The following is a 57,671-nucleotide window of genomic DNA, read 5'->3' as shown; positions in this document are numbered from 1 at the left end:
ATTAAATCGGGCAAGTTCCGCATCGGTAAGTACCATATAAGCAGTACGGTATTCGGGCAGTACAATTAATTTTTGAGATAAAACATAGCCCAGAAATTGTAAACGGGACAACGGTGAATTATCATAAATTAATCGGTGTACCCGGCTTGTGTCAAATCCTGTCAGCATCAGATCCGCAATCGCCAGATGCACTGCCGGCGTTACATTTCCGTGTTTGAAAGAACCGGTATCTGTCATAATTCCGGCGTAAAGATTTTCTGCCATTGGAATGTCAAAAATCGATGTTGTCGGAACGTCTCCCTCAATTTCTTTTATTAACGCATAAACAAGCTGAGCTGTTGCGGCCGCTTTGGTATCCCAGATCATCCATTTTGCAAAATGTTCGGGTTCCAAGTGATGATCAATCAGCAATTTAGGTGCTTTTGCATCCTGAACTAGTTTCCCAAGATCTTTCAATCTTGACAATGCTGAGAAATCAAGACAGCAAATTAATGTTGCCTCTTCAATTTTTCTTCTACACTTTCCTTGCTCACCAGACTTTTCATACACCAGGACTTTACTCATTCCGGGAAGCCAGCGTAGGTTTGCAGCATAATCGGTTGGACTGATTACGGTTACAGTATGTCCTTTTTTGGATAAATAACTTGCCCATCCAAGCGAAGAGCCCAGCGCATCAGCGTCGGGATCTCTATGCATCGTGATGATGATTTTTTGAGGAGTAGATAGAAAAGCTACTAGCTCTTCAACGGTTTGATTCACAGTTACTTAATTCAAAAACAAAATTTGGACCCGGCAATTTGATGACAAAATTAACAAAACTGTTGGGATTTGTTTAATGTTGGCTGCGAAAGGCTTATTCAGGAGTGAATGTTTTTGCCTGAAAATGAGGTTCCGGGCAGATTTGATGGCTATATAAAATGAAAATTGTAGTTTTGCAGCAAAATAAATTTTAGCAAACTGTATGTCAACCAATAAGACCTTCACGATGATTAAGCCTGATGCCGTATTAGACGGAAATTCAGGTGCTATTCTTAAAATGATTGAGGCTGCCGGATTCCGTGTTATAGCTTTGAAGAAAACACAATTGACTCCTGAACGTGCGGGTGAATTTTACGCAGTACATAAAGATCGTCCTTTTTATAATGATTTATGTACTTACATGTCATCAGGGCCGATCGTGCCGATTATTCTTGAAAAGGAAAATGCAGTAGCTGATTTCCGTACACTCATTGGTGCTACGAATCCTGCTAATGCTGAGGATGGGACGATCCGCAAATTGTTTGCAAAATCAATTGAAGCAAACGCAATCCACGGTTCTGATTCCGATGAAAATGCTGAAATAGAAGGAAGTTTCTTCTTTGCTCATACAGAGCAATTTTAAGGAACGGATTTATTCCAAAATAAAACAGGCCTGATGTTTACAAACATCAGGCCTGTTTTATTTGTAGGAATAATATTATTTAACGACTACAAGCGGTTTATTAATCACCTGAATTGTGCCATTATCTGCGTTAACATTTTTGGTTATTACGTTAGCAAGGCCGTTCAGAATAAGCGTAGTAGGATCAGTTGTTCTATTTGTAATGATAATACTATCTCCTTTTACCAAAGTAGAGTATTTCTGCGTTTTCAATGTTTCATAAGTCTGGTTTTGGCCGATTATATGTTTGAAAACAAACGCTCTTGCCGAATCCTTGGTCATCGAATTTATTTTGGCGCTGGTAATATTTGAATTTTTAAATGCAGCATCGTTAGGAGCAAAAAGAGTAAGATTTTCGGTTCTCAACGCGTCACTCAAATCGTTCGCAAGAATTATTTCACGCAAAGTTGAAAATTCACTGTTTTGAAGAATTACATCCGTAATTGTTTTAGGCTTTACAATGTCGCTATCTTTTTCAGTACAGGATGTCACAATACCGCTAAAGAATGTAACAATCAAAAAAAATGCCGCGTAACGACCTATAAAGTTAATTTTTTTCATAGCTTCGGATCAGTTTAATTTTTGTAAAACTAATGTAAATAGTAGTTTGGTAAATTTTAAAACTAATTTTTTTTAATCCTAATCCCAAAAACAAGATGTTAAAGTTTAAATTTCTGGCTGCATTATGTGCAGTGATTTTGTTTACCAGTTCTGCTTTTTTAGCAACTAAGGACGATGTAAATGCACCGAAAAAGAAAACCGTAAAACTGTTTAATGGTAAAGATTTAACAGGCTGGAAAATCAACGGTACCGAAAAATGGTATGCTGAAAAAGGCGAGTTAATCTGCGAAAGCGGCCCGGACAAAGAGTATGGCTATCTAACAACGGACAAGTTTTACAAAAATTTTGACCTGACGCTTAAATTCAAACAGGAAGCAAACGGAAACAGCGGTGTATTTTTCAGATCAACTGTTGAAGGCACCAAAGTTGCGGGCTGGCAGGTAGAAGTTGCGCCGCCAAACCACGATACCGGCGGAGTTTACGAATCTTACGGCCGCGAATGGTTACAGAAAATTCCTGACGAAAAAGAAGGATTCCTTAAAATGGGAGAATGGAATACTTTGCGGATCCGTGTAAATGGCCCAAAAGTACAAACCTGGCTGAACGGCCATGATATGGTTGATTTTGAAGATGCGAAAATTGGTGCGGGCGACGGGTCCATCGCACTGCAAATTCACGCAGGCGGCGGAATTAAAGTGCGTTGGAAAGATATCGTGCTTGAAGAATTGTAACAATATCAAAACACTGATTTTATTTTCATTTCCATAGTTTTGAAGTTCATGCTGCATTAATCCGCAGTTCGTCGGAAATAGATAAAAAAACGGCCTCGTGGCTAATAGCTTTGTGTCATCAAAAACACAGTCTGTTAGCCATGAGGTTTTTCATTTTATATTCTTTAACTAAATATAAAGTGAAAAACCACCCGTTGAAATGAAGATTTTATCATATAATTACTAATGGAAGAAACGAAAAAGAAACCGCTCCGTATGAATGGCACCTCCCTTGAAGGAAGGGATTTTAGTAACATGAATCTTGAAGGAGCGGATTTCAGCTTTTCAAGTCTGGAAGGAATAAATTTTGACGGCTCCAACCTTCGCGGGGCGAAAATACGTTTTGCTTCTCTTGAAAATGCAACTTTTCGAAATGCAGATCTTACCAACGCCGATTTAAGTTTCAGCAGTCTGACGGATGCTGATATGACGGGAGCCAAAATTGAAGGTGCGAATTTCAGTTTTTCTTCCCAGGGAAAATCTTTTAAGTGGCAGGATTTCAAATTAATCGGGTTAATCCAAAGTCAAAGCTGGATCGGGACACTTGTCGCGATTATCATCGGCGCCTTGATGCTATATGGAACGAGCGCGATCATTTACTTTACACTTGAAATTTTATATACTTCAAATCCGGTTCAGGTTCAGCTGAATCAATATCTGATTGTTCAAAATATTGTTTGCGGGGTCGTCGTCGTGCTGGTAGCCCAAAATATGGCGATATGGCTTGATGCGATGATTGAGAAAGTATTTCTACGTCACCTTGTTCTCAGCGGAGTGGTAACGCTGGCTTTCTTCGGAATTAATGTTGGTATGTTCTATGGCTTTGGGCAAAAAATATTCAGGGCCATTGTGGCGCAGTCACCGCAGCAGGCAGGGCAAAATGGAGTCTGGTTCTGGTACGCAATTGGTCCTCTCATTATAGCCAATGTATTTTATTATTTAAACCGTCAGGGGCGACAATTATCACGAAAAATCTCGGAACAGGAATATCAGCTTCTGAATCTTGAAAAACTAAAAACCAGGGCTGAACTGGATGCATTGCAGGCACGGATCAATCCGCATTTTTTATACAACGCTTTAAACAGCATAGCAAGTCTGGTGCATGAGGATCCGGATAAAGCGGAGGAAATGACGTTATTATTGTCAAAGCTTTTCCGCTATACAACGGGTCGAAAAAATAATGATTATTTTGACACGATTGAAAATGAACTGGAAATGGTGCAGACCTATCTTCAGGTTGAAAAAGTAAGATTTGGCGATCGTTTGCAATTTGACGTGGAAGTAGCAAACCAGGAATTGAACAGTCTCCTGGTTCCTAAATTTATTCTTCAGCCTATTGTTGAAAACGCTATCAAACACGGAATCTCAAAACTGGCTGATCAGGGGAAAATTATCGTGAAAATTTATGAAGAAAAAGGATGGCTTCATCTTTGTGTACATGACAACGGACCGCTGTTTTCGGATACGATGGGAGCAGGTTACGGAATCCGGAGTATACAGGACAAACTGAAATTATTGTATGGTGAAGACGCGACCATTGAACTTCATAACGACCCAATTAAATCGGTGAACATTTCAATTCGCAAAGCCGCGATCGACGCAAGTGAAGAGAAGGCACATTAATTTTCTCAGATTCCCTGACTGATATAAAATAATTGAAAACTCTGCGGAGATTTCATCACAAAAAAATAATCTGAAATGACATTTCCTCTAAAAACGATATTGATTGACGACGAACCGCTTGCACTAAGCCGGTTAAAAAGATTGTTGGAAAAACATCAGGATACCTTTGTCATTGTTGCAGAGGCAAAAAACGGCGCAGAAGGTTTACTCGAAATTGATAAACACAATCCGGAAGTAATATTTCTTGATATTGAAATGCCGCTTTTAAATGGTTTTGAAATGCTTGCAAAATTGACCAAAATGCCTCTGGTGATTTTTTCAACCGCATATGACCAATATGCGATCAGGGCATTTGAGGAAAATTCCGTTGATTATTTATTAAAACCTGTTGAGAATGATCGTCTTCTCAAAACGATCGATAAAATCCGTAATATCCTTCAGGCAGGCTTTAAAACGGGAGAAAGCAAAAATCCCTATTCTGACAATCTGCTTCGTTTGCTTGAAGAAATGAAGCCTAAAAAGGAAATATTTTCATTGTCCGTTAAGTCCGGAGATCGCATTTTGTTAATTCCGCTAACAGAAATCACACATTTTGAAGCGGAAGAGAAATATGTTTTTTTGAATACCCTGGACGGGCAAAAGTATCTTCTCAATTATACGCTGACTTCACTCGAAGAAAAATTGCCTGCGCACTACCTTCGGATCAGCAGGGCCGGTATTGTGAATTCTCATCACATCAAAGAAATTCAGAAGCATTTTAATGGTAAATATATGGTAGTAATGCGTGACCGGAAAGTCTCTCAACTGCAAAGCGGAAGCACTTATACCGAAGTCATCCGTCATCTTCTTGATAATTAATCACCTTGCTTCACGGCGTCTTGTTCAAAATATTGATTTTGAAGACGCCATACTTATTCCTAAATTGCGCCCTTGTTAAAATCTGACGACTGTGTTTTTAGTTTAATGTGCTGTTTATCAGTATCTTTATGCTAATAACTTAAATTATTGTTGTTGAAATTTATTATTTTTCGACACAATTGGGTGACAAACTGCGTACACAAATGGGAACAGATGGTATGCATTGTGCGTCAGATTAAAAAAAACATCAAATAGAATTTATAAGATCGGCGTATAATGGTTCGTTTGTTTTTGTTAAAAAAGGTTAAAAGAGTTCAGGTATAATGAAAGAACTCATTGATTCGGGCAATCTGCCAAAGCACATTGCCGTTATCATGGACGGTAACGGGCGTTGGGCACAGAACCAGGGAGCGGCACGTGTATTCGGCCATCGTAATGCGATTAAAGCAGTGAGAGAAGTGACCGAAGGTTGTGCAGAACTAGGCGTTTCTTACCTTACACTTTATGCGTTTTCAACCGAGAACTGGGCTCGTCCTCAGTTTGAAGTGCGTGCTTTAATGGAGTTATTAGTCCAGTCTATCCGCAATGAAATTCCTACCATGCTGAAAAATAATGTACGGCTGGATACAATTGGGGACATGGAGAGCCTGCCTGTTAGCTGCCAGAAACAGCTTGCTGAAGCTATTGAAATCACTCGTGAAAATACGGGCCTGAATCTTATTCTTGCATTGGGATACAGCGGGAAATGGGATATTCTGCAAGCTGCCAGAAAGCTTGCGACCGATGTGCAGAAAGGAATTTTAAAGCCGGAAGAAATCAACGAAACTTTGTTGAATCAAAATCTTTCCACACAAAATCGTCCTGAGGTGGACCTGATGTTGCGTACGGGTGGTGATCACCGGATCAGTAATTTTTTGTTATGGCAGCTCGCTTATGCGGAGCTGTATTTTTATAAAGACCTTTTTTGGCCCGATTTCCGCAGGGAACATCTTTATGAGGCAATTTTGGCTTACCAGAAAACGGAACGTCGTTTTGGTAAAACCGGTGAACAAGTTAAAGCGAATGGAGCTAAGTAGAATTATATGAACCTGGTGAGAAACTTTATTAAAACATTTGTACAAAGTAATTGGGCACTAACAGGAGTTTTGTTATGCTGGTGTTTTTCGGCTGAGGCGCAAAAGATAGGATTAGGGAGCAATGCAAAGCCCGCAGCACCCACTGCCAACATGGGAATTGATCCGGCCAACCCCAAAGAATATACAATCGCAGAAGTTACAGTTTCAGGAACGCAGTTTCTGGATCCTAATTCTATGGTTTCTATTTCAGGTTTAAAACCTGGAGACAAGATCCGCGTTCCTGGTCCTGCTATTCCATCTTCTATTAAAAGAATGATGGATTTCGGTACATTGGATGATGTCGAAATTGCTGCTACCAAAGTGGAAGGCGAAAAAATCTGGCTTAACATCCACATCAAAGAACGCCCGAGACTTTACAAAGTTTCGTTTTCCGGTATCCGTAAAGGAGAAAGAGAAACGCTGAATGATAAAGTAAAGCTGATCAAAGGACGTGTAATTACACCGACAGTTATTAAAAATACACAGCTTGTAATCAAGAAATATTATCTGGATAAAGGTTTTTACAATACGAAAGTAAAAGTTCTTCAAATCCCGGATTCTACGCGTGGACAGGCTACTCTTAACTTTACCATCACAAAAGGAAGTAAAGTAAAGATCCAGAAAATTGACATTGAAGGAAACGAGGATATCAGCGATCGTACGCTGAAACATAAAATGAAGGGTACAAAGCAGAAACGCATTGGCCGTTTGTTTAACCCATCAAAGTATATTCCTAAAAAATACGACGAGGATAAAGAAAAGCTGGTCGCTTTTTATCGTAAAAACGGTTACCGTGATGCCACAATCGATTTCGATACCATTGTTAATAATGGCGAAACGATTAGCATTAAAATGAAAATTGATGAAGGTAAAAAATACTTTTACCGGAATATTACCTGGACTGGTAACTATTTATATCCATCAAAAGCACTGGGTGAAAAACTGGGCATCGCAAAAGGTGATGTTTATAATCCGGAAGAACTTGATAAGAAAATTAATGGTATTCCGGGGAATGATATCAGCTCGATCTACATGGATGACGGTTATCTTTATTTCCGTATCGAACCTACTGAAAAAGCAGTTGAAGGTGATTCGATTGATGTAGAACTTCGGATGTATGAAGGAAAGCAGGCAACGATCAACCGGATCATTTTGAATGGTAATACCAAAACAAGTGACCGCGTAGTATTGCGTGAACTTTTCACATTGCCGGGACAGAAATTCAGTAAAACTGAAATTATCAATACGCAGCGCCAGTTATCTCAAATGGGTTATTTCAACCCGGAGAAAATTGTTCCAAACCCGATTCCAAATCCTCAGGACGGAACGGTGGATATCGAGTGGAATGTGGAAGAAAAACCATCTGACCAGATTGAGCTTTCCGGTGGCTGGGGTGGATATATTGGTTTTGTAGGAACGTTGGGTCTTGTTTTCAACAACTTCTCATTACGCAATATTCCAAACAGAGAAACATGGAGACCGCTTCCATCAGGTGACGGACAGAAATTGTCTCTTCGTTTCCAGGCAAATGGTAAGCAATATCAAACGTATTCGCTTTCGTTCAGTGAACCATGGTTAGGCGGAAAGAAACCGATCAATTTTGGTGTTTCTTTACAACACACTGTTTACCGTGTAGCGAATTATAACTCGATTTATTCGACAGGTGGTTCAGGAAGTCTAAGCTACCGTGGTGGATATTATAACACCGGTATCACGTTTTCACTTGGCCGTCGTTTGAGAGAGCCGGATCGTAACCTTGTAATGACTCACTCGATTTCTTACCAACGTTATCGTCTGGATAGTTTGGATATTTTCCGGATCGGTTATAGCAAAGGGGTATCAAACAATATTTCATTCAATACAACGATTTCAAGAAACACTTTAAGTGATTTCCAGTTCCCAAGAAGCGGTTCGAATATCTCGTTAAGTATGACCTTGACTCCGCCATATTCTTTAATTCGTAAGAATGGTTACAAAGATATCAGCGATACATACCGTTGGGTAGAATATAACAAATGGATGTTTGATGCAACGTATTATGCAACCATTACCGGTAAGCTTGTAATAAGTGCCCGTACCCACATGGGTTATTTGGGTAGATATGGCAACAAACTTGACTTCAGTAAATTCGGCCGGTTTATTGTCGGTGGTTCGGGTTTAGCAGGTCAGGGGTCATTCTCACTGGCGGATCAGGACATTATCGGTTTACGTGGATACGAAGATCAGAAAGTTGGTCCATTGACAACCAGCGGGTATCCTGCTTCTGGAGGTGGTATTGTTTATAACAAATTTGTATCCGAACTTCGTTATCCGGTATCATTGAATCCACAGGCAACAATCTTTATCCTTGGTTTTGCAGAAGCGGGTAATAACTGGGGAAGTTACAAAGAGTTCAATCCTTTTGATCTGAAACGTTCGGCTGGTGTGGGTGCGCGTATCTTTATGCCAGCATTCGGTCTTTTGGGTATTGACTGGGGATATGGATTTGACAGTATCCAGGGGCAGACAAAAAGAAGTGGGGCACAATTCCACTTTACCATCGGTCAGCAGATCAGATAATATAATAGTTTGCTTTTCGTTAAAACAGTTTAAATTATTAGCGGGCCAGGCATGAAGAAGATTATTATTTTGCTAGTTTTGTCCTTTATTTCAATCGGAAAAGGAATAGCTCAGAAATTCGGCTATACCGATATGGAATTCATAACCAGTAAAATGCCGGAATATCAATTGGCACAAACGGAAATGAAAAAGTTTTCCGAGAAATGGGCTAAAGAAATTCAGGATAAATTTGCTGAGGTTGGCAGAATGCAGCGGGCTTATATGGCGGAGGAAGTTTTATTAACGGATGATCTCAAAAGAAAGAGGCAATCGGAAATAAAAGAAAAAGAGCAGGAAGCGCGGGAATACAACAGTAAAATATTTGGTATGGAGGGTTTGCTTTTCCAAAAGAAAAAAGAACTCATGAAGCCGGCGATGGAAAAAGTGCAAAGGGCAGTTTCCAAGATATGTATCCAGAAAAGACTTGATTTTATGTTTGACAAGTCAAGTGATGCCGGGATTATTTATTCAAATCCGAAACATGATTATTCGGATTATATTATGGAAGAGCTGGGAATAGATGGCCAGGCTGCAAAAGCAGCAAAAGAGGATCCAGTAAAGGAAAAATCGACGGTAGCGCCAAAGGAGAGCTCCCCTAAACAAAAAAGTACAAACAGTAAACTTAAATAGTAACAAAACAATGAAACAAAAATTGATAGTGTTTTTGGTCGCGATGGCCATGCTTAGTACCCCTCTTTTGGCACAAACAACTCCTGCTGGCGGTCTTACAAAAATTGGATATACCAATGTAGACTACGTCATCAGCAAATTGCCTGAGAGTAAACTAATGCAAAACCAAATTGAAGTTACCAAAGCGCAGCTTGACAAAGCGTTGGGTGAAACTTATAAAGAGGCTCAGGAAAAGTATGAAGCTTATCAGAAAAACGGTGCCCAGATGACTGACGTAATCCGTGCTGATAAAGAAAAGGAATTGCAAAATCTGCAAACCCGTATCACTGAAATGCAAACGAATGCACAACAGTCTTTACAAACGAAACAACAACAATTGCTAGAGCCTATTCTTACAAAGGTGAACAACGCAATTCAGGAAGTTGGTAAAGAAAGTGGTTTTCTTTATATCCTTAACATGGATGCAGGCCAGGGAACAACACCTATTATTTTGTTTGCAGCTTCGGAAGATAACAACGCGACGAATCTTATCCTTAGAAAATTAGGTGTAGATCCTGACAAAATCGAAGCAACAGCTCCTGCGGCTACTAAGCCTGGTGCCACTGCTACACCAGCAGCAACCAAGCCGGCAGCAACAGCTCCTGCGGCAGCTCCTAAAAAGAAATAATCCGGAGTTTTTAATAAGATTGTTAAAATATAAAATACCGGAGAATAGCCTTTTACAGGTTGTTCTCCGGTATTTGTTTTAGTACGGCTTCCATTCATACCAGGTTCTAGCCGGATTGTATTGAGTTTGAAATACATCCTTATTCAAAAAGTACAAAATAGCATATTAATGGATTCTTGTATTTGAGGCTTCTAAAAAAACAGAACTATTCAGAACGTTAAGCATACAGGATTTGTTAATTTTGCGTTATGGAGGTTGCATTCCTAAGCTCATAAAATAAATTATATTTCTGATATTATGGTTTTAAAAAATATCTTTTACTTTCTATTACTCACGTTAACCGTAATTTGGTCTCAACCGGTCTTTGCCCAGGATAATGCACAATCAGGTGGAAATACTGCTTTTCAGCTAATTTTTCCAAAAGAGACAGACTGGAATACATTATTGGAAGGAAAGGAAATAGATTTTCATTTGCAGACAAGAGGTGGAAAAAGTGATTCTGTCCGATATAATATTGCAAGTGGATTCAGACGTGACATGAAGTTTGATTCTTTAGGACATTTTATATGGACTCCAAATTATGATATTGCTGATCGTATTAACACGGTCAAATTATGGCCAATTGTTTTTGAAGCTACTAATCAGGCAGGCGAAACGGTTTCTCAGCAAATTGCATTTAAAATTGTCCATGTCAACAGAGCACCAGAAGTTGATGAATTAAAACCTTTTTACGTTCAATATAAAACCCAGAATACGTATCAGATCGATATGAATTCTGTTCGGGATACGGATGGCGATCCATTGGTGTTTATTCCTGTCCTCGAAGGAATGCCGGAGGGTATGAAAATGAGTGCGGCAGGTGAAATTGTTTGGGATCCTTCAACAACACAATTTAATTTATTAAAAAAGGGGCCAAAATTTATCGACTTCTTTGTAGAAGATCAGCCTTCAAAAGTAAGGACAAAAGGTCGTCTGAAACTGGAAGTAACGCAAATGGACCTTGAACCTGATTTCAAAGTTATACCACAAAATCAGGTGATCAGAAGTAAAGAAAACAACCGGATCAACCTGAAATTTACATTGTCGGATCCGAATGGAGATGATGATATCACAACTTTCGGTTTTGTTTCTGAAAATAAAAATGTTCCTGCTTCTGCTTTGGTAAAAAATGCGCCGACGAGTTACGAATTTATCTGGGAACCAGGATATGAATTTGTAAAAGATCCGTTTGATTCACTTGCATTCAATATTACATTTTACGTGTTGGATAAAGCGCAGAATAAAAAAGAAAGAACGTTACGTTTCATTATTGAAAATACCGTGAATGAGTCCGAACGTGATGCATACGTTTATGGCCTCTACCGCGGCGGACTTATCACTGCATGGAGTTTGCTCGAACAAATGAAAGAGAAGGAGGGTGAGCTTAAAAGATCATACAGCAGGGCGAAAAAAGGCAAGAGGAGCCGCTCGCTTATTAATGCATCTTTAGGAGCTACAACAGGTCTGGCTCCTGTTATTTCACCTAACAATGTTAATAACAGAGGTTATATTACTACGCTTGGCGGAACAACGGTTGCGACTATGGGAACGTTAGAAGCGACAGAAGTTATCGGTAAATCGACCAATAGCTTGCTTGATCGTTTTAATTATGTAATGCAGAAGAAAAATGAGTTGCAGAATAAGGGAGATGTTTTTTCCAGAGAATATGGACAGAAATCATCACGCCGTTCACCGGATTTTGTTCGTAAACTGGATGAGTTTAAGTCGTTAATGAACCTGAGCGGATTGGTGGCACTTGAACTGGATGCTAACTGGGAAAACAAAAAGGCAGCTGGCTATGACGATAAAAAGATAGACGTAGCACTGAAAAAGACTTTTAAGGATTTTATGCCTTTGGAAAAGGAAGAGCAATAAAAAGCGGGAGACTATCATCCTGGACATATTCAAAACCAAAAAAGAGAGCTATAAGCTCTCTTTTTTGGTTTTGAATATGTCGTATTAGAGAACCTGGGAGATGTTCTATTTTTCGGAAGTAGATTCTCCTGGTTTTGTTATCTCTTCATTTTCAAGATTAATCATGGAAGAAGAAATATCCTGAGTAGAATCAATATCTACATTTTCATTTTGTTTGACCTCTTCGCTTTCCGGATTTACCATAGAAGCAGAAATATTCCTGGAGGGGTCAATATCCGGATTTTCATCCTGGTTCAAAACCTCAACCGGAGTTTCTGGTGTTCTGGTAACTTCATTGAAACTATGCGGCTCTGAAAGGCTTTCTGCATCCTCTGGGTTGTAATGATTGTCTTCTACCTTAGTTTCTTCGTCAGGCGTATAAAAATGGCTCTGAAAGATAAGTATGCTGCAAACACCAAGGAATATACAGGAATCAGCAATGTTGAAAATTGGCGTTGAATAATACTGTCCGCCCCATACCGGGACCCATTCAGGAATAAATCCTTCCCAGAAATCCACAAAGATCATATCAATAACCTGTCCGTGAAACCAGGGAGTCGGCGAGCCATAAGGTGCGTTGTCCAGAAACACGCCATAAAAAGTACTGTCAATTACGTTTCCAACTGCTCCCGCAAGAATCATCGACAAGGCCCATAATAACCCTTTTGAAGCACCGCCGCGAGCAAGATGCACCAGATACCAGCCAATGGCACACATCGCCAGCAGTCTGAAAAGTGTTAAAAATAATTTTCCATACTCATGCCCAAGCTGCATACCAAAAGCCATCCCGGGATTCAAAACATAATGTAATTTAAGCCAGCTTCCAGCCAGTAATATCTGCCCGGAAAAACCAGGCTGCATGTATTTAAAAACCAAAAGTTTGGACAATTGGTCAACTGCAATTAATAATAAACTAAAAAGTAAATACCGGGCAGGATTTTTTGGTTGATTCATTCTTTATTGATTACAATTTATATCAATGTGCCTGTAAAAGTAATAAGTTCTTATAAAGAACTTACGCCTCGTCTGTGCATTTCACTTTTTACAAGCAGATACTCTCTGCTGCTTTGTCCGGCAATAGAAGTATTTTCTTCGGCCCGGCGGATAAGATAGGGGAGTACCGCATCGATAGGGCCATAAGGCACATATTTAGCTACGTTATAACCAACCTTCGCAAGATTGTAGGATATATTATCGCTCATTCCTAAAAGCTGAGCAAACCAGATACGGCTGTCGTCATTTTTTAAACCAAGCTTTTTCATTTTGCAGGTGCAATATTGTGAGCTATACTCATTATGGGTACCCAGGCAAATTGAAATATGGTCAACATTTTCAAGACAAAAATCGATTGCAGCATTATAATCCTTATCCGTTGCCTCTTTTGAAGTATGGATCGGATTAAAATATTCCTGCTCACGGGCTCTCATGCGCTCTTTTTCCATGTATGCGCCGCGAACAAGTTTACCCCCAAGAACATATCCCTTTTGACGTGCAAGCAGATAAGCACTTTTTAAAGCCTGCAAAGTTTCATGTCGGTAAAACTGGTAAGTATTGTAAACGATGGCTTTTTCTTTATTGTATTTTTCCATCATTTCATAAGTCAGGTCGTCAATTACATTTTGGATCCAGCTTTCTTCTGCATCGATAAAAATGCGCACGTTTAACTGATGTGCCTGGGAACAAAGTTTTTCAACTCTTTCTTTTACACGCTCATAAGCAGCAGCCTCAGATACAGAAAGTGGTTCCTTACGTTGTACTTTTTCGAGAAGGTCAGTCGATGCAATTCCGGTGATCTTGAAAACTGAAAATGGAATCGCAGTAGATTCCGAAGCCTTTTGAATGGTACGTAAAATTTCGGCAGCAGTAGCATCGAAACTATTTTCATCGTCTTCTCCTTCAACAGAGTAATCCAGAATGGTCCCAACGCTTGAATTGGCTAATGTTGAAATCGTTTGCTGGCAATCACTAATCGTCTCACCGCCACAGAATTGTTCAAAAATCGTATATCTGATAAGATTTTTTATAGGTAAGTGTAGCTTTAGAGCGATCTTTATAAAAAAAGTGCCTAAATTTACCACTCGAGCCTGATTCATTAAGCTAAATAACCAATAGGTTTTCCTGAGTTGAGAATCTGATTTTGAAGCAAATGCTATTGAAGTGTCTTCAAAAAATACAGGTATTTGATCTTTTTGTGAAGCGTACGCCATTTTTAAGTTTATCATAAGTGGGGTCTTCATGGTTTTTCATAAACCAATCAGGCAAAAGTTATACAAAAAAGGGTTGTAGGCTTTTGGAGCATCAAATGTACGGCAATCCATCAAATACGCATAATACCGAGTCGAAATATTATAGTTATCTTATTGTTTTATTAAGGACAAGTTTTTGAATATGAATGCTTCTTTAGATATCCTTCCGCTTAGTAGTTGGATCAATACCGAAGGAAAACCTTTGGTAATCGCCGGACCTTGCAGTGCAGAGACCGAGGAACAAATGTTGGAAACCGCAAGCCAGATCAAAAAAGAAGGATTTGCACACGTACTTCGTGCGGGAATTTGGAAACCAAGAACTCGTCCGGGAAGTTTTGAAGGGATGGGCGAAGCGGCTTTGCCATGGCTGCAGGCTGCAAAAAAAGAAACTGGATTGCCTGTTGCTATTGAGGTTGCAAATCCTCAGCATATAGAATTGGCATTGAAATATGGTGTAGATATTCTTTGGGTTGGTGCACGTACCACAGTAAATCCATTCAATGTTCAGGAATTGGCAGAAGCGCTAAGAGGCGTAGATGTTCCTGTTCTTGTTAAAAATCCTGTTAACCCGGATTTGCAGCTTTGGATTGGTGCTTTGGAACGTTTGAACCAGGCAGGTGTTAAGAAATTGGGTGCAATTCACCGTGGTTTCTCTAACGCACAGGAAACAAAATATCGTAATTCTCCAATGTGGAATATTGCGATCGAATTGAAAACTTTGTTCCCTGAACTTCCTGTGATCGGTGATCCTAGCCACATGGCAGGTAAGCGCTCATTATTGTTTGAAATCGCACAACGTGCGCTTGACTTGAACTACGACGGTTTGATCATCGAATCTCACCGTGATCCGGATAAGGCGTGGTCTGATGCTTCTCAGCAATTGACTCCTCCTGCTTTGGCAGAAATGTTGCATGACCTTCACGTTCGTAAAGAATCTTACCCTACTGATTACCAGTCTCAACTGGAAGTTGTTCGTGGTAAAATTGATAACCTTGACCGTGAATTGCTTGAAAATCTTGCAAACCGTATGTCATTGGTTGAAAAACTTGCTGAGTACAAACGTGATAATAACGTTGCTGCTTACCAGGTTGATCGTTTCCGTGAAGTTTTAGAAACGCGTGCAGCATGGGGAAAAAGCTTAAACCTTTACCCAAATCTTGTTGATGAACTTTTCAAACTTGTTCATATGGAATCAATCCGTAAACAAACTGAGGTTATGAATCAGATCAATGCTTAATTGCTGAGATCCGTTTTGATATAAAGAAAGAGGTCATCTTCTCAGGGAGATGACCTCTTTCTTTGACAGAGCACCTTTGTGATGTAAGTTGTCCCAAAGCCAGTACAATTCTATGTAACAGGGAGTGGCTGTCTGCCTTTTGAGGCGCCCATTTCTGTACTTGACACTAATACCATTTTACAATGATTGTATATATTTTACTGCCATAAAATTGAATATATGAATACCATATATGCGTTTTTTAAATTAATACGTTGGACCAATCTACTATTTATTGCTTTAACGCAATTGCTTTTTTACATTTTTATTTTTTTGCCACTATTTAATAAATATGAGACATTAAAAGTAGTATTAACAATTTTTTCATCACTATCCATTGCTTCTGCTGGGTATATAATCAATGACTATTTTGACTTAGAAATTGATAAAATAAATAAACCATATAATATAATTATAGGCATCATAATTCACAGTAAGTGGGCTATTTTTTGGTATTTTGTACTGAATGTTATCGGAATAATATTAACCCTTATTTTAATTGATTTTCATCATTGGAGTATTTTATTAATAAATATTATATGTGTCATTGTGCTTTGGTTCTATTCATACAGATATAAGAGATTACCATTAATTGGAAATCTTGTTACATCTATATTAACAGCTTGGACAATACTATTTATATTATTTTCTTTATTGTGTAATGTAAACTCCACCGGTTTAAATGAAATGATTATATTAAAATATTTTTTAGTAGGAATTGCATATAGTGTATTTGCTTTTCTTATTTCAATGGTTAGGGAGATTATAAAAGATATGGAAGATATGGAAGGTGATGAAATGTGCGATTGCAAAACACTGCCTATATTATTAGGTGTTAAGCCAGCAAAACATTACACTGAAATTATGTTAATAACCATTATCACTATACTACTATTTATACTATTTTTCATGCTTAAAATTGAGTTGTGGATTGAAGCAGGATATATTTTAATATTTGTAATTTCCCCATTGATATATGTACATTATAAAATAAAAAATGCAATTAGTAAAAATGATTTTTCCACTCTTAGTTTTATTACAAAAGTTACAATATTAACAGGAATTATTTCAATGATTTTTTTAAACATTAATTCGTTCGATATTTAAGATGATTTTATCTGGCCTGAATGTTATTAAAGGTTTCATTTTAGGATTTTGACCACTTGAAGTTATGCTGAAATTTTTCAAAAATGAAAATAGGAAAAACGACATTTCTGCAATAGCAAAATTATTCCCTATGCACATTCTTGGACCTGAGCCAAATGGGAAATAGTTTTTTGATCTTGTTATATTTTTATCTCTTATAAAACGATCTGGTATAAATTTAAAATTATCATGCCAATATGCCTTATCTGTGTGTAATCCAAAGAAAAACGGAATAATCATTGTATTTTTTGGGTATGAAATTTCATCAAAAATATCGTCTTCAATAGCCACTCTTTTTGTCCACCACACAGCTGGATAGAGGCGCATGGCTTCATGCAATGTTGCAATTAAATATTCGTTTTTTATAGACTCAAAAATAGTATTATTAGCAAGTGATTCGCTTAACTTTTCTTCTACATTTTTATTAACTGAAAGTAAGTATAATAACCATGAAATAGTATTTGCAGTTGTTTCATGTCCGGCAAAAAAAAGGGTGATGATCTCATCTACAATCTGTTCTATTGACATTGATTCGCCGGTATCTTCATATCTACTATTTATAAGTAAATTCAGTATATCTTTGGATTCATTGTCGCTAAATTTTCTTTCAGATACAATTTTTTTTAAAATATTTCTTAATCTCTTTACACTTGCACGTTGCTTATTTAAGGAACCTGTGATTGGATAGAATATTTTTCGTAATGGCTGATTAACGTCTTTTAATAGGAAGTCTTGCATTCCCATGAAAATTTCAATTATCTCTTCTATTTCCGAGTGAGATATGTTCAAATCAAATAGAGATTTTAATAGTATTTTAAATGATATGCTATTAATTATTGGGTATATATCTATATTCTTACCGATTGGAAAATCAATAAGTGATTCATTTATTGATTGTTCAATTAAACTATAAAGTCCTTGTAAATTTTCTTTGTGAAATGCTGGCTGAATTAATCGCCTTTGTTTGAGCCAATATTCTCCATCGGAAAATAGCAATCCATTTCCAAAATAGTTAATAGCTCTTCCGCGTCCAGGTTCTGATTTATTATAGTTTCTGTGGTTTTCTTTTAAAACATAATTTATAAAATCAGGATTTTGAGTTAATATGATAATTCTATTTTTCCTAATGGTTATTGAATACGTGCCAGAATAGGTATCCATGCTATCTGAAATATGCTTTACGGGATTTTTTAATAATGAACTTGACTTCATTATTGTTTGAAGAAAAGAATATCCTCTTGGTATGTTATACATTTTCTTATTTTAATCATAATATATATATTAATATTTTTTCAGTAAAATACTATACCTATTTTTTTGAAACTGATATAATATCGTCGTTTTTAAGGTGTTCTAAAAGTTCTGTAAATGCAATTTTAAACCATACAGTGTATAAATTTGACGTTTCTACGCTCATTATATCACGTTTAATATTTTCTAATGAATCGTACTTCCAAGAATGTACTTCATCTATGTTTGGATTTATAATTCCATCATATTTTCCTATAAATACGTGATCGAATTCATTTTCAATTAGACCATTATCTAGTGATGCATGGTAGCAAAAATGGAATACCTTATTTATATTTGTTTCAAAGCCAAGCTCTTCTCCCAATCTCCGGATAGCAGCCTGTTTAGTTAATTCATTGGGTCTAGGGTGACCGCAACAGGCGTTACTCCACAGACCGCCACTATGATATTTTGACAATGCCCTTTGCTGCAATAGCATTTCACCATTTTCATTAAATAGGAATATACTAAATGCGCGGTGTAAAAGACCTAATCGGTGCGTTTCTATCTTTTCCATCACACCTATTTCATTATCATCTTTGTCTATTAGAATTATTTTATCCATTAAAATGATTTATTTGCTTTGATTATCATTATTTCTAAGTGTGCATATTCACTTCTAAGATAAATGTCAGTTTCTTCTGAACTATTGCTCACTCTGATAACTGTGAGAATTATCTCGTTCATATCTTCTCTTTGTAATTGTAATTTCCGTTCATAAAATGCGTGGTGAGGGTTTTCTATTGCCCTTTTGATTGTTTTAATAATTAGAATTATCTGGGCAGCAAGGGCGCGTCTAATATTGAATGCTAATTGATCTCTATTTGTGGATTCGAAATTCTTAAATACTTTTGTATATTCTATGGCTTGTAGAACATTTGGCATAATAAATGAAATATACTTAAGTACTAAAAGTTTTGATTTATTGTGTTCTGGATTTTCAATTAGAAAATGTGATGTTATACCTTCTCTTTCCAGTAAGTCTCTGGGGATAAAGCAAATGCCTCTTTTTATATCATCTCCTATATTTTTGAGTATGTTACAGAGCTGTTTTGCAAAGCCGAATGATGGCGCTAGTGATTGTGCTTGTAGGAGAGAATGATTATCATTTTGTGTTTCGTCAAATAAGCTGTCTACAAATAGATCCGTTAGCAATGTGCCAACGACTCCAGCCACGCTATAACAGTAGTTTAGCAATGTACCCATAGTTGGAAATCCGGCTGTACCAATTTTTTTTTCATTTCGCGCGAATTCAGCCATTCCATCGGATAGAAAATTTAAATGAGGTTCAATAATTCTTATCACTTTTTCAGGCAGCGTATCGACATATGTCCAAAATTCTTCGTTTTCCTTTAAGAGTCCTATTTCTCCCTTATGAATGCTTGTTCCGGCATTGTCGATTATAGCAGTCAATTTTGGAATCCAAGTTTTTCTCTTTTCTTTATCCCAGACTAAAAACTTGGCAGAGGTCAGTGCATCATACCTAATTTCCCAATCAGCGGATGAACAATCTTCGATAGCATCATACGTACGCGCTATTAAATATGATATTGAAATCCATTCTGAGAGAGGACTTCCTAGTGATTTAACACTGGCGCTGAATGTTGGTGTCGTTGCTGTTATGTGCCTGTCAATGAACTCCATGCTTTTTGTCATAATGTATGTTGGTAATTAAAAAGTTGTATTTTAGTATTTATATTGAACTGAGTTATATGAGTATGCCGGAGGCACCTGAAGATAAAATTCTTCAGGGCACACAAAGACTTTTAGTGACCTATAAGGGTCACTAAAAAGAAGTTCCATAAGTTTCGTTGAGATGATTGGAAGCTATTGTCTTAGCTTACCGGATTATTATTTTGTTGACATAGGTTACGTCAACAAAGGAAGTTTTTTGAGAAAGGAGCTATTTGGTTTCATTTGTTTGATATGATAGTGGTGTAACTGAGATTAAACGTATTAGTTTATTAAGTGAAAACGTACTACCGCCCACTGCCGGGCGAAATGCTTTTTATATTTTATCTGATAATTTAAGTTGGGATTAGTTTGCTCGGCAATGTAAGAAGCAAATCACAGAAGTGCAAACGTAGGGTTAAAGTTTCTTTTTTTCTTCCAATCAAAGACCAAATGATCTTTTTGGGGCTGCCAAGTTATAGGCATAGTCGTCGGATTAGGGCGTCGCTAGCCAAGAGCCTGCACATTTCTTGAGACTATAACCAAACAATGTTTGGAATGAACATAGACTCTGTATTGAATATTTCTTTTGAATTTCTGAGGTGCCTTACAAATTCACAGCGAGCTCTTTGAAAAAGACATTCTTAGAAGATGAGGGACACATTGCTAGCAGTCTCAACATAGTACTACCCATTTTGAGGACCAAGGGGCGTTACCTTGGAAGGGTGCTGACGTATGATCAATATACAGTCATTTTAATTTAATTTTCTATGCTTCACAAATTGTTATTTCCAAAAGAGAATGCCGAGCTATTCGCATTAAGGTATGAAAGACAGATTGCTGATTCGCTTCGTCTGGATAAACAAAATCTTGAAGTAATGCTCAATACAATGAAGAGTGAAATACGGGTGTTGGACTATTTCAAAAGAGTATTGCTTGATGATGAGAATTTACTTTTGAGAGCTACTTATAATCATCACGGCAGATTTGCTTTAATTACTACTAGAAGATCGGGATATGGTGCGAATTTTCACGTTTTTCAGTTAGAAGAAGATTGGAAAGGAGGCACTTATCCAAGAGAAGCTTGTAAATTGTGGTACACCCAGAAAGGAAATGAAACCCTTTTTATAGATGGTATAGAATCACGAACCCGAAATAAAGGTGCAGGTAGCGTCGCAATGGAAATGCTGATTAAAGAAGCTATTGTATTAAATATAACGGAAATTTCGGGAAAGCTTTGTACAGAGCATTTAAAAAATCATGCAGATCGACTCATTGGGTTTTATGAAAAATTCGGTTTTAAGGTGACGTTACATAACGACAAGCCAGATGAAATTACAGGAGAGGTATTAAAGAAACTCTGAGGAGTTAATAGTCAATCAATGTAATAATTAGTTATAATATGGAAAGTTTGCCGGGTTATTTCATTTTTGCGCCGGACGCCGGAAATCGTACTGTTTCTGTTCATGCAGGCGGTATGATCGCTGCCATGAAACATATTTACAAAGCGAATCGATTGGTGGAGGAATTAACAAAATAATTATTTGAGGTTATATCGATTTAGCCAAATCGCTATAACCTCAAATTTTAGCAAGGCTGATCGTAAGCGTCTTCTCCTAAATTAAAACATCTTCTGCACCTCGCTTCATACAAATCGGTTTCCCCCAAAAGTACTCTTTCATTGGACGAAGAAAGCCGGTAGGAGTGAGAAGCAACCTCTCCGCAAACCATGCAGATTGCATGAACTTTTGTAACATATTCTGCGATTGCCATGAGTTGAGGCATACAACCGAAAGGTTTTCCAAGGTAATCCAGATCGAGTCCGGCGATAATCACGCGTTTTCCTGCATTCGCCAGCGCATCACAAACGCTTACAATGGATTCGTCGAAAAACTGTGTTTCATCCAGACCTATTACTTCCGCATTTGCAGATAACGCAATAATTTCAGATGAAAGATCCACCGGAGTTGCTTCAACGGAATTCTCGTTGTGCGAAACAATGTTCTCCACATGGTATCGTTTATCCAGAGCAGGTTTGAAGATTTGTATTCTTTGGCGCGCAATTTTGGCACGATTAAGTCTACGGATCAACTCTTCGGTTTTACCCGAAAACATAGATCCGCAGATAACCTCAATCCATCCGGTGCGCGGATGTTGGTGGTGTCTTGTATGAGAAGGCTCAATGAACATAGCAGCCGTGAAATAAGTTGAATCTGTAATTGACTGCCCGAACAGCCATTTTTTATTTATCTTTACAAATCAAACACATTTTTTAAACACTCTCGTTACAAAGCTCGTATTCGTTATGCCGAATAGTTTGAACTCAAATGCTCTAAACCAATATGCTTCCCGCTTCACGGCAACTGTCCTGAACGAAGTGTATCGTAATCAGGCTGTTGTAAAAGGCTCGGAATTACTCAAACTCACACCGGTTCGTCAGGTGAATCTGGGTATATTAAATCGTCTGTTTGACCAATGGAAAAATAACGCCCAGGCTTTTCGGAGCATATATTTTGATTTTGAAAATGACGAAGTAAAGGCTGCATTGCAAGCTTTTATGAATACTGTTTCTCAAAACATCGCTGTAAAACGTGCTGATCTTGAACCGTTACTTTTGGATTCGGTGAAAGACACAGTCACGTTGCTTTTCACACCAGAAGTTTATTTTGAAGAAAAGTTGAGAGCAATGCCTGAATCGGTTTTTACCCCGGAAAAAGCAGAACAGCTTTCAAAATATACACAAATTCATAATGGCATTGCAAAATCCTTAGCGCAGCGCCTTTCTGAAAGTGGCTCTGATTCTGTTTATATGACGCAGGTCATTGGCTGGTTGTATGAAGTCAAAAGTAATGCTGAAATTCTGGACGATGTGACTCCTTACGTCAGCCAGTTTTCGGAGATATTGAATCTTGATGCATCTGAATTGTTACCGGTAAGTAATCCGGTATATCCGCCAGCACCAACGGTTGGAAGACAGGAGCCTAAATCGTTTTTTGATTCGGCCCTTTCAGAAATTGAGACAATTAAGCCTACTATACCATCCGCTCCGCCTGTGCCGCAGCGTGTCGAACCAGGAGTGGAAATTCTTTCCAATATTGTTTCCCAAACACATTCTACTGAAAGAGAATCTCTGAATAATCGATTCAAGGTTGATGTTCCAAAAGTTTCTGATGAAAATCGGTATGGAAATGTTCAGGTCAAGGTGGAAAGTATTGCCGGATCAATTCCATTGGGACAGCGTTTTATGTTTGTCAATCAGCTTTTTAGCAAGAATAGCGAACATTTTGACAAAGCGATTTATGAGCTTGATCTTGTAAAAAGTTATGAAGAAGCGGAAAATCTGATCTGGCACCGTTATGCATCCAAATATGCATGGGATGTAAATGGAGAAGCTGTTTTGGCGTTGTTAGCCATTGTTAAACGCAAATTTAATTCGTGATATAATTTTTTGAAATAGCATTTTACCGGCGTAGTAAATATGAAAGAGCGATCTGCATATTTTACTCGACAGAAAAACTTCCTTCGATCCTTCGTTATTTTTTCGATATTATCATTTAAAAGCTTCGCCGACGGAAATCCTTTTCCCGTCGGTGCAAGAGCTTGGGGTTTGGCAAATGCGACAGTTGCCCGTTCTGATTACTTTGCGATTGGAAATAATGTTGCCGGACTCGGCGGGATTTCCACTTCAATAATTTTCTCTACTTACGATTCACATTACGGTTTTGACGGAATAAATACTTTGGGTTTTGGTGCAGTTTTGCCGTTATCAAAAGATCTGGGAACAGGATTTTCGATTCAGCGTTTCGGTGATAAAACTTATAACCAGATTGCAATCGGAATAGGTGCCGGGCATAGGATTAACCGATTCAGTTTAGGTTTGAAACTAAATTATTTACAAACGGCAATTAATTCGTCGACGATTACATTAAGCAAAAAAGCGTTGGTCTTTGAGTTTGGTGGAATTGCGATGATTTCGTCAAAACTGTATTTTGGTGCGCATATGTTTAATGTTACCCAATCGCACTATTCCGGCGAAACGCATGAAGATATTGATACCGCACTTAAAACCGGCTTTTTGTATAAGCCATCAAAAACCGTTCAGCTTAGTGCGGAAGTTGAAAAAGTTACGGCTTATCCAATAAATTTCCGGGCAGGTTTGGAGTATGAAGTAATGAATAATTTTTTTGTAAGAACAGGTATCGCTTCAAGACCGCAAACCAATCATTTTGGAGTCGGTTTTAAAGGAAGTAAATTTCATATCGATTATGCCGTCCACACACATCCGCAATTGGGATGGTCGCATCATTTTTCTTTGGGGTATGTGATTTTAGAGAAGAAAAAGTTAAAATAAATTACCGGATCAACCTCAAAAACATCTCCTTCGCCTCATCCAGCGCATTCAAGTCCAATAAATTCGTCTCCTTTTTTTCGATTATAAAATCAAGTAGTCTTTCCGTAGGCATGTTCCCAACCAGATCATCCTGAGCCATCGGGCATCCGCCGTAACCTAATAATGCTCCGTCAAATCTGCGGCATCCGGCATTATATGCTGCATCAATTTTTGTTTTCCACTCTTCCGGTTTTGAATGGAAATGTGCGCCAAATTCCAGATCCTGATTTGCAGGAATTAACTGGCTGAATAAAGAACTGATAGCATCAACAGATGCTAAACCAACCGTATCAGCCAAAGAAAAAATAGTTATTCCAAGAGAAGATAACTTTTCAACCCAGTGCAAAACGATTTCCGGATTCCACAAATCCCCGTAAGGATTTCCAAATCCCATCGAGATGTAGATAACCAGTTTTTTATTTTTTTGCTGACATAATTTCTGGATTTCCTGAACCCGGTTCAGCGATTCCAGAATGGTCGCATTTGTATTTCTCAGCTGAAAAGTTTCAGAAATAGAAAATGGATAACCCAGATAACTGATTTCATTAAAAGCACAAGCTTCGGATGCGCCACGTTCGTTGGCGATAATTGCAAGAAGTTTAGTAGAGGAATTGGAAAGATTGAGTCTGGAAACAATTTCGGCAGTATCCGAAACCTGAGGCATCGCTTTTGCCGAAACAAAACTTCCAAAATCGATGGTGTCAAAACCAACACGAAGAAGTGTATTCAGGTATTCAATTTTCTGATTGGTGGAGATGAAGGGATGGTGGCCTTGCCATGCATCACGCGGGCATTCAATGATTTTCATAGTGAATTTGTGATTTAATTCTGGCGCATCACACCTTAACATTTAAGCTTTGAATTATCTCTACAAATGGTATAACAAACTTATCTGGTACTTGGTTTTTACCACAAAGAGCACTAAGTTTTACACGAAGGGGACAAAGTGAAATAATACAACCTTTGTTTTTCTTTGTGTAAAACTTTGTGCTCTTTATGTTTATTTTATTTCAAAATTGGCGCTAAATCCTTTTCGTTTTCAGCTAGCCACGCTGTGATTTCTTCAACAATTTGGCGTATGCCAATTTTAGGTTCCCAACCCGTCATGGCGGTTACCTTGGTATTATCCGTCAAATAAAGACGTATATCAGCTGTCCGTGTTTCGGGAACGACTTTGATCGGAATTGTTTTTCCGGTTACTTCCTGGCAAATTTTGGTAAGCTCCTGCAAAGATGCGCTGCTTTGTAAACCGCCGCCTGCGTTCAGGATTTCTCCATTCACTTTGTCAAGATTATGAAGCTGCCAGTCGATCAAATGGTATAAGTCGGCAACGTGCAGCATATCGCGCATTTGTTTTCCGGTTCCACCGTAGCCAAAATAGCCCAGTTGCTGTTCAAAATAATGTTTTGCAATCCAAAGCACCATCACGCCCTGATCCACTTTTCCCATTTGCCATGGGCCTGTGATCACACCGCAACGGTTGATAACCGTACGTAAATTATAAAACTCATTATATTCCTGAATGATCAGTTCAGACGCCAGTTTGGTAGTTCCGTATAGAGAGCGGGCGCCATTTAAAGGGAAATCTTCTGAAATTCCTTTGGACGAAACACCCGGAACCGGCTGATCATCAGCCAGAGAAAATCTGGTTTCTTCTTCAACAAAATTCAGTGTTTCAATTGTTTTGATCGGGTAAACACGGCTTGTCGAAAGAAATATAAAAGCAGCTTTATGTTTAAGCGCGTAGTTCAGGCAGTTAACTGTTCCAACAAGATTTGTATTGATCAGGTAATCCGGCGTTCCATCTAAACCTGCCAAAACGGACGGTTCAGCGGATGCTTCAATAACAGAGTCAACTGCTGGAAAGGCGTCGAAATCTTCTTTGTTACGAATATCACCATGAACAAATTCTACTCCGGCCTGCTTTAACCGGCTAAGGTTCAGTTCAGAGCCGCGGCGTTTTAAATTGTCAAGTGCGAAAATCTGGTAATCAGGGTAATTTAGTTTGAGTGATATCGCCAGTGCCGATCCTACAAAGCCGGCTCCACCGGTAATAAGTATTTTCATGAATAATATTGATATATGAGAGATTGAATGAATGTGTGTCCATTTCCAACATCAAAGTTATGATCATTCAGCAAATTTGGGTAGTGAAGCAACGGATTTTTATGGAATGGAGTCGAATTAACATTTTAACCGTTTTGGAAATAAATATGCCAAGTATAAAGTAAGTAACTAATTTTAATAGCTTTAACACATAAAAAAGCTTTTGCAACAAATGCCGGCTTTGCTTCGTACGGAGTTAAAAGGTTATCGATATATGCGAATTTTTACTGTCTGCTTTTTCCTTGTTTATCATATTGCCGGTAGTACATACGGGCAAATGGCTGCTTTGCAACCTGCTGTGCCCGACAACGTCCCCGAATATCCGTTGGTACTTTACAGATCGGCAACAAAAGAAGTACAAAATCTGTACAATGGGCGCCTTTATTATATTTATGATTCGCGCGAAGAGGAACATCAGTTTTTCGTAGACCGGAAATATGAAAAGGGGGCCGTTTTTTATGATGGACAGCGTTATGACAGTATTCCTATGATGTATGATATTGTTAGGGATGAGCTGGTTATAAAACATATAAATGGTTTTGAACCCATTTTACTTCAATCACCAAAGGTTCGTTTTTTTACAATTTACAATCACAATTATCTTAACCTGAAATCCGGGAATGATATTAATCCGGACATGCAGACTGGTTTTTATGACCTTATTTACAACGGAAAAACAAAAACGCTGGCGCGCAGGATAAAACAGCGGCAGGAGAAAATTAACGAACGAAAAGTCATCGCCTTATTTCCTCAGAAGAATTTTTTCTATATCTATTCAAACGGAAAATATAACAGCGTACACACCAGAAAGTCAGTAACGAGACTTTTTCCAGGGCAGAAATCAGAATTACGCAAGGCATTGCGTGAGCAAAATATCAAATTTCGGAAAGATCGTGAAAGGGCAATTGTAACGATGGTTGCACGCTATGACGAATTAACTAAACAATGAAAATATTCAGAAACTTTACGATTCTTATCTGTGTACTTTTTTTCTCCCAGCTAGCCCGGGGGCAGAACGTCTCAGAACCACGTATCACGATCCATCTGGATTCTGCACGATTCAACGATTTTGTCAAAGATGTTGAAAGACAGACCGGTTATTTTTTCTATTATGACGCAGCGCGATTTGACAGCCTTACCATCGATCTGGACGTAAAAGACCAAACCATCAGAACGGTTTTGGACCAGGTTTTCCGGGGTTCAGATTTTACCTATGCACTGGATGCAGGCAAACGGGTTTATATCACCGAAGGCCAGAAGATCATCACACAGCTGCAACCGGGTTTATTTAATCCCAATAGTTCCGACGCATCAGAGCCCGTTGCTTATGTCGGGCCTGATAATGAGGCGCAGGAAAAACTGCTCTCAACGGCGGAAAGCAAGGTTCATGAAATTGGGGTGAAGCGGTATAAAATTCCGCCTGGCAATTCTACAATAACCGGATATGTCCGCAGTGCCATTACAGGTGAACCGGTAATTGGAGCCGCAGTTTTTATTGAAAAGCCTTCAATTGGTATAACAACCGATGCGCTCGGATTTTATGCGCTGACTATTCCGCGTGGCAAGCAAAGACTGAAAATTAAAAGTTTTGGGATGCGCGAAACCCAGCGTCAGGTCATTCTTTATTCGGATGGGAAACTGGATATTGAAATGCGTGAAAGTGTAATTGCCCTGAAAGAAGTTTCTGTGAAAGCCGGAATGGATAAAAATGTGGTAAGTACGGATATGGGCCAGGTAAAGCTGACGATCAAAAATCTGAAACAGGTGCCAACCGTTTTTGGAGAAACCGATTTATTACGGACTATATTGACACTTCCGGGTGTAAAATCAGTAGGAGAAAACAGTACCGGATTAAATGTCCGGGGAGGTTCAACGGATCAAAACCTGATCCTTTTTAATGATGCGGTGATTTACAATCCATCTCACCTTTTCGGATTTTTCTCCGCTTTCAATCCCGATGTTTTAAAAGATGTAGAATTGTATAAAAGTACGATTCCTTCAAAATATGGCGGCAGGTTATCCTCTGTACTGGATATCAATAGCCGTGATGGGAATAAAAAGAAATTTGTGGCGTCGGGAGGAATTGGTTTGGTTACGGGAAGACTTACTGTTGAAGGGCCGATCATAAAAGATAAAACTTCGTTTATTCTTGGCGGCCGGTCTACCTATTCGAACTGGATTTTAAAGCGTCTGGATGATAACAAATACAATAAAAGTGCAGCTAATTTTTACGATCTGAACTTGCAGATAAGCCATGAAATCAACCAGAAAAATAGTATTCTGGTGACGGCTTATATGAGCAAGGATAGATTCAGACTATTTGGCGATACCACTTATTCTTACCAAAACCAGCTTGGTGCGATTAAATGGAAGCATACATTCAATTCCCGTCTTTACAGCGAATTTACAGCAACACATAGTCAGTATAAATATCATACAGAAAGTCAGGGTTTGCCATTGAATGCTTTTGACCTGAAATTTGATATTAACCAGTCGCAGTTTAAAGCGGATTTTAATTATGTTCTGCATCCAAAACACACGCTGAATTTTGGTTTGAGTTCTGTTTATTACAAACTTCATCCTGGATCCTTTACGCCAAGAGGAGAACAATCTCTTGTGATTCCAGAGCAGTTACAGCAAGAACAAGCTTTGGAAAGTGCGCTTTATCTTGAAGATAAATTTGAGGTTAGTCCGCGTCTTTCGATCAATGCAGGTTTGCGCTATTCCTTTTATCAATACCTGGGGCCAAGAACGGTAAACAAATATGTGACCGGCTACCCGATTGATAAAATTTACGAAGACGGAACACAAACTTATGCTTCGGGGAAAAAGATCAAAGGTTACGGAGGGCCGGAATACAGGCTATCGATGCGCTATACGATTTACGACAACCTGGCGCTGAAAGTAAGCTATAACACCTTGCGTCAGTATATTCACTTGCTGACCAATACGATGACGGTTTCACCTACCGATATTTGGAAACTTAGTGATCAGTTTATCAAGCCACAAACGGGAGATCAGCTTTCTGTTGGCTTATACAAAAATCTTAGGGGAAATAAAGTTGAGGTTTCTTTGGAAGGATATTACAAAAAGATCCACAATTTCCTTGATTACAAAGGAGGAGATTCACTGATCATGAATCCGCGGATTGAAGCGGCTGTTTTGGGAACGCAGGGAAAGGCGTACGGGGTTGAGCTGATGGTTAAGAAAATGACCGGAAAACTAAATGGCTGGATCGGCTATACGTACTCACGAACACTTCTGCGCGCATTGGATCGTGAGTCTCCGGATGCTCCTAACAAGGGTAATTATTATCCGAGCAATTATGACAAGCCACATGATTTTACCATGATTACGAATTACCGGTTTACACATCGTATAAGTCTTTCATTCAATTTTACTTACAGTACGGGTCGACCATATACTCCGCCAATTGGTAAATATATTATTGATGGTGCCGAGCGGGTTTATTACGCAGACAGAAACCAGTACAGGATTCCTGATTATTACCGTGCAGATCTGGCCGTGAATATTGAAGGAAATCACCGGGTGAAAAAACTGGCGCATAGTTCCTGGACACTCGCGGTTTATAATTTATTAGGTCGGAAAAACCCGTCGTCGGTATATTTCCAGACTGTAAATGGACAGGTAAATGGTTATCAGCTCTCGATTTTCGGGCGGCCGATTCCAACAATTACCTATAACTTCAGATTTTAAAATGAACAGGATAAAAAAATACTGCTTATTGGCAATCAGTTTCATCGCATCACTGCTGATACTATATAGTTGCGTTGAACCATTTTCCCCTCCGGAAATTAATTCGGATGAGCAATATTTGGTAATAGATGGCTTTTTAAATGTGGGTTCTGATAGTAGCCGAATTAATTTAAGCCATACACAAAACGCAAGTGCAAACGAGGCAGTACTCAATGAAACAGGCGCGACAATTATTGCTGAGGAAGAGAAGGGGACAACTTTTTCATTCATTGAAAAGGGTAATGGGACTTACTTCTTGCCACCGCAAAATTTTAGTAAATCGTCAAAATATCGGCTGCGTGTTAAAACAAAGAGCGGTAAGGAATACCTTTCTGATTATGTTGAAGTAAAAAATACGCCGCCAATTGATAGTGTTGCTTACCGGTATGATCCGCGCCAGCAAGGCGGTGTGATGTATGTGAATACGCATGATCCAAGTAATCAGACACGTTTTTACAGATGGAAATTTGAGGAAACCTATGAGTATAGAACCGCTTATTACTCAGGACTGGAACTCTTTAATAAACAACTTATCGGAAGAAGAGATAACATTAATGTTTGCTGGCGGACCTTAAAATCAGGAAATATCCTGCTGGGATCTACCATAAAATTATCTCAGGATATTATTAAAGATCTTCCGCTCACCACGGTTTTGGTTTCCACCAACAAGCTTTATTTTGGTTATAGTATTTTAGTCAAGCAATATGGACTAACTCAGGATGCTTTTGAGTACTGGACGAGCCTGGCCAAAACCACCGAAGGAACAGGAAGTTTATTTGATCCGCTTCCTTCGCAAGTAACCGGCAATTTTAAAAGTACTACGAATGCAAAGGAGTTGGTTTTTGGCTATTTCAGCGCAGCCGTCGAACAGACACAAAGGATATTTATTCAACCTGGTTTAGGTTCCTATCCTACTTGCCCAATGCCTGATTCATTGTCAATTGCTGATGCTCTGAAATCCTCACCGCAGCAAGTTTTATTAAATACAGTAGGTGCAAAGCAGGATTCTGTTCTTTACAGTAGTGAATTTTGTGCAGACTGCCGTGTGCAGGGAGGTACCACGACAAAACCTTCTTTTTGGAAATAATATTTACCATAACGATATCAGAAAGTGAATTATAAACGATTCATATGGTTATTCCTCAGCCTGTTATTTTCTCCGTTTTTGGGGAAAGGACAGGATAATAGTTTGTCTGGGGTTGAAAAGAAATTTCAGTTGTTTAGTCAAAAGGCTATACAGGAAAAGTTGTATTTGCATCTCGACCGCAGTTTTTACGTGGTAGGAGAAACCATGTGGTTTAAGGCATATGACGTAAATGGAGCTTCAAATAAGTTCATGGATTTAAGCAAAATTGCGTATCTGGAAGTGATGGATAAGGAGCTGAATGCTGTAATCCAGACCAAATTTTCGCTGCTGGGAGGTAAAGGAAATGGTTCACTGATCATCCCGTCTTCTGTTGCCAGCGGAAATTACAAGGTAAGATGTTACACCAGCTGGATGAAGAATTTCGGTTCGGAATACTTTTTTGAAACGACAATTTCAGTTGTTAATCCGTTTGTCAAATTTGATCCGAATCCGGATGAGAAACAGGAAATCACGTATGATATTCAGTTTTTTCCGGAAGGAGGCCAATTGGTAAAAAACATTGAAAGTAAAATCGGATTTCGTGCGGTGGCGAGTGACGGGAAAGGGATAAATTTTAATGGTGTTTTGGTCAATCAGAATAATGATACGCTGGCCAGGTTTTCACCAAGAAGATTCGGGATTGGTAACTTTATGTTCAAGCCCGTCGCAGGAAATGAGTATCGGATTTTGGTTAAAGATTCAAAAGGTAAAACCAGTACCTACAAACTTCCGGAAGTTCAGGAACAAGGTTATGTAATGCAGGTAAAAGATTCTACGGCCAATCTGGCCAAGGTAATTGTTACCACACAAGCCGAAAGGTTAGAAAACAATGTCAGTTTATTTGTCCATACCCGCCAGGCAAACAATTATTCGGAAACAAAACCGATGACCGCAGGCAAAGCTGTTTTTGTTCTGGAAAAAAATAAAATGGGAGATGGGATAAGCCATATCACTGTGTTTAATAGTTTGGGCAAACCTGTTTCTGAAAGATTGTATTTCAAACGTCCTGCAAAGGATTTTCAACTTGACGGAAAAGTCAGTAAGCAGGAATACAATACGCGGGATAAGGTAATTATGGATCTGAGTTCGAGCTCTGATGCCGGAATTGCGGAAATGTCAAACCTTTCTGTTTCTGTATTTTTGGCGGATTCTATCAAAAGTGATGATCAGGAAAACATCAGCAGCTATTTATATCTGTCGTCAGATTTAAAAGGAAATATAGAGTCTCCGGAATATTATTCACAGCGGAACAACAAAGAAGTTGACGCCGATCTGGATAATCTGCTGATCACCCAAGGCTGGCGACGGTTTAAATGGGATGACGTTTTTTCAAAAACATCAGCACCTTATGCTAACCTTCCCGAGTTTGACGGTCATTTTATTTTTGGTAAAGTTTTCAATACGATATCCAACGAGCCCGCCAGAGGAATAGGTACTTATCTTGCCGCTCCCGATTTTCCTGCCAGATTATATTACGCCCAAAGTGATGCAGCAGGAACGATACGATTTGAAGTCAAAGAGTTTTTCGGGCCAAAGGAAATAACGATTCAAACGAACCTCAGTCTGGATAGTACTTATCGTTTTGAGATGGCAAATCCATTTTCAAAACAGCCGTTGAAAGTTGGGATGAAATCTTTCTTTTTTGATAAAAAACTGGAAAATCAGTTGCTTGTACGCACCGTTAATATGCAGACCGGCAATTCGTTTTTGCCCAAAATATATAAAGAAAACAAATACGTTTTTGCGGATTCCATCGCCTTTTTCGGAACACCTGACGAAAAGTATTTTCTGGATGATTTTACGCGTTTCCCGACTATGGAAGAAGTTATGCGGGAATATGTGCGAGGTGTCATGGTAAGGAGACGTCAAAAGGAATTCCATTTCAGGATGGCTGACAAATTATTTCCTCAAACGCTTTTCAACACGGATCCTCTGATTTTACTGGATGGTATTCCGGTTTTCAATACAGATAAAATTATGGCTTTTGATCCGTTGAAAGTGAAAAAGATTGAATTGATGAATGCACATTATTATCTGGGATGGGGAGAATTTACCGGAATAGTGAGTTTATCGACATATCGGGGCGATCTGGCAGGATTTGAGATGGATCCTCGTGTTTTGGTTTTGCCCTATGAAGGAGCCCAGGTGCAAAGAGAATTTTACGCTCCGAAATATGACTCCCAGGTGAAATTGCAAAGCCGTGTCCCGGATTTCCGTAATCTTTTACACTGGGCTCCGGATGTTGATACGGATACGCAAGGAAAGGCCCAGATAAGTTTTTACACCTCGGATCAGCCAGGACATTACCGTGTAATTGTCCAGGGAATGACAAAAAACGGTTTGGCAGGAAGTAAAACGTTTTCCTTTGAAGTAGCACGAAGAAGCTTATAGATCTTACAGCGTCGTCCACCCAAATCCAGTGAAGTACAAAACCCGAAACCAACCTTTCGGGTTTTGTACTTTCGGAATTTTGTCCAAAAACCCCCACAACTCAGCGCAAAACTCTTTAACTCTGCGTTTAAAAAAAACTCAAATATAGAATTCAGAAGTATGCTTGATTTCCTTTAAAACAAACGTACTATTAAGCACACCGATGTTATCGATTTTGGATAATTTGTATTTTACAAAATCATGATATTCGTCCAGACTTCTTACATTGATCTTCAATAGAAAATCCACTTGTCCCGCCATGTGGTAACATTCCTGCACTTCATCCAGATTCTGAATTTCCTGTTCAAACTTTTCAATAAAAGCTTCGTTGTGATAACGCATGGAAACCTGACAGATCGTCGTAATTGGTCTGTTGATCAGTTTCTTGTCAAGAATGGCGACATATTGTTTAATAAATCCCAGATTTTCCAACCGCCGGATCCGTTCGTAAATTGGAGAAATAGTAAGATTAAGAATATTAGCGATTTCCTTTGTTGTTTTCTTCGCATCCTTCTGCAAAATGCGTAAAATTTTGGTGTCAATCTTATCTATGTCTTCCATGATGGCACAATTTTTCCTGCTTTTATAATAGAGAATACTTGCAATAAGTAAATTTTTCTTTGAATTGATACTCTTGCAGCAATCTTTATTGAAATTGAGTATAATTATTTAAAATATTATCTTAAAATGCAAAATTGCAAGTGATTTATACTTTATAAATGTCTTGTAAAATGAAATCTGAACGAATTTTAGTGATCGGAGCAAACGGCCAGATTGGATCTGTCCTTGTGGAATATTTGCGTGGTATGTATGGTGAAAACCAGGTCATTGCATCAGACTTAAAAGTTAATTCAGAGCGACAGGATTATTTTGAAGTTCTCGACGCAACGGATGGCAAGACTCTGGATAAAATTGTAAAACGCCATAGCATTACCCAGATTTATCACCTGGCAGCGATTTTATCCGCAAAAGGAGAACAAGATCCGTTGAATACCTGGCAGATTAATATGCAGACGTATTTCAATGTGCTTGAAGTAGCAAGAGAAAACGGGGTTAAAAAAATATTTTACCCAAGTTCCATAGCCGTTTTCGGAGCACATGTGCACGGTTCGGCAGATCAGTTTTCTTATCTTGATCCGTCGACGGTTTATGGAATTAGCAAGGCGGCAGGTGAAAACTGGTCGAACTATTACTTTAATCGTTACGGAATGGATATTCGCTCGCTGCGTTATCCCGGGATAATCAGTTACCAGTCCATGCCTGGCGGTGGTACTACGGATTATGCCGTTGACATCTATCACAAAGCTGTAAAAGGCGAACATTTTGATTGTTTTTTGGAGGAAAATACAACCCTTCCAATGATTTATATGAGCGATGCCATGGACGCAACGGTTCGTTTGATGGAAGCTCCTGCGGAAAAAATAACCGTTCGAACGGGTTACAATCTTGCGGGAATGAGCTTTTCGCCCAAAGAAATTTATGATAGTATCCTTAAAATTATTCCTGATTTTGAAATAAGTTACAAGCCTGATTACCGTCAGGCGATAGCAGAATCCTGGCCGCAGCAGATTGATGACTCCGAAGCCAGAACGGATTGGGGATGGCGTCCGGCTTATTCTCTTGATAAAATGACCGAGGAAATGATTACCGAATTGAGAAAAAAATATGAGATAGTAAGGAGTTAACCTTCTGTTATTAATTCATTCAAAATATAAAAAATATGTACGGAGATATTAAAGAACAACTTCAAGGCGAACTTGATGGCATCAGAGAAGCCGGGCTTTACAAAACGGAGCGTATCATCACAACGCCCCAGGCAGCCAAAATTGCTACGGATAACGGGAAAGAAGTACTGAATTTTTGTGCCAATAATTATTTGGGACTTTCCTCACACCCGGATGTGATTGAAGCTGGAATTGACGCGATCAGGACACATGGTTTTGGTATGTCATCCGTTCGCTTTATCTGTGGAACACAGGATATTCATAAGGAACTTGAACGGAAAACGGCTGAGTTTTTAGGAACGGAAGATTGTATTTTATACGCCGCAGCTTTCGATGCAAACGGTGGCGTTTTTGAACCTCTTCTGGGCGAACAGGATGCCATTATTTCTGACGAATTAAATCACGCCTCGCTGATCGACGGCATTCGTTTGTGTAAAGCAAAACGTTTCCGTTACAAGCACAATAATCTGGAAGATCTGGAACAGCAGTTGAAAGATGCGCAGGGAAGCCGCCGGATCTTGGTTGTGACGGATGGCGTTTTTTCTATGGACGGAACCATTGCTCAGCTTGATGAAATCTGTGATCTGGCGGAGCAATACGGTGCTATGGTGATGATTGACGAATGTCATGCATCCGGATTTATTGGCAAAACCGGCCGTGGAACACATGAATTCCGTAATGTAATGGGTCGGATCGATATCATCACCGGAACATATGGAAAAGCACTTGGAGGTGCATCAGGAGGTTTTACTGCGGCCAAAAAGGAGATTGTTGAAATTCTGCGTCAACGCTCACGTCCCTATTTATTTTCAAATACGCTTGCTCCGTCGATCGTTGGCGCTTCAATCAAGGTTTTAGACTTATTAAGCAAATCTACTGCACTTCGTGATAAGCTTGAAAACAGCACAAAATATTTCCGTGAAGAAATGACAAAAGCAGGTTTTGATATTCTTCCGGGTGAACACCCGATTGTCCCGATTATGCTTTATGACGCAAAACTGGCTCAACAATTTGCGGCAAAATTGCTGGATGAAGGGATTTATGTAATCGGTTTTTTCTATCCGGTAGTGCCACAGGGAAAAGCACGTATTCGTGTACAGATTTCTGCCGGACATGAGCAGGAACATCTTGAAAAAGCGGTTGCAGCCTTTACGAAAGTGGGTAAGGAATTGGGTGTTATCAGTTGAGATAATTACTTAAAAAGCAAAAATCCGGATACTTGGCTGTGTCCGGATTTTTGCTTTTTACTAGTAATAGGTTATTGATTATTTTGATGCTGCTCTGGTTCCGGTTCAAGAAGTTCGACTTCAACTGTTAAAGATTTCAAAATTGCGTTGCCATATTGTGTCACCATAGCCACATCGGCTGCATCACGTCCATGGGCAATTTCAATCCGGTAGCCTTCGGTTTTTTCCTGAACGGCATCGAAAGGATACCAGTCGCCACCGATATAAACCTCAAACCATGCGTGCAGATCTATGTCTTTTAATTTGTCAAGATATCCAACGGTCATTCGCGTCGGAATGCACAGATTTCGGCAAAGTGCAATGGCCAAATGAGTGAAATCCCTGCAAACGCCAAAACGGTATCTGGCCAGATCCACCGCAGTTGTGCTGGCATCCGTAACACCATATTGATATGTAATGTTATTGTGTATCCAGCTCCGAATCGCCTCCACTTGTTCATAACCAGGCACCAGATTACCTGCAATTTCCATAGCCAGCATATTGATTTCATGCAAATCTGACTGGCAATAACGGCTGGGCAAAATATAATGCATTACTTCATCTGGTAAATCACTGACCAACATAAATTTGGGCAAAGGATTTGGAATTACTTTCGTGGGATTGACCTGTGCTTCAACTTCTGAGGTAATCGTAACTTGTCCGACCGGCAAAATTGTCCGCTGACATGGATTACCATATAAATCGGTGTACTCTGAAAATGGAATGGGCGGTTCGATATGAAAACCTTCGCTAATAATCGACTGGCCTTCTTCACGCCTCGGGCGCAGCATTGTGGTAATTGTTGTGGGCGCATATACGTCGTAGGTGAATATGCTGCGTCCCTTCATTCTCATGTATCGGTCGTTTAAGTAAAGTATGTAAAGATAGAAAGCATTATTGATGGAAATCGGGTGCGGAACTCATTTTAAAACTTTCTTAATGCCAGAATATAAACAATTATGCCAGAATTGCGGTTGGAAAAAATTTTATAATGGGGAAGCGCAATTTTTTTCAGCATCATACGATCTTGTTAAAATACCACACAGAATTATTAGTTAATTAAATCTTAGGTACTTAGTAAATTGAAATTACTTTGAACGGGAGAACGTATAAAAGAGAATATTAGATAAACATTAAAATCATTTGACAGGTGATCTAATTTTATTTAATTTCTGTTTTCCAAAACAAGAAGATAGATTTATGGCGGAACCTGAGGTAGGGCTATAATTCCTGGAATTAATTAAACCGGTTTTCTGATGAATAATCACCGCCGGCATTTTCAAATTTAAAGTTAAAATTCCTATGGCAATTACAAAGTGGATAGTAGACCCGGTACATTCTGATGTGCAATTTAAAATTAAACATTTGGTAATCTCTTCAATTACAGGTTCTTTCAAGAATTTTGAAGGAGGTGCAACATCTGATTTGAATGACTTTGAAAATGCGGAAATCCATTTTTCCCTGGATGTGGATAGTATTGATACAAATCAGAATATGCGGGATGAACACTTAAAATCAGCAGACTTTTTTGATTCCGCGAAATTCCCGCATATCACTTTTCAGTCAAACTATTTTCATAAAGTTAAGGGAGATCATTACAAACTTTCAGGGTTGCTGACTTTGAAAGGAATTACAAAACCGATCGAACTTGATGCGGAATACGGCGGAACTGAGCGTGATACCGATGGGAATATCAGATTAGGTTTTGAAGTGGAAGGAAGAATTAGCCGTCAGGAATTTGGATTGAATTATATGCAGCTTACAGAAACCGGCGGCCTTTTAATCGGCGAAGATGTGAAGCTGATCGCTAATATACAGTTGATGAAGCAGAATTAAGATATCTGTTTATTTGTAAAAATGCCCGTTTCGCTTAGGTGGACGGGCATTTTTATGTTGTGGTGGTTTCGTTTTCCGCGGGTTTAAACCCACGGCTATCATATCGGCCATGCCTATGGCATTTTAGGTTGATGGTGGTCTTCGTTTTCCGCGGGTTTAAACCCACGGTTATTATATCGGCCATGCCTACGGCATTTTAGGTTGATGGTGGTTTCGTTTTCCGCGGGTTTAAACCCACGGCTATCATATAGGCCATGCCTACGGCATCTTTATGTTGTGGTGGTTTCGTTTTCCGCGGGTTTAAACCCACGGTTATTATATCGGCCGTGCCTATGGCATTTTAGGTTGATGGTGGTCTTCGTTTTCCGCGGGTTTAAACCCACGGTTATTATATCGGCCATGCCTACGGCATTTTAGGTTGATGGTGGTTTTCGTTTTCTGCGGGTTTAAACCCACGGTTATTATATCGGCCTTGCCTATGGCATTTTAGGTTGATGTTTATTTTAATTTATAATCCATTGCACATCTCGAACTAGTGCCATCCGCACGACCGATATGGCAGCCGCGGAATTTATTCCGTGGTTTTATTGAGGATTTTAATCATTCATTGTTAAATTATCTTGAACCAAAATTATTTTCGCTAAACAGTGTTTATTATATTTGCATTGTAAATAATTAAAAAATGGGAATCGTAGAACGGAAAGAAAGAGAACGTGAAGAAATGAGGGAATTGATTTTGGAGGCAGCTCGAAAATTATTCCTTGCCCAGGGATTTGATAAAACAAGTATTAGAAATATAGCAGAAGCGATTGAATACAGTCCGGCGACAATTTATCTTTATTATAAGGATAAAAATGAATTGCTTTTTTCACTTCATGAAGCTGGTTTCCAGAAAATGATGCAGGAATTTGCTAATGTGGCCGTGGTTAAGGATCCGTTTGAAAAATTGGTAGCATTAGGAAATCAATATTTAAAATTTGCAATAGAAAATCCGGAGTTATACGACCTGATGTTTATCATGGACGCGCCGATGGAAACTTTATCCTGCCGTGAAGAAGCGTGGGATGAAGGTGCCAGATCGTTCGAGTTTTTAAAAACGACGATAGCAGAATGTATTCAAGTCGGTCATTTTAAAAATACGGTTGATATTGAAAATGCTTCCTTAACGATATGGAGTTTTATGCATGGATTGCTGTCTTTACATTTAAGAAAACGGATGGCTTTTTTTGAAGATGATCGTGAAATGGAGCGTATTCAAGATTCTTTTAAATTGTTTGTTGAAATGATAAGATGTTCAATGTAAGTATGAAAAAGTTAATTAAATTTTGATGTTAGTGAAAGCTATTTTGTGTAGCCAATTGATGAGGCTTATTCACAACTAAAAAAATTTGCACCTTCACTAAACACTGTTTATTATATTATCATTAATTTTTGAAAAATAATATTAGCGATGAGGAAAATATTAATTATCAACGGACATCCGGATCCGGAAAGTTTTGCAGCAGGAATAGCGGATGCCTATAAAAAAGGAGCATTACAAGCAGGTGCCGAGATTAAAGAATTATTATTGAGTAATTTGGATTTTAATCCAATACTCCAATTTGGTTACCGTAAGCGAACCGAGTTGGAGCCGGATTTGCTGGATGCGCAACAAAAAATACTTTGGGCGGAGCATATTGTTTGGGTGTATCCCGTTTGGTGGGGAGGTACGCCAGCATTATTGAAAGGATTTATCGACAGGACATTTTTGCCGGGCTTTGCATTTAAATATCGTGATAATTCTGTTTGGTGGGATAAACTTTTGACGGGCCGAAGCGCCCATATTATCAGCACACTCGACCAGCCGGCCTGGTATTATTGGCTCGTAAATGGTCGCCCGACTTATCATACAATGAAGAAAATGACGCTTGAATTTTCAGGTTTCAAACCTGTCCGTACCACAACATTTGGTCCGATCCGGAAATCTACGGAGGAATATAGAACAAAGTGGCTTGTTAAAATTGAGCAACTCGGAAGAAATTTGAGATAATTTTGTAAAACAATCATCATTTAAATGAAAAAAGGGAAAGTATAAATAGTATTCACGCTGCTATTATTGGTTTTATATTGAATACTTTAATATGAGACAAATGAATAGTTTTAGAAGCCTTTATATTTTCCTCACTTTCATTTTCGGACTTGGCATGAGCGCCTATTCTCAAAATCAATCTGATTCGCAGTGGAAATCCATTTTCAACGGAAAAGATCTTGGCAATTGGGATACTTATCTGCGGCAGGCGGAAGGTACCAGCCAAAAACCGTTTGGATTGAATAATGATCCGCTTAAAGTTTTTACTGTTTCAGAAGGAGCAATTCATGTTTCCGGTCAGCTTTGGGGTGGGGTAAGTACAAAGGATGAATATGAAAATTATCATTTGAGATTCAAAGTGAAATGGGGTGAGAAAAAATGGTATCCTATGCCGGATGACACCATTAAGCGCGATGCCGGATTACTTTATCATGCAACTGGTCCGTATGATTTTGCTTACGGCTGCTGGTTAAGAAGTAGTGAATTACAGATTCAGGAGGGAGAAATCGGTGATTTTTTTGGCGTTGGAGCAGGCTCTGCGGAATTTTCTTTACAAAAGAAAAATGTCCGGGGGAAATCGCTGGATCAATACAGTCTTGATGCTCCTCTGCACAGAAATGCGGACGCAGTCGGTGGAGGAAGGGTTTATCGTTCAGGAGATTTTGAACTTTCGCATGGACAATGGAATACTTGTGAATTGATAACCCGTGGCGCAGATGCCGTTTACATTGTGAATGGATTTGTGGTAAATCGCCTTTTTAATACCTATCGCCCAGGAATACACCAACAAACCACCCGAGGGAAAATTCAGTTTCAATCTGAAGGAGCGGAGGTTTTTTATAAAAATATGGAGTTGAGACCCGTTAATTTTAATCGCAAAAATGCGCCGTATTTAGTGGCTGATCAATCTACTCTTAAAAATATTAATCCTGATAAACCGCAAGTATTGAAGATCACGAACTCTGGCGATGATGTTGAATTGGTAGCGGTTGAAATTATCGGTGCATTCAATGATCAGTTTGTTATCAACTTACCTTCTTTTCCTTTTAAAATAGCCAAAGGGAAATCGTTTACATTGCCGGTTTCAGTGAAAGCAGGAACAATTGCAAACACAATTGTCAAGCTGAGACTGGAAACTGTGTTGGGGCCGGTCCCGGATTTTGAGGTTATTTTGGAAAGTCGGTAGAGTATCAATCGTAACGATATGATAACAATTGATCACTACTTTTCAATTTGACTAAACTGTAACTTTCATCTTCCAAAATTTACAATTCCTTCCCTATCTTTACCCTACAAAACAATCCTGCCCAATCAATGAAATTCCTGAAAATTCTCCTTTATGTCATCGGTTCAATATTACTTATTCTAGTGATAATGGTTGCAACGATGGTAACCACAATCGACCGGACGCCTTACAAGGAAATGTCTTACTACAAACAGTGGAAAGAAAACGTTGCTAAAGTAAGTAATCAAACAGCTACCGATACAGTTTCTCAGACATTAAGCGCTGGTTGGGCGAAAGTGAATATTACGCCAGCGATGCCCGGGCCAATGGCAGGTTATGGTAAAAGAAGAGGAAAACATTATGAGGCGGTACATGATTCAGTTTATGTGCGGACGATAATTGTTGAAAATGGCGTAACGAAAGCCGCTATAATAACGGCTGATATGCTGATTGTCCCGCCAAATATTACGGCTCGCGTTAAGGAACTTCTCCCTGCTACCGGATTTACTTTTGATCAGATTTATTTTGGAGCTATCCACAGTCACAATAGTTTGGGAGGCTGGTATAATACCATTACAGGAAAACTTTTTGCCGGGCCATATGACGCGGCTGTGGTGGAGACTGTGGCGCAGGCCATTATCAAATCCATAAACGACGCAAAGAAAAATATACAATCCGCAACCATCGGTTTTGGTGAAGTAAAAGATACGCTTGATATCAAAAATCGTCTGGTTGGTGAAGAAGGAATTGTTGATCCGTGGGTAAGAAACCTGGAAATTTCAGGTGCTAACGGGCAAAAAGCGATGATAAGTTCTTACGCAGCTCATTCCACGATTTTGAATGCAAGTACAATGGAATTATCTCGTGATTGGGCCGGTGCTCTCGTGGATGACCTGGAAAGCAGAGAAGCAAATTTTGCTGTTTATATGGCAGGCGCGGTGGGAAGTATGGCGCCAATCGAAAAGGGAAAAGATGATTTTGACGAAGTGAAAAACCAGGCTGGAAATGTTGAAAAATCAATTCAAACCATTCTTGGAAAATTTGAAAAACAGCCTGCAATTCTTCGGTCGGTTACTGTTCCCTTGCCTTTAAGAGATCCAAGACCTAAAATTATGCCAAATCTTGCGCTCAGAAGCTGGGTTTTTCGCTGGGCTTTTGGGGATGTTCCTTCTTATATCAAAGCATTACGGATTGGAAATATTTTGATGGTTGGCGTTCCTTGTGATTTTTCAGGGGAATTGATGCCGGAATTAACCGCTTATGCCGCAAATAAAGGTCTGCATTTAATGGTAACGAGTTTCAATGGTGGTTACGTTGGGTATATTACCAATGATAAATACTTTGATAGAGACTTGTATGAAACTAAAACCATGAGCTGGTTTGGTCCTTACAATGGTGCATATTTTCAGGAAGCAATTAAGGATTTGATCGACAAAATGTCTTGATAGCTGTTGGCGATTAGCTGTTAGCGATTAGGGCGGCGGGCCGGAATTCTTTGCTTAAAAATTTGCATCGGTCTTATTTTCTAACGCCTAACAGCTAAATCCCTAACGCCTGAATCCATGAAGTATTTATTATCAATTTTGCTGGTTGCAATGATTGCGACCGCCAGTTTTGCTCAATCTCCTATGCGCCTTGCTGTGGCCGGATTAAGTCACGGCCATGTTGGCTGGGCATTTAATCGTTCTGATAAAAAAGACGCTGTACTTGTTGGCGTTTACGAACCGAATCAGGAATTGGTTGACCGATTTGCCAGTAAATATAAATTGGACAAAAAGCTTTTTTACAGTGATTTGAACAAAATGCTGGATGAAACAAAACCGGAAGCGGTTTCTGCTTTTGGTCCGATCAATGAGCATATTACAATCGTAAGAGCCTGTGCACCAAGAAAAATTAATGTGATGGTTGAAAAACCGTTAGCTACAACTTTCGCTGATGCCAAGGAAATTCAAAGTCTTGCACTGAAAAATAATATTCAGGTTTTGACAAATTATGAAACTTCCTGGTATGCCAGCAATCAATATGTAAATGACCTTTACACGGCCGGAAAATTAGGGGAAATCAGAAAAGTAATGGTTAATGACGGCCATCAGGGACCAAAGGAAATCGGTGTTGGAAAAGAGTTTTTCGAGATTTTGACTGATCCTGTTAAAAACGGAGCTGGTGCTTTAACCGACTTTGGATGTTATGGTGCAAACCTGATGACATGGCTTATGAAAGGTGAACGCCCAATCTCGGTAACGGCTGTTGCGCATCAGAATAAACCGGATATTTATAAGAATGTAGACGATGAAGCATCCATCGTTTTGCAATACCCAAAAGCGCAATGTATTATCCAGGCTTCCTGGAATTGGACTTTTGCGCGTAAAGACATGGAGGTTTACGGAACCAAAGGTTATGCAATAGCCGTTGACCCTACAACAATCAGAGAACGTTTACAGGATAAAGCACCGGAAGAAAAAAAGAAAATCGATCCGCGCCCTGCTCCTTATACAGATCCTTTTTCAGTTTTGTCGGACGTTGTACAAGGTCGTTTGAAACTGGATAAAAATGATTTGTATGGGTTGCCTGTTAATGTAACTGTTGTTGAAATCCTGGAAGCAGCCCGTAAATCGGCTAAATCAGGAAAAACTGTTACCTTATAAAAGCTATTCATTTAAAACCGATTTCCAGTGCAAAAAACCGGACCTTCCCTCGATCCCAAACCCGTCAGTTTTTCACAAACTACACTTACAGAATTAATGATTCCGTCTTATGCCAATTTTGGTGGAAAAATACACGGAGGAATTCTCTTGTCACTGATTGATAAAGTTGCTTACGCCTGTGCCTCGCGCCATGCCGCAACGTATTGTGTGACAGTTTCGGTAGACGGAGTTGATTTTTTGAAACCGGTTGAAGTGGGAGACCTGGTTTCTTTAATGGCATCGGTAAATTATGTGGGAAGAACTTCGCTGGTTATCGGCATTCGTGTTATTGCAGAAAATGTCCGGAACGGAATTCAGCGGCATACCAATACTTCTTATGTAACCATGGTGGCGAAAGGGGAGGATGATCTTCCGGCAGTGGTTCCGCCTTTGTTGTTGGAAAGTGAAGAGGATGGAAGGAGATTTCTGGAAGCAATGACGCGCCGGCAGTTGAGAGAAGAATTTCGTCACGCTTTTAATAGTGAAAAAGGCAGAATTGATGTAACTGAAAATCTTGATAAACTTGTTGAACAACGCTGTGTAATTGGCTGGGAATAATATTACTTCTACTACCTAAGCATTTATAAGCTTAGGTAGTAGAAATATTTAAATCTTAAAATCCGAATAAACCACCTTTTTTTGTTCTGGTTGTTGATTTCCCAAACAGCATTCCAAATACGCCACGAACTACTTCTCTGCCAATTTGTTTTGCCAAAGGTGAAGCTAAGGCTTCTTCAAACATACCTTTTTCCTGCTTGCCTCCGCCTTTTGCAACAGTGGCTTCTTCTTTCAGTTCCTCAGCCTGTCTTGTTTGTTCTTCAATCCGTTTCGTTAATATTTCGTAGGCACTTTCAGGATCAATAGGATCTTTATATTTCAAATAAACATCCGACTGGCGCACATGATTTTCATAATCCGATTGTGTCATCGGGCCCATTATTGACGTTGGTGGCAGCAAATGCGTAGCCGCAACTTCGGTTGGGATACCCTTATCATTTAAAACCGTAATTAGCGCCTGGCCGATACCCAGAGTAGTTAATATCTGGTCAATGGAATAAAAATCTGAACGAGGATAGGTTTTTACCGTTTGTTTAAGCGCATCAGCATCCTGAGGCGTGAAAGCGCGAAGTACGTGTTGAACACGGTTTCCTAATTGCGCCAAAACAGAAACAGGAATATCCTGAGCCATCTGCGTACAGAAGAAAATCCCTACACCTTTTGACCGTATCAAACGGACAACCTGTTCAATCTGATCCATAAATGCTTTTGGCGCGTCTTTGAAAAGTAAATGTGCTTCGTCCAAAAAGAAAACCAGTTTTGGCTTGTCCAGATCACCCGCTTCCGGCAAAGTTTGATACAATTCAGCTAACAAACTCAACATAAAAGTCGAGAATAACGCCGGCTTATCCTGAACATCAGAAATGTTCAAAAGACTGATCACACCTTGTCCGTCAACCTTATTGATCAGATCAGAAATGTCAAAGGACTTTTCTCCAAAAATTGATCCTACACCCTGTTGTTCCAGAGCAACGATTTTACGAAGAATTGTACCAGCCGTTGACGAAGAAATCGAGCCATAATCTGACTTTATTTCTACCGCTCCCGGACCTTCTGACAGATAACTCAATACTTTTTTCAAGTCGTTCAGATCAATCATAGGTAGCTTTTTATCATCGGCATATTTGAAAAGAATAGCCAATACACCCGATTGTGTATCATTCAGCTCAAATATTTTTGACAATAAAATAGGGCCGAATTCCAAAATAGTCGCACGCATTTGTGCACCTTTATTTCCACTTAATGAATATAGTTCAACAGGAAAACCCTTTGCTTCAAAAGGAGTTCCTAAGATGGCTGAACGCTCTTCAATTGCAGCATTTGATGTTCCTGGCTGTGCGATGCCAGATAAATCTCCTTTAATATCCGACATGAAAACAGGTACGCCCGCCGCGGAAAGCTGTTCTGCTAAAACCTGAAGTGTGCGTGTTTTTCCCGAGCCGGTTGCGCCAGCGACCAAGCCATGGCGGTTCATCATACGAAGCGGTAAACTTACCTTCGCCTCTGTGATTATTTCTCCGTCAAGAATAGCCGATCCCAGGTGGATCGTTGGTTTATCCGTTTGATAAGATTTCTGGATTGCCGCTACGAATAGATCTCTTTTTGACACTTGTGTATAGGGTTATTGTTAATAATGGTCTAATTTACCAAAATTATATATTTTGTAATGATTTCAAGCCTCGGAGAGAATATTCTAAGTGAAATGATATTCTTTAAAGAAGTTATATTATTTTTCGCAGTAGTTTGTTTTTGCGGAATATTATTAGGTATTTTGGTATTAACACTATTATATTATTCTGAAATAATTTATTAAATACAATTCTTGCCGCTTATGCTTAGTCGAGTTGCTAATTCAATCTATTGGATGAATCGTTATATGGAACGGGTTGAAAATTATGCCCGTTTTGTCGGAGTTAATTTTAACCTTGCACTTGACCTTCCGCCGGATGTGGACGAACAATGGGAGCCGCTTCTTATTGCCACAGCTGATCATTTCCTGTTTCACAAATATTATGACAAACCGACTAAGGAGGACGTGATCCATTTTATGACGTTTGATAAGCGCAATCCGAATTCTATTGTAAGCTGTTTGTATGAAGCCAGAGAAAATGCACGTACGATCCGTGAAACCATTTCGAAAGAAATGTGGGAAAGTATCAATACGTTTTATCTGACAATCCGTGGAACTTCTCCGGAAGATTTCCGGAATATGGATCACATGCAGTCTTTTTTTACAGATATCCGTAAAAACTGCCAGTTATTCCATGGCGTAGTTGATGCGTCCATAACGCGTAACGAAGCATGGCATTTTGGTCGTTTGGGCCGTCATATTGAACGTGCTGATAAATGTTCGCGGTTTCTGGATGTTAAGTATTTTACACTTTTACAAGATACTGGTACTTCTGGCTCAACTTTGGACTTGATGATGTGGACTGCGGTTTTGAAATCTGTAAGTGCTTATAATATGTACCGTCAAACGCATCGTGCTTTAACGCCGATGAATATCGTGGCATTTTTAATTCTTGATAAATTATTCCCGCGTTCCATCGCTTATTCGGTTCGCCAGGCTGAACTTTCTTTGTATGCCATTGCAGGCTCTATTCCTGAACGCGGACATACAAATGCTGCTGAAAGAGCATTAAGCAAAATGCGCAGCGAACTTGAATTTACCGATGTGGAAGATGTATTTAAGATAGGTCTTCACAAATATCTGGATCGTTTTCAAACTAATAATAACGAAGTTGACAGTGCAATTTTCGATTTGTATTTTGGTCTTGAATCGGAGAAATCTCAAACGCAGTCAATGGGGCAAACTTCCGGGCATATCCGCAGCCAGTGGATGAACTGAACCAAATGTAGTCTTACAAGGGTTTAATATTAATAACGAGCATCATTTTTTGCTAAGCCCGGGAAATTCTATGAATCTGAAAGTTCGTCATTCACTTGACTATAGTTACGATTTTCCTGTTGAGTTGGATTCGCATACTTTGTATCTGTATCCCAAAGCTTATCCCCACCAACGCGTACTTCAGTATTCGCTGGTGATAGATCCTGCGCCTTCAAACATTGTTAAAAATGTAGATGCAGAAGGAAATGTTGAACAGGTTGTCCACTTTTTTAATGGTCGGGTAACGAGTTTGAAAGTCCGTGCAGAAATGACAGTGTGCTCGGATCCGGTCAATGTTTTTGATTTTGTACTTTTTCCTTTTATCACGAAAAATATTCCTTTTTTGTACGATAACAGGATCTACAAATATCTTATTCCTTATTTGAGCCGTAGTGAAGCAACAACTTACGTTGAGCAATTTGCCAGAAAAATTGCAGCCGAAGTTAATTGGGGAACTGTTCCTTTTCTGGTTGAACTAAGTAAATATATTGCTGAAAACTTCTCTTATCAAAACAGAGAGTTCGGCGTTGCTTATCCTCCGGATGATACCTTGCGGGATAAAACGGGGTCTTGCCGTGATTATTCGCGTTTGTTTATCGCTGCGTGCCGGAGTATCGGTATTGCAGCCAGATTTGTAAGCGGGTATTTATACGGAAATCCTATGCAGGCACACGAGCTTCATGCCTGGGTAGAAGTTTATTTGCCCGGTGCCGGCTGGCGCGGATTCGATCCGACAGAAGGAAAGGTGATTGCCAATAATCATATTAGTTTGGGTGCATCCGCGGACTTTGACCAATTAGCACCGGTTATGGGATTTTTCCGGGGCTCTGCTCATTCGTCTTTGGTGACGCATGTGGACATTGAACTGGTATAATGGATTAGAACCAATTACTCATTTCTAGTATTGTTTTAGTAAATAATCCGATAGACCGCGGGAAATTTGTTATTTTTGTATCGTAACAAACAGAGGAAAACCAGATCGTGACGTTAATCAAATCTATATCAGGAATCAGAGGGATAATAGGAGGGAAATCCGGAGATGCACTGACTCCAATTGATGTTGTTAAATTTGCTGCAGCTTATGGCACGTGGTTGAGGCGGACAAATACACAGAATTTAAAGGTAGTGATAGGGCGTGATGCCAGACTTTCCGGTGAAATGGTAAGTCGATTGGTAGCAGGTACTTTACAAGGTGTTGGTCTTCACGTGATTGACCTTGGGTTATCAACAACGCCAACCGTTGAAATTGCGGTGACGATGGAAGGTGCAGCGGGAGGAATAATCCTGACGGCCAGCCATAACCCGATTCAATGGAATGCGCTGAAATTGCTTAATCATGAGGGTGAATTCATTTCAGAAGAAGAAGGTACCGAAATTCTGAGAATTGCAGATGAGGAAGATTTCCTTTTCCCGGATGTGAAAAAACTGGGAAGCTACAAATCGGATGATACTTATCTTCAAAAGCATATTGATCACGTACTTTCTTTGTCTCTGGTAGACGTTGAAGCGATCAAAGCTGCCAATTTCAAAATTGTGGTTGATGCCGTGAATTCAACAGGAGGAATTGTTGTTCCCATGCTGCTTGAAGCATTAGGCGTTGAAACAAAAAATATTAAAAAGTTACACTGTGAGCCAACGGGTAATTTTGCACATAACCCAGAACCATTACCGGAACATTTACGTGATATCAGTAAGGAACTGAAAGACGGAGCATTTAATCTGGGAATTGTGGTTGATCCGGACGTTGACCGTCTGGCACTGATTTGTGAAGACGGAACGCCATTTGGAGAAGAATATACATTGGTTGCTGTGGCAGATTATGTTTTGAAAAATACGCCGGGAAATACAGTTTCGAACTTGTCTTCTACGGCGGCTTTAAAAGATGTAACCCTGAAAGCCGGAGGCGAATATTTTGCTTCTGCTGTGGGCGAAGTGAACGTAGTTACAACAATGAAAGCAAATAATGCAGTTATTGGCGGTGAAGGAAACGGCGGTGTTATTTATCCTGAAAGCCATTATGGGCGTGATGCTTTGGTTGGAATTGCATTGTTTTTAACCCATTTGGCGAAATTTGGTAAGACTGCATCAGTACTTCGCAAGTCTTATCCAAGCTATTATATTTCAAAAAATAAAATTGAATTGACGCCCGATATTGATGTTGACAATATTCTGAGCCGTATTCAAACAAAATATTCCAAGCAGCCTCTGAGCACGATTGATGGGGTAAGAATTGAATTTAACCGTGAATGGGTTCATTTACGTAAATCAAATACAGAACCTATTATCCGGATTTATTCAGAATCTGAAACGTTGACGACGGCTGTGAATCTGGCAAATAAAATCATTTCTGATATCAAAGAAATCATTTCAGAACCGAAAAATAAATAATGAAAGCCTATTTTGATAACGCTGCCACGACTCGCCTGGATCCGATCGTTTTGGAAACCATGTTGCCTCTGATGACGGAGACTTTTGGTAATCCTTCTTCAATTCATTCCTATGGCCGTGCAGTTCGTTCTGCTGTGGAGAGAGCGAGGAAAAGTGTAGCAGGGATATTAAATGCAGCGCCTGCGGAGATCTTTTTCACATCTGGCGGAACAGAAGCAGATAATACAGCAATTCGTTCGAGCATCGAAACGTTTGGATTGAAACATGCCATTACCTCGAAAATTGAGCACCATGCTGTGCTTCATACGCTGGAACATCTGGCAAAAACAGGGCAGATTGAATTAAGTTATGTCAATCTGAATGAGAAGGGAGAAGTGGATCTGGGACATTTGGAAACACTTTTGCAAACAAATTCCCGCTCACTTGTTTCCTTAATGCATGGGAACAATGAAATCGGAAATTTGCTTGATCTGGATGCAGTAGGTGATTTGTGCAAACATTATGATGCGATTTTTCATAGTGATACGGTACAAACCATGGGTCATTACAAACATGATTTGCAGCAAATGAAAACCAATTTCATCGTTGGTTCAGCTCATAAATTTCATGGCCCAAAAGGTATTGGTTTTTTATACGTTCAGCCAGGAACCAAGATTTTCCCTTTCGTTCACGGTGGCGCGCAAGAGCGCAACATGCGTGGAGGAACTGAAAATGTATACGGAATTGTAGGTTTGGCAAAAGCATTGGAAATCGCGTACCGCGATATGGATCAGCATCGCTTACATATCGAAAATCTTAAAACCCGAATGATTCACAAACTTCAGGAGAATATCGAAGGTGTGTCATTCAACGGAAAATCAGATTTGCTGGATAAAAGTTTATATACCGTTTTAAGCGTAAGTCTGCCACCTTCTGGGTTAAATGATATGTTGCTTTTCAACATGGATATTGCCGGAGTAGCCGTTTCAGGTGGAAGCGCCTGCGCAAGTGGGACAGATGTGGGATCACATGTTTTAACTGAAATTCAAATCAATCCGGACCGTGCAAATGTGCGTTTCTCTTTTGGAAAATATAACACTGCAGAAGAAGTTGATTTCGCAGTAGATACATTAGCAGAGCTTTACCGGAGAGAATCAGTGATGCTTTAACTGTGATAAGCAAAAATATTTAAGTTATAAACAAAAAGAAGTCAACCTTTAAAAGTTGACTTCTTTTTGTTTATAACTCTTTTCGAAAATAACACATTGAAAAATATGAGGAATTACCAAACCAATCCTTGACTACAAATGACAATTTCATGACCATTCCCTGACAAAAATTGACCAAGAATTAAGCCTTCTTAACCATATCCTCCAATGCCTCAATCCAGATATCGCTGTCATTCAGGCTTTCCACCAATTGCCAGTGTTCGCCGCCTTCTTTTTCAAATAACTCTTTGTATTCTTCACCAACTTCGATGGTTGTTTCCAAACAGTCTGCGACAAAAGCCGGGGAGAATGCTAATACACTTTTAACTCCTTTTTTTGCCAATTCGGGGATAAGCTCATCCGTGTAAGGTTTAATCCACGGCGTTTTACCAAGTCTTGATTGGAATGCAACTGTATATTTCCCTTCCGGAATTTCCATTCCTTTTACAAAAAGTCTGGTCGTTTCGTAACATTGGGCACGGTAGCAATGCTGGTTTTTTTCGTTTAAAGTATCACAGCAAGTACCGAACTGGCAGTAATTAGCAACGTCGCCTTTTGTGATTTGTCTTTCCGGGATTCCGTGATAACTGAAAACAAAATGGTCGTACTCGCGCTGAGCCATGTATTTTTTGCCAAGGTTAACAAAACCTTCAACAAATTTCGGATGATCCAGGAAACGGTTGATAAATTTGATTTCAGGTAAAACTTCCCAATCTTTCACAACTTCCATTACTTTTTTGTAAACAGAACCCGTGGAAGCAGAAGCATATTGCGGGAAGAACGGAACGACGATAATTTCAGAAAGACAAAGTTTTCTGAGCTCATTCAGACCATTCTCGATGCTTGGACTTTGATAACGCATAGCTAGCTTGACCACAAAATCATCGCCTAATACCTTTTGTAATTTTTTTTCAACAGACTCGCCGTAAATCTTCAACGGGGATCCTTCCGGTGTCCAAAGCTCCCGGTAAATTTTGGCAGATTTTGGTGCACGGAAAGGCGCTATAATCAGGTTAATCAGTAACCATCGGTTCAGGTACGGTATATCAATAACGCGTTCATCCATTAAAAATTCACGTAGATATTTTCTTACGTCGGGAACGGAAGGACTATCCGGTGTGCCCAGATTTACGATCAAAACGCCTGTTTTTCCAACAGGTTTTTCTTTTGGTAAAGATGGATTTGTCAGCGTTTCGGTATTCATTTTAAATTAAATTTTATAACGGGATTCGTTACCAGTTGATATAACTTTGCCCGGAGTCTACAAAGTTCAGACGTGAAAAGTTTTTATGCGTTCAAGCCAAGCAAAATTTCTTTCAAGACAGCCTGTGCAGACCACTCTCTGTTTGCCGCCTGCTCAATAACCAGTGAACGAGGTCCATCCAATACTTCGTCGGCCACTTTCATATTTCGTCTGAGCGGAAGGCAATGCATGAATTTTCCGTTGTCTGTCAAAGCCATTTTAGCCTCTGTGATCATCCAGGAAGGATCTTGCGTCAAAACCTGACCGTAATGGTTGTAAGACGACCAGTTTTTCCCGTACACAAAGTCAGCACCTTCCAAGGCTTTATCCTGATCATAGATAACCTGTCCTTTACCAACAAATTTTGGATCAAGATCATATCCTTCCGGATGTGTGATCACTAGTTCCACGTTCATTGGATTCATCCATTCACAGAAAGAATTGGCAACGGCCTGAGGAAGTGCCTTAAAATGGGGTAGCCAGGTTAAAACTACTTTCGGACGTTCCTTAATTTTAAATTCTTCGATGGTGATACAATCTGCCAAAGATTGCAGCGGATGGCGTGTGGCCGATTCCAGATTTACGATCGGAACCTCAGCATATTTTTTGAATTGTTGAAAAACAGTTTCAGCATAATCTTTATCACGATCTTCCAGCTCGGCAAAAGACCGGATTGCGATAATGTTACAATAGCGTCCCATGATCGCTGCTGCCTCTTTTACGTGTTCTGCTTTGGTCCCATTCATAACGACACCTTCTTCCATTTCAAGTCCCCAGCTATCCTGCCCAACATTCATCACGATCACAGTCATCCCCAAATTGGCAGCGGCTTTTTGCGTGCTGATACGGGTACGTAAGCTTGAATTAAAAAACATTAAACCGATGGTCTTGTGCTTGCCAAGTGTTTCGTCAGCAAAGGGATTACGTTTCGCTTCAATCCCGCTTGTAATAAGGCGATTAAGATCTGAGACGTCTGCAAAGGAAAGAAAATGTTTCATTAATATTGTATTTAACCGCAATGGACGCAATGGTTTTCGCAATGGACGCAATAAAATTATAATCCGTTTGCCAATCTTTTGACACCGTTTTTTATTAACGCTACATTGAAATTAATCAATAGCCCAAGTTTGCAATTCGTTAGTTTTAGATAAGTTAATAACTGAGCAGTATGCACATCGTTAAGAGCTTCGACAGCTTTGATTTCCACGATCACGCAATTCTCCACCAATAAATCTATTCTATATCCGACTTCAAGTCTGATATCTTCATATACAAGAGGAAGTGCTTTTTGCTTTTCAACCCAAAGACCCTCTTTTTTAATTTCATAATACAGGCATTCTTCATAAGCAGATTCCAGTAAACCTGGCCCCAATGTCTTATGTACTTTCAGAGCACAAAAATAGATTTGTTTTGCAATTCTATTCTCAAAAATATCCATTGCATCCATTGCGAAAACCTATTGCGCCCATTGCGGTTAAGAAAATGATTACAGAGCACAAAAATAGATTTGTTTTGCAATTCTATTCTCAAAAATATCCATTGCATCCATTGCGAAAACCTATTGCGCCCATTGCGGTTAAGAAAGACTCGTAACTTCTATTCTCAAAGATTCCAGGAACAAATCAGCTTCCTTTTTTCCTAATGCAAGCGAAGGCAACAACCGAATTGTATTAGCCCCGGCTACACCCGTGAACATTTTATGCTCAAATAGTAATTTATTCCGAAGATCTTTAACCGGGAAATCGTATTCAATCCCGATCATTAGACCACGTCCACGAAGTTCTTTATATCCACCGATTTCTTTGATGCCATTCAGCAGATATTCTCCGATTTCCGTAGCATTATCCAAAAGATTTTCGTTTTTCATAATGTCAAGCACAGCAATTCCCGCAGCACAGGCCATGTGATTTCCGCCAAAGGTAGTACCTAGCAAACCATAGCTAGCCTTAAATTTCGGAGAAATCAAAACGCCGCCGATTGGGAAACCATTACCCATACCTTTCGCCATTGTCATCAGATCAGGGTGGACTCCGCTGAACTGGTGCGAGAAGAATTTTCCGGTACGGCCATAACCACACTGTACGCTGTCAAGAATTAATACAGCACCAGTCTCATCACAACGTTTCCGCAAAGCCTGAAGAAATTCATCACTACTGACCTGAATCCCGCCAACGCCCTGAATTCCTTCAACGATTACGGCACAAACTTCATCCGTAATACCTTCCTGAAGTGCGTCAATGTCATTGAAAGGAAGGAAAGTAACGTGTTTGTTGTAATTAACAGGAGCAACAATTGACGGATTGTCTGTCGCGGCAACAGCGCCGGCAGTACGTCCATGAAATGCCTTTGTAAAGGCTACCACTTTTGAGCGACCTGTATGAAACGAAGCCAGTTTTAACGCATTTTCGTTCGCTTCCGCGCCTGAATTAACAAGGAAAAGTTTATAATCCGGGTAACCTGAAAGCTCTCCAAGTTTTTCCGCCAATTCTTCCTGCAAAGATATTTTTACTGAATTCGAGTAAAAGTTAATCGCATGAAGCTGCTTGCTTAACATATCTACATAATACGGATGACAATGTCCAACGGAAATCACCGCGTGTCCGCCATAAAGATCCAGGTATTTAGTACCATTCGTATCCCATAAATAGCAGCCCTCAGCTTTTACAGGTTCTATATCGTAAAGTGGATAAACATCAAATAAATGTGACATAGTAATATTTTTTTAACGCAGAGGAAATGAGTTTTTACGCGGAGTGCTGCAGAGAAAAAGTTTCAGCGTCCTCTGCGCTTAACTCCTTAACTCTGCGTTTAAACAAAAATCAGAATGAGGGTGCCTTTAACCTTAATCCTGCATCTTCCGGTAATCCGAAGATCAGGTTCAGGTTTTGAACGGCCTGTCCCGAAGCACCTTTTGTTAAATTATCAATGATACTGCTGATCAACAACTGACCGTCATGTACTTCCAAATGAATGAAACATTTATTGGTATTAACCACTTGTTTCACATCAATCGGCGAATCGCTTACATGCGTAAAAGGATGTTCAGCGTAATAATTTTTATAAATTTCTTTCGCTTCTTCAATCGTTCCGGAATAAGGCGTGTAAACATTGGCCATTATTCCACGAGTAAAATCACCGCGATATGGAACAAAATTCACTGCCTTGTCGAAACCAGCCTGCAATTTCCGTAGACTCATTTTAATCTCAGTCAGGTGTTGATGCGCGAAAGCCTTGTAAATCGACAGATTATTATTTCTCCAGGAAAAATGTGTCGTTGCACTCAGCGACTGACCTGCTCCGGTACTACCAGTCACGGCACTTACGTGCACATCTTCTTTCAACAACCCAGCATTCGCTAACGGTAAAATCGCCAGCTCAATACTCGTCGCAAAACATCCTGGATTAGCGATTTTGTTTGAAGTCTCTATTTTTTCCTTTTGAAGTTCAGGTAAACCGTACGTGAAACCATTTGATTCATCACGGAAATCAGTGCTTAGATCAATGATCTTAACTGTTTCAGGAACGTTATATTCATCCAGAAACTTCTTCGATTCTCCATGGCCTGAGCACAGGAAAATCGCGTTCAAACTTTCCTGATTTAACAAGGTTTGAATATCTTCTCCCGAAAAACTCAGTTCCGTATCACCCAACAAATCTGTATGCGTAGCATAAACCGGCTTCCCGATCTGGCTTTTACTATGTGCAAAGGCAATATTTAGATTCGGATGGTTAATGACAATTCTCAATAATTCTCCACCAGTATAACCCGCGGCACCGATAATGCCTATATTTATTTTATTCATTATTCCACCCAATTTTCTAATTTCAAACCAATCACTCTTCCAAACTCTTTGGTATTATTTGTAACCAAAGTAAGTCCTAAACTAAGAGCGTGTGCTGCGATTAATATATCATTTGAACCAATTATTAAACCCTTAGCTTCTAAATCTGCACGAATTAATCCATAAAACTTTGCTGCTGTGAAATCAAAATCGACAATTGTCAAAGGAGCTAAAAATTCTTCCAAAGCTGTTTTATTCTGCTCTTTTTTGTGACTTTTAACAACGCCATACCATAGTTCTGCTACGACAATTGAGGAGACGAAAATTTCATCTTTGGATAGTGACAGAAATTTAGAAATTACCTCAGGTGGCCTTTCATTTATAATGTAGGCGATAATATTAGTATCAAGCAAATACTTCATTCAAACAAATTTTCAAGTTTATCTAATGGAGGTTGCGTACGATCCTTCATAAAATCATCAGAAAAGTTATCAAGGTTTTTCCACCATTTTTGAAATTCCTGATCGGACGAAAATAATCTCTTCCGTTTTTTTTCAACAATAAATTCCATATAATCAAATACTTCCTGAAGTAAATCAGGAGGCAATTCCAGCGTCTTGCGCTGAATTTGATTTTGCAGTTCTGTTATTGTCATAATCAAAAACTTTAAAACTTGTCAAATATAAACTTGTAGACCAATCACTACCATTAACAATTAACCCTTAATCATTAACCCTTAACGGCACCGGCCGCCCGGAATTAATCATTACTCTCGCTTACTTTCTGATAAATCATCACCTGATTAGAAGCAACTTTCGAAAATCCTCTTACATCGTCTCCTGTCCAGGCATTATTCATTTCACCATAACTTCCGAATTTCGAAGACATCAAATCAAATGGAGATTCAATTCCTTCTACATGGAAACGGTATGGAGCAAGATGCACATGCACTTTTCCCGTAACATGCGACTGCGTATCAGATAAGAAAGCTTCTATGTTACGCATAACAGGTTCTGTAAACTGACCTTTATGAAGCAGGCTACCATACCAGTTAGAAAGTTGTTCTTTCCAATAAAGCTGCTGCTCGCTCAAAACGTGTTTTTCAAGCGTATGATGTGCTTTAATGATAACCAAAGGAGCTGCGGCTTCAAAACCAACGCGTCCTTTGATACCAATAATCGTATCACCCACGTGAATATCACGTCCAATTCCGAAAGGTTGCGCAATAGAA

The 57,671-nt window shown here is 39.3% G+C and carries 53 protein-coding genes (2 of these 53 cut by a window edge); 32 read left to right on the top strand and 21 right to left on the bottom strand.

Annotation, left to right across the window (positions count from 1 at the left end; translation table 11 throughout):
- Positions 1–759, bottom strand: partial view of a DHH family phosphoesterase gene (locus tag FDK13_RS22455; RefSeq protein WP_137342266.1) — the 5' portion only. Its footprint begins 276 nt before the window's first position; only the first 759 of its 1,035 coding nucleotides appear in the window; the start codon lies at positions 757–759; its stop codon lies beyond the left edge, outside the window.
- A 202-nt stretch (positions 760–961) separates the two neighbouring features.
- Here FDK13_RS22455 and FDK13_RS22450 point away from each other — a divergent pair, with 202 nt between their 5' ends.
- Positions 962–1,381 (top strand): nucleoside-diphosphate kinase, encoded by a 420-nt coding sequence (locus FDK13_RS22450; protein WP_137342265.1) that lies wholly within the window; start codon positions 962–964, stop codon positions 1,379–1,381.
- A 75-nt stretch (positions 1,382–1,456) separates the two neighbouring features.
- Here the strand turns inward: FDK13_RS22450 and FDK13_RS22445 are convergent, their stop codons facing one another.
- A complete protein-coding gene (locus FDK13_RS22445) occupies positions 1,457–1,981 on the bottom strand; it encodes a fasciclin domain-containing protein (protein WP_137342264.1) in 525 nt (174 codons plus the stop codon).
- 95 nt (positions 1,982–2,076) lie between these two features.
- Here FDK13_RS22445 and FDK13_RS22440 point away from each other — a divergent pair, with 95 nt between their 5' ends.
- From FDK13_RS22440 to FDK13_RS22405, 8 genes are all read left to right on the top strand, one after another.
- The gene (locus FDK13_RS22440) at positions 2,077–2,712 is read left to right on the top strand and encodes a 3-keto-disaccharide hydrolase (RefSeq protein WP_137342263.1); all 636 of its coding nucleotides are present in this window, start codon (positions 2,077–2,079) and stop codon (positions 2,710–2,712) included.
- A 225-nt stretch (positions 2,713–2,937) separates the two neighbouring features.
- On the top strand, positions 2,938–4,374 hold the full coding sequence (locus FDK13_RS22435; protein WP_137342262.1) for a histidine kinase: 1,437 nt from the start codon (positions 2,938–2,940) through the stop codon (positions 4,372–4,374).
- A gap of 75 nt (positions 4,375–4,449) precedes the next feature.
- Positions 4,450–5,232, top strand: a complete 783-nt coding sequence (locus FDK13_RS22430) for a LytR/AlgR family response regulator transcription factor (RefSeq protein ID WP_137342261.1) — start codon at positions 4,450–4,452, stop codon at positions 5,230–5,232.
- Positions 5,233–5,555: 323 nt separating this feature from the next.
- The gene (gene uppS / locus FDK13_RS22425; protein ID WP_137342260.1) at positions 5,556–6,308 is read left to right on the top strand and encodes an undecaprenyl pyrophosphate synthase; all 753 of its coding nucleotides are present in this window, start codon (positions 5,556–5,558) and stop codon (positions 6,306–6,308) included.
- Positions 6,309–6,314: 6 nt separating this feature from the next.
- A complete protein-coding gene (gene bamA / locus FDK13_RS22420; RefSeq protein WP_137342259.1) occupies positions 6,315–8,906 on the top strand; it encodes an outer membrane protein assembly factor BamA in 2,592 nt (863 codons plus the stop codon).
- A 51-nt stretch (positions 8,907–8,957) separates the two neighbouring features.
- Positions 8,958–9,575, top strand: a complete 618-nt coding sequence (locus tag FDK13_RS22415; protein WP_137342258.1) for an OmpH/Skp family outer membrane protein — start codon at positions 8,958–8,960, stop codon at positions 9,573–9,575.
- Between the two features lie 10 nt (positions 9,576–9,585).
- Complete coding sequence (locus FDK13_RS22410) at positions 9,586–10,242, top strand: OmpH/Skp family outer membrane protein (protein WP_137342257.1); 657 nt, start codon at positions 9,586–9,588, stop codon at positions 10,240–10,242.
- Positions 10,243–10,539: 297 nt separating this feature from the next.
- The gene (locus FDK13_RS22405; protein WP_137342256.1) at positions 10,540–12,156 is read left to right on the top strand and encodes a hypothetical protein; all 1,617 of its coding nucleotides are present in this window, start codon (positions 10,540–10,542) and stop codon (positions 12,154–12,156) included.
- A gap of 105 nt (positions 12,157–12,261) precedes the next feature.
- Here the strand turns inward: FDK13_RS22405 and FDK13_RS36185 are convergent, their stop codons facing one another.
- Both FDK13_RS36185 and FDK13_RS22395 read right to left on the bottom strand, forming a co-directional pair.
- A complete protein-coding gene (locus tag FDK13_RS36185; protein ID WP_229216167.1) occupies positions 12,262–13,149 on the bottom strand; it encodes a lipoprotein signal peptidase in 888 nt (295 codons plus the stop codon).
- Positions 13,150–13,199: 50 nt separating this feature from the next.
- Positions 13,200–14,402 (bottom strand): proline dehydrogenase family protein, encoded by a 1,203-nt coding sequence (locus tag FDK13_RS22395; protein ID WP_137342255.1) that lies wholly within the window; start codon positions 14,400–14,402, stop codon positions 13,200–13,202.
- 181 nt (positions 14,403–14,583) lie between these two features.
- On the opposite strand from FDK13_RS22395, the gene FDK13_RS22390 reads away from it, so the two are divergent.
- Positions 14,584–15,678, top strand: coding sequence for a chorismate mutase (locus tag FDK13_RS22390; protein WP_137342254.1), 1,095 nt, complete (start codon positions 14,584–14,586; stop codon positions 15,676–15,678).
- 219 nt (positions 15,679–15,897) lie between these two features.
- Positions 15,898–16,824: a geranylgeranylglycerol-phosphate geranylgeranyltransferase gene (locus tag FDK13_RS22385; RefSeq protein ID WP_137342253.1), complete on the top strand. Its 927-nt coding sequence runs from the start codon at positions 15,898–15,900 to the stop codon at positions 16,822–16,824.
- Here the strand turns inward: FDK13_RS22385 and FDK13_RS22380 are convergent.
- From FDK13_RS22380 to FDK13_RS22370, 3 genes are all read right to left on the bottom strand, one after another.
- Complete coding sequence (locus FDK13_RS22380) at positions 16,798–18,075, bottom strand: cytochrome P450 (RefSeq protein WP_170982882.1); 1,278 nt, start codon at positions 18,073–18,075, stop codon at positions 16,798–16,800. The genes FDK13_RS22385 and FDK13_RS22380 overlap by 27 nt on opposite strands.
- 97 nt (positions 18,076–18,172) lie before the next feature.
- Positions 18,173–18,718 (bottom strand): isopentenyl-diphosphate Delta-isomerase, encoded by a 546-nt coding sequence (idi, locus tag FDK13_RS22375; RefSeq protein ID WP_137342251.1) that lies wholly within the window; start codon positions 18,716–18,718, stop codon positions 18,173–18,175.
- Complete coding sequence (locus tag FDK13_RS22370) at positions 18,718–19,809, bottom strand: squalene/phytoene synthase family protein (RefSeq protein ID WP_137342250.1); 1,092 nt, start codon at positions 19,807–19,809, stop codon at positions 18,718–18,720. The genes idi and FDK13_RS22370 overlap by 1 nt, the downstream gene beginning before the upstream one ends.
- 785 nt (positions 19,810–20,594) lie before the next feature.
- Here FDK13_RS22370 and FDK13_RS22365 point away from each other — a divergent pair.
- A complete protein-coding gene (locus FDK13_RS22365; RefSeq protein ID WP_137342249.1) occupies positions 20,595–21,188 on the top strand; it encodes a GNAT family N-acetyltransferase in 594 nt (197 codons plus the stop codon).
- A gap of 38 nt (positions 21,189–21,226) precedes the next feature.
- Complete coding sequence (locus tag FDK13_RS22360) at positions 21,227–21,364, top strand: S46 family peptidase (RefSeq protein WP_137342248.1); 138 nt, start codon at positions 21,227–21,229, stop codon at positions 21,362–21,364.
- Between the two features lie 47 nt (positions 21,365–21,411).
- On the opposite strand, the gene FDK13_RS22355 is transcribed toward FDK13_RS22360, so the two are convergent.
- On the bottom strand, positions 21,412–22,014 hold the full coding sequence (locus FDK13_RS22355) for a thymidine kinase (protein ID WP_137342247.1): 603 nt from the start codon (positions 22,012–22,014) through the stop codon (positions 21,412–21,414).
- Between the two features lie 115 nt (positions 22,015–22,129).
- Here FDK13_RS22355 and FDK13_RS22350 point away from each other — a divergent pair, with 115 nt between their 5' ends.
- Together FDK13_RS22350 and FDK13_RS22345 are read left to right on the top strand one after the other, a co-directional pair.
- A complete protein-coding gene (locus FDK13_RS22350) occupies positions 22,130–23,263 on the top strand; it encodes a DUF8457 domain-containing protein (protein ID WP_137342246.1) in 1,134 nt (377 codons plus the stop codon).
- 39 nt (positions 23,264–23,302) lie between these two features.
- Positions 23,303–24,175, top strand: a complete 873-nt coding sequence (locus tag FDK13_RS22345; protein WP_137342245.1) for a PorV/PorQ family protein — start codon at positions 23,303–23,305, stop codon at positions 24,173–24,175.
- Position 24,176: 1 nt separating this feature from the next.
- On the opposite strand, the gene FDK13_RS22340 is transcribed toward FDK13_RS22345, so the two are convergent.
- Positions 24,177–25,022: a hydroxymethylglutaryl-CoA lyase-like TIM-barrel protein gene (locus FDK13_RS22340; protein WP_137342244.1), complete on the bottom strand. Its 846-nt coding sequence runs from the start codon at positions 25,020–25,022 to the stop codon at positions 24,177–24,179.
- Positions 25,023–25,219: 197 nt separating this feature from the next.
- Positions 25,220–26,281, bottom strand: a complete 1,062-nt coding sequence (locus FDK13_RS22335) for an NAD-dependent epimerase/dehydratase family protein (RefSeq protein ID WP_137342243.1) — start codon at positions 26,279–26,281, stop codon at positions 25,220–25,222.
- Between the two features lie 253 nt (positions 26,282–26,534).
- On the opposite strand from FDK13_RS22335, the gene FDK13_RS22330 reads away from it, so the two are divergent.
- From FDK13_RS22330 to FDK13_RS22315, 4 genes are read left to right on the top strand one after another with little or no spacing between them, the layout of a single operon-like run.
- The gene (locus FDK13_RS22330; protein WP_229216164.1) at positions 26,535–27,269 is read left to right on the top strand and encodes a hypothetical protein; all 735 of its coding nucleotides are present in this window, start codon (positions 26,535–26,537) and stop codon (positions 27,267–27,269) included.
- Entirely contained in the window at positions 27,266–30,037 is a 2,772-nt protein-coding gene (locus FDK13_RS22325; RefSeq protein WP_137342242.1) for a TonB-dependent receptor, read from the top strand. Before FDK13_RS22330 ends, FDK13_RS22325 begins: the two co-directional genes overlap by 4 nt.
- 1 nt (position 30,038) lies before the next feature.
- Positions 30,039–31,163, top strand: a complete 1,125-nt coding sequence (locus FDK13_RS22320) for a DUF4249 domain-containing protein (protein WP_137342241.1) — start codon at positions 30,039–30,041, stop codon at positions 31,161–31,163.
- A 24-nt stretch (positions 31,164–31,187) separates the two neighbouring features.
- Positions 31,188–33,593 carry a hypothetical protein gene (locus FDK13_RS22315; protein ID WP_137342240.1) on the top strand — a complete coding sequence of 802 codons (2,406 nt, stop codon included), beginning with the start codon at positions 31,188–31,190 and terminating at the stop codon, positions 33,591–33,593.
- 138 nt (positions 33,594–33,731) lie between these two features.
- Here the strand turns inward: FDK13_RS22315 and FDK13_RS22310 are convergent, their stop codons facing one another.
- Positions 33,732–34,193: an Lrp/AsnC family transcriptional regulator gene (locus FDK13_RS22310; RefSeq protein ID WP_137342239.1), complete on the bottom strand. Its 462-nt coding sequence runs from the start codon at positions 34,191–34,193 to the stop codon at positions 33,732–33,734.
- A 170-nt stretch (positions 34,194–34,363) separates the two neighbouring features.
- On the opposite strand from FDK13_RS22310, the gene FDK13_RS22305 reads away from it, so the two are divergent.
- Both FDK13_RS22305 and kbl read left to right on the top strand, forming a co-directional pair.
- A complete protein-coding gene (locus tag FDK13_RS22305; protein ID WP_137342238.1) occupies positions 34,364–35,317 on the top strand; it encodes an NAD-dependent epimerase/dehydratase family protein in 954 nt (317 codons plus the stop codon).
- Between the two features lie 35 nt (positions 35,318–35,352).
- Positions 35,353–36,543 (top strand): glycine C-acetyltransferase, encoded by a 1,191-nt coding sequence (gene kbl, locus FDK13_RS22300; protein ID WP_137342237.1) that lies wholly within the window; start codon positions 35,353–35,355, stop codon positions 36,541–36,543.
- 71 nt (positions 36,544–36,614) lie between these two features.
- Here the strand turns inward: kbl and FDK13_RS22295 are convergent, their stop codons facing one another.
- Positions 36,615–37,436, bottom strand: a complete 822-nt coding sequence (locus FDK13_RS22295) for a transglutaminase domain-containing protein (protein WP_137342236.1) — start codon at positions 37,434–37,436, stop codon at positions 36,615–36,617.
- Between the two features lie 448 nt (positions 37,437–37,884).
- Between FDK13_RS22295 and FDK13_RS22290 the strand changes: the two genes are divergently transcribed.
- The 7 genes from FDK13_RS22290 (at position 37,885) to FDK13_RS22260 (ending at position 44,953) form a co-directional block, all read left to right on the top strand.
- Positions 37,885–38,418: a YceI family protein gene (locus tag FDK13_RS22290; protein WP_137342235.1), complete on the top strand. Its 534-nt coding sequence runs from the start codon at positions 37,885–37,887 to the stop codon at positions 38,416–38,418.
- A 682-nt stretch (positions 38,419–39,100) separates the two neighbouring features.
- Complete coding sequence (locus FDK13_RS22285) at positions 39,101–39,721, top strand: TetR/AcrR family transcriptional regulator (protein ID WP_137342234.1); 621 nt, start codon at positions 39,101–39,103, stop codon at positions 39,719–39,721.
- A 147-nt stretch (positions 39,722–39,868) separates the two neighbouring features.
- Positions 39,869–40,447 (top strand): NAD(P)H-dependent oxidoreductase, encoded by a 579-nt coding sequence (locus FDK13_RS22280; RefSeq protein WP_137342233.1) that lies wholly within the window; start codon positions 39,869–39,871, stop codon positions 40,445–40,447.
- Between the two features lie 100 nt (positions 40,448–40,547).
- On the top strand, positions 40,548–41,672 hold the full coding sequence (locus FDK13_RS22275; RefSeq protein WP_170982881.1) for a 3-keto-disaccharide hydrolase: 1,125 nt from the start codon (positions 40,548–40,550) through the stop codon (positions 41,670–41,672).
- A gap of 128 nt (positions 41,673–41,800) precedes the next feature.
- The gene (locus tag FDK13_RS22270) at positions 41,801–43,156 is read left to right on the top strand and encodes a neutral/alkaline non-lysosomal ceramidase N-terminal domain-containing protein (protein WP_137342231.1); all 1,356 of its coding nucleotides are present in this window, start codon (positions 41,801–41,803) and stop codon (positions 43,154–43,156) included.
- A 117-nt stretch (positions 43,157–43,273) separates the two neighbouring features.
- Complete coding sequence (locus tag FDK13_RS22265) at positions 43,274–44,356, top strand: Gfo/Idh/MocA family protein (RefSeq protein WP_137342230.1); 1,083 nt, start codon at positions 43,274–43,276, stop codon at positions 44,354–44,356.
- A 96-nt stretch (positions 44,357–44,452) separates the two neighbouring features.
- A complete protein-coding gene (locus tag FDK13_RS22260; protein WP_137342407.1) occupies positions 44,453–44,953 on the top strand; it encodes an acyl-CoA thioesterase in 501 nt (166 codons plus the stop codon).
- A gap of 55 nt (positions 44,954–45,008) precedes the next feature.
- Here FDK13_RS22260 and FDK13_RS22255 read toward each other — a convergent pair whose 3' ends face one another.
- Entirely contained in the window at positions 45,009–46,562 is a 1,554-nt protein-coding gene (locus tag FDK13_RS22255) for a helicase HerA-like domain-containing protein (protein ID WP_137342229.1), read from the bottom strand.
- Positions 46,563–46,784: 222 nt separating this feature from the next.
- Between FDK13_RS22255 and FDK13_RS22250 the strand changes: the two genes are divergently transcribed.
- The 4 genes from FDK13_RS22250 to FDK13_RS22235 all read left to right on the top strand — a co-directional run bounded on the left by FDK13_RS22250 (position 46,785) and on the right by FDK13_RS22235 (position 51,376).
- On the top strand, positions 46,785–47,801 hold the full coding sequence (locus FDK13_RS22250) for an alpha-E domain-containing protein (protein ID WP_137342228.1): 1,017 nt from the start codon (positions 46,785–46,787) through the stop codon (positions 47,799–47,801).
- Between the two features lie 70 nt (positions 47,802–47,871).
- Positions 47,872–48,714 carry a transglutaminase family protein gene (locus tag FDK13_RS22245; protein WP_137342227.1) on the top strand — a complete coding sequence of 281 codons (843 nt, stop codon included), beginning with the start codon at positions 47,872–47,874 and terminating at the stop codon, positions 48,712–48,714.
- Positions 48,715–48,821: 107 nt separating this feature from the next.
- The gene (glmM, locus tag FDK13_RS22240; RefSeq protein WP_137342226.1) at positions 48,822–50,228 is read left to right on the top strand and encodes a phosphoglucosamine mutase; all 1,407 of its coding nucleotides are present in this window, start codon (positions 48,822–48,824) and stop codon (positions 50,226–50,228) included.
- Positions 50,228–51,376, top strand: coding sequence for a cysteine desulfurase family protein (locus tag FDK13_RS22235; RefSeq protein WP_137342225.1), 1,149 nt, complete (start codon positions 50,228–50,230; stop codon positions 51,374–51,376). Before glmM ends, FDK13_RS22235 begins: the two co-directional genes overlap by 1 nt.
- Positions 51,377–51,557: 181 nt before the next feature.
- On the opposite strand, the gene hemH is transcribed toward FDK13_RS22235, so the two are convergent.
- From hemH to argG, 8 genes are all read right to left on the bottom strand, one after another.
- On the bottom strand, positions 51,558–52,619 hold the full coding sequence (hemH, locus tag FDK13_RS22230; RefSeq protein WP_137342224.1) for a ferrochelatase: 1,062 nt from the start codon (positions 52,617–52,619) through the stop codon (positions 51,558–51,560).
- 83 nt (positions 52,620–52,702) lie between these two features.
- Entirely contained in the window at positions 52,703–53,656 is a 954-nt protein-coding gene (locus FDK13_RS22225) for an N-acetylornithine carbamoyltransferase (protein ID WP_137342223.1), read from the bottom strand.
- A 56-nt stretch (positions 53,657–53,712) separates the two neighbouring features.
- Positions 53,713–54,105: a GxxExxY protein gene (locus FDK13_RS22220; protein WP_137342222.1), complete on the bottom strand. Its 393-nt coding sequence runs from the start codon at positions 54,103–54,105 to the stop codon at positions 53,713–53,715.
- A 129-nt stretch (positions 54,106–54,234) separates the two neighbouring features.
- Positions 54,235–55,368, bottom strand: a complete 1,134-nt coding sequence (locus tag FDK13_RS22215) for an aspartate aminotransferase family protein (RefSeq protein ID WP_137342221.1) — start codon at positions 55,366–55,368, stop codon at positions 54,235–54,237.
- A gap of 109 nt (positions 55,369–55,477) precedes the next feature.
- Positions 55,478–56,461 carry an N-acetyl-gamma-glutamyl-phosphate reductase gene (gene argC / locus FDK13_RS22210; protein ID WP_137342220.1) on the bottom strand — a complete coding sequence of 328 codons (984 nt, stop codon included), beginning with the start codon at positions 56,459–56,461 and terminating at the stop codon, positions 55,478–55,480.
- Entirely contained in the window at positions 56,461–56,862 is a 402-nt protein-coding gene (gene vapC / locus FDK13_RS22205) for a type II toxin-antitoxin system tRNA(fMet)-specific endonuclease VapC (protein ID WP_137342219.1), read from the bottom strand. The genes argC and vapC overlap by 1 nt, the downstream gene beginning before the upstream one ends.
- Positions 56,859–57,095, bottom strand: coding sequence for a DUF2281 domain-containing protein (locus tag FDK13_RS22200; protein ID WP_137342218.1), 237 nt, complete (start codon positions 57,093–57,095; stop codon positions 56,859–56,861). Before FDK13_RS22200 ends, vapC begins: the two co-directional genes overlap by 4 nt.
- A gap of 104 nt (positions 57,096–57,199) precedes the next feature.
- Positions 57,200–57,671 carry the 3' portion of an argininosuccinate synthase gene (argG, locus tag FDK13_RS22195; RefSeq protein ID WP_137342217.1) on the bottom strand. It continues 728 nt past the right edge of the window, so 472 of the gene's 1,200 nt are visible here — the last part of the coding sequence; its start codon lies beyond the right edge, outside the window — the gene reads right to left on this strand; the stop codon is at positions 57,200–57,202.

This window comes from Dyadobacter frigoris (assembly GCF_005280585.1).
GTDB lineage: Bacteria > Bacteroidota > Bacteroidia > Cytophagales > Spirosomataceae > Dyadobacter > Dyadobacter frigoris.
The sequence above is the reverse complement of the archived record's forward strand: the minus strand, read 5'-3'. Positions and strand labels throughout refer to the sequence as shown.

Excerpts from the sequence above, each read along its gene's own strand:
- FDK13_RS22265 (WP_137342230.1), top strand. The coding sequence starts at position 43,274 with ATGAAGTATTTATTATCAATTTTGCTGGTTGCAATGATTGCGACCGCC.
- FDK13_RS22350 (WP_137342246.1), top strand. The coding sequence starts at position 22,130 with ATGCCGAATAGTTTGAACTCAAATGCTCTAAACCAATATGCTTCCCGC.
- FDK13_RS22385 (WP_137342253.1), top strand. The coding sequence starts at position 15,898 with ATGAATACCATATATGCGTTTTTTAAATTAATACGTTGGACCAATCTA.
- argC (WP_137342220.1), bottom strand. The coding sequence starts at position 56,461 with ATGAATAAAATAAATATAGGCATTATCGGTGCCGCGGGTTATACTGGT.
- FDK13_RS22440 (WP_137342263.1), top strand. The coding sequence starts at position 2,077 with ATGTTAAAGTTTAAATTTCTGGCTGCATTATGTGCAGTGATTTTGTTT.
- FDK13_RS22345 (WP_137342245.1), top strand. The coding sequence starts at position 23,303 with ATGAAAGAGCGATCTGCATATTTTACTCGACAGAAAAACTTCCTTCGA.
- FDK13_RS22435 (WP_137342262.1), top strand. The coding sequence starts at position 2,938 with ATGGAAGAAACGAAAAAGAAACCGCTCCGTATGAATGGCACCTCCCTT.
- FDK13_RS22235 (WP_137342225.1), top strand. The coding sequence starts at position 50,228 with ATGAAAGCCTATTTTGATAACGCTGCCACGACTCGCCTGGATCCGATC.
- FDK13_RS22200 (WP_137342218.1), bottom strand. The coding sequence starts at position 57,095 with ATGACAATAACAGAACTGCAAAATCAAATTCAGCGCAAGACGCTGGAA.
- FDK13_RS22410 (WP_137342257.1), top strand. The coding sequence starts at position 9,586 with ATGAAACAAAAATTGATAGTGTTTTTGGTCGCGATGGCCATGCTTAGT.
- FDK13_RS22390 (WP_137342254.1), top strand. The coding sequence starts at position 14,584 with ATGAATGCTTCTTTAGATATCCTTCCGCTTAGTAGTTGGATCAATACC.
- FDK13_RS22325 (WP_137342242.1), top strand. The coding sequence starts at position 27,266 with ATGAAAATATTCAGAAACTTTACGATTCTTATCTGTGTACTTTTTTTC.
- FDK13_RS22280 (WP_137342233.1), top strand. The coding sequence starts at position 39,869 with ATGAGGAAAATATTAATTATCAACGGACATCCGGATCCGGAAAGTTTT.
- FDK13_RS22370 (WP_137342250.1), bottom strand. The coding sequence starts at position 19,809 with ATGACAAAAAGCATGGAGTTCATTGACAGGCACATAACAGCAACGACA.
- FDK13_RS22245 (WP_137342227.1), top strand. The coding sequence starts at position 47,872 with ATGAATCTGAAAGTTCGTCATTCACTTGACTATAGTTACGATTTTCCT.
- FDK13_RS36185 (WP_229216167.1), bottom strand. The coding sequence starts at position 13,149 with ATGAATCAACCAAAAAATCCTGCCCGGTATTTACTTTTTAGTTTATTA.
- kbl (WP_137342237.1), top strand. The coding sequence starts at position 35,353 with ATGTACGGAGATATTAAAGAACAACTTCAAGGCGAACTTGATGGCATC.
- FDK13_RS22310 (WP_137342239.1), bottom strand. The coding sequence starts at position 34,193 with ATGGAAGACATAGATAAGATTGACACCAAAATTTTACGCATTTTGCAG.
- idi (WP_137342251.1), bottom strand. The coding sequence starts at position 18,718 with ATGGATAAAATAATTCTAATAGACAAAGATGATAATGAAATAGGTGTG.
- FDK13_RS22330 (WP_229216164.1), top strand. The coding sequence starts at position 26,535 with ATGCGAATTTTTACTGTCTGCTTTTTCCTTGTTTATCATATTGCCGGT.
- FDK13_RS22430 (WP_137342261.1), top strand. The coding sequence starts at position 4,450 with ATGACATTTCCTCTAAAAACGATATTGATTGACGACGAACCGCTTGCA.
- FDK13_RS22305 (WP_137342238.1), top strand. The coding sequence starts at position 34,364 with ATGAAATCTGAACGAATTTTAGTGATCGGAGCAAACGGCCAGATTGGA.
- FDK13_RS22360 (WP_137342248.1), top strand. The coding sequence starts at position 21,227 with ATGGAAAGTTTGCCGGGTTATTTCATTTTTGCGCCGGACGCCGGAAAT.
- FDK13_RS22335 (WP_137342243.1), bottom strand. The coding sequence starts at position 26,281 with ATGAAAATACTTATTACCGGTGGAGCCGGCTTTGTAGGATCGGCACTG.
- FDK13_RS22225 (WP_137342223.1), bottom strand. The coding sequence starts at position 53,656 with ATGAAACATTTTCTTTCCTTTGCAGACGTCTCAGATCTTAATCGCCTT.
- FDK13_RS22295 (WP_137342236.1), bottom strand. The coding sequence starts at position 37,436 with ATGAGAATGAAGGGACGCAGCATATTCACCTACGACGTATATGCGCCC.
- FDK13_RS22270 (WP_137342231.1), top strand. The coding sequence starts at position 41,801 with ATGAAATTCCTGAAAATTCTCCTTTATGTCATCGGTTCAATATTACTT.
- FDK13_RS22340 (WP_137342244.1), bottom strand. The coding sequence starts at position 25,022 with ATGAAAATCATTGAATGCCCGCGTGATGCATGGCAAGGCCACCATCCC.
- FDK13_RS22355 (WP_137342247.1), bottom strand. The coding sequence starts at position 22,014 with ATGTTCATTGAGCCTTCTCATACAAGACACCACCAACATCCGCGCACC.
- bamA (WP_137342259.1), top strand. The coding sequence starts at position 6,315 with ATGAACCTGGTGAGAAACTTTATTAAAACATTTGTACAAAGTAATTGG.
- FDK13_RS22250 (WP_137342228.1), top strand. The coding sequence starts at position 46,785 with ATGCTTAGTCGAGTTGCTAATTCAATCTATTGGATGAATCGTTATATG.
- vapC (WP_137342219.1), bottom strand. The coding sequence starts at position 56,862 with ATGAAGTATTTGCTTGATACTAATATTATCGCCTACATTATAAATGAA.
- FDK13_RS22450 (WP_137342265.1), top strand. The coding sequence starts at position 962 with ATGTCAACCAATAAGACCTTCACGATGATTAAGCCTGATGCCGTATTA.
- FDK13_RS22405 (WP_137342256.1), top strand. The coding sequence starts at position 10,540 with ATGGTTTTAAAAAATATCTTTTACTTTCTATTACTCACGTTAACCGTA.
- FDK13_RS22275 (WP_170982881.1), top strand. The coding sequence starts at position 40,548 with ATGAATAGTTTTAGAAGCCTTTATATTTTCCTCACTTTCATTTTCGGA.
- FDK13_RS22380 (WP_170982882.1), bottom strand. The coding sequence starts at position 18,075 with ATGAAGTCAAGTTCATTATTAAAAAATCCCGTAAAGCATATTTCAGAT.
- FDK13_RS22395 (WP_137342255.1), bottom strand. The coding sequence starts at position 14,402 with ATGGCGTACGCTTCACAAAAAGATCAAATACCTGTATTTTTTGAAGAC.
- FDK13_RS22290 (WP_137342235.1), top strand. The coding sequence starts at position 37,885 with ATGGCAATTACAAAGTGGATAGTAGACCCGGTACATTCTGATGTGCAA.
- FDK13_RS22320 (WP_137342241.1), top strand. The coding sequence starts at position 30,039 with ATGAACAGGATAAAAAAATACTGCTTATTGGCAATCAGTTTCATCGCA.
- FDK13_RS22445 (WP_137342264.1), bottom strand. The coding sequence starts at position 1,981 with ATGAAAAAAATTAACTTTATAGGTCGTTACGCGGCATTTTTTTTGATT.
- uppS (WP_137342260.1), top strand. The coding sequence starts at position 5,556 with ATGAAAGAACTCATTGATTCGGGCAATCTGCCAAAGCACATTGCCGTT.
- FDK13_RS22365 (WP_137342249.1), top strand. The coding sequence starts at position 20,595 with ATGCTTCACAAATTGTTATTTCCAAAAGAGAATGCCGAGCTATTCGCA.
- FDK13_RS22285 (WP_137342234.1), top strand. The coding sequence starts at position 39,101 with ATGGGAATCGTAGAACGGAAAGAAAGAGAACGTGAAGAAATGAGGGAA.
- FDK13_RS22415 (WP_137342258.1), top strand. The coding sequence starts at position 8,958 with ATGAAGAAGATTATTATTTTGCTAGTTTTGTCCTTTATTTCAATCGGA.
- FDK13_RS22215 (WP_137342221.1), bottom strand. The coding sequence starts at position 55,368 with ATGTCACATTTATTTGATGTTTATCCACTTTACGATATAGAACCTGTA.
- FDK13_RS22220 (WP_137342222.1), bottom strand. The coding sequence starts at position 54,105 with ATGGATGCAATGGATATTTTTGAGAATAGAATTGCAAAACAAATCTAT.
- FDK13_RS22260 (WP_137342407.1), top strand. The coding sequence starts at position 44,453 with ATGATTCCGTCTTATGCCAATTTTGGTGGAAAAATACACGGAGGAATT.
- hemH (WP_137342224.1), bottom strand. The coding sequence starts at position 52,619 with ATGAATACCGAAACGCTGACAAATCCATCTTTACCAAAAGAAAAACCT.